The organism is Burkholderia vietnamiensis LMG 10929 (assembly GCF_000959445.1).
GTDB classification, from domain to species: domain Bacteria; phylum Pseudomonadota; class Gammaproteobacteria; order Burkholderiales; family Burkholderiaceae; genus Burkholderia; species Burkholderia vietnamiensis.
In genome coordinates this window covers 1,137,188-1,193,926 of record NZ_CP009632.1, presented here as the reverse complement: position 1 = coordinate 1,193,926, position 56,739 = coordinate 1,137,188, and the positions used below count along the sequence as shown (strand labels likewise).

The window sequence follows — 56,739 nt, the reverse complement described above, 5'->3', positions numbered from 1 at the left end:
CGGCCGCGCCGGCATCGGGGCAGTAACGGGCGGGGAGCGAGGTAAGGAGACGGCGCCGGTGAAACCGGCGCCGTTGGTTTTTGTATGCGCTGCGTATGCGGCTTGGGCGGCGCGTACGGAGGCGCGCGGCTACGGGCTATGGCGCTACAGGCACGGGCTACCGAGCGACGCGGTACGCGCGGCGGGCGGGGGCTATGACCGGTGAGCTGCGAGCTACTAGCTCCGCACTCCGGGCTGCAAGCGGCACACTGCGAGTTGCACCCTCTGGGCGCCGGGCTGCAGGTGACGCGCTGCGAGCTACACACTCGAGCTACGAGCTACGAGCTACGAGCTACGAGCTACGAGCTACGAGCTACGAGCTACGAGCTACGAGCTACCAGCGCCAAGCGCCAAGCGCCAAGCGCCAAGCGACGAGCCCAAACCCCGAGTTCCGAGCTACGGCGTGCTACAGCCGGCGCAGCCACGCAGCGATGCAGCCACGCAGCCGCACCCCCGCCAGCATTAGGCCGCGAGCTTCGCCGCCAATTGCGCGACGTGCTTGCCCTGATAGCGCGCGATGTCCAGTTCGTTCGCGCTCGGCTGGCGGCTGCCGTCCGCGCCGGCGAGCGTCGTGGCGCCGTACGGCGTGCCGCCGGTGATTTCCTTCATGTCGACGAGCCCGCTGCAGGCGTACGGCACGCCGACGATCACCATCCCGTGGTGCAGCAGCGTCGTGTGGAACGACGTGATCGTCGTTTCCTGGCCGCCGTGCTGCGTGCCGGTCGACGCGAACACGCTGCCGATCTTGCCGACCAGCGCGCCCTTCATCCACAGGCCGCCGGTCTGGTCGAGGAACGTGCGCATCTGGCCGGCCATGTTGCCGAAGCGGGTCGGCGTGCCGAAGATGATCGCATCGTAGTTCGCGAGTTCGTCGACGGTAGCCACCGGCGCGGCCTGGTCGACCTTGACGCCGATCGCCTTCGCCTGGTCGACGGGAATGGTCTCCGGCACGCGCTTGAGCGTGACCTCGACGCCGGGCACCGATTTCGCGCCTTCCGCGACGTGCTGCGCCATCGTTTCGACGTGCCCGTAGGACGAGTAGTAAAGGACGAGTACCTTGGCCATGTTGCGAATCTCCGATTAGAAAAGGCCCCGCGCGCGGCGGGGCCGGATGTTCCGAACGGGCGTCATGCCCAGTCGGCCGTCACTTCGACCGGGCGCAGGTCGAATACCAGCACCTCGGCGTCGTGACCGTCGGCGAACGTCAGCGTCCGTTCGTCGCGGATGCGCGCGCCGTCGCCTTCGCCGAGCGTCACGCCGTTGACCGTCACGCTGCCGCGCGCCACGTGGACGTACGCATAGCGGTCCGGCGCGAACTCGAGCGTCGCGCGCTCGTCGCCGTCGAACAGGCCCGCGTAGATCCGCGTGTCCTGCCGGATCTTCAGCGAACCGGCGTCACCGTTGGGCGACACGATCGGCGTGAGCTTGCCGCGCTTGTCCGCTGCCGCGATATTGGTCTGCTGATAGCGCGGCTCGGCGCCCTTCTCGGCAGGCCCGACCCAGATCTGCAGGAAGTGCACGGGCGTTTCCGGCGAGTGGTTGAACTCGCTGTGACGCACGCCGGTGCCGGCGCTCATCAGCTGCACGTCGCCCGGCACGATCACCGACCCGGTGCCCATCGAATCCTTGTGCTCCAGCGCGCCTTCGAGCACGTACGACAGGATTTCCATGTCGCGGTGCGGGTGGGTGCCGAAGCCGCGGCCCGGTGCGACGCGGTCGTCGTTGATCACCAGCAGGTCGGAGAAGCCGACTTGCTTCGGATCGTAGTAATTCGCGAACGAAAACGTATGACGGGAGCTGAGCCAGCCATGCTCGGCACGGCCACGTTGGTTTGCTGCACGAGTCTCGATCATGATGCGTGTCCTTGGTGTCGCCGGCCCTCGGAAGTGGGGCCGGCCGTTCGTTGAGATGAATCTTAGGTCAATCGAATTGACAAATAAATGGCCGTGAAGATAATGACTGTCACCTTGGAGTGGACAATATGGAACTCAACGATCTGAGAATCTTCGTCGCGACGGTCGACGCGGGCAGCTTCACGGCCGCGGCCGACCAATTGATGTTGTCGAAGCAGTTCGTGAGCCGGCGCACGATGGCGCTCGAAGCGTCGCTCGGTGTGCGGCTCCTGCATCGCAATACGCGCAATCTCGCGGTGACGGAGTCGGGTCACGAGTTCTACGCGCGCGCGCAGCGGATCCTGGCGGAAGTCGCCGACGCCGAGCAGGCGATGTCGGTGCGCAGCACCGAGCTGCACGGGTCGCTGAAGATCAGCGCGCCGCTGTCGTTTGGCATCACGCATGTGTCGCCGCTGATCGCCGAATTCCTGCGCGCGCATCCGGCCGTGCGGCTGAACCTCGACCTGACCGACCGGCGCGTCGACCTGATCGGCGAAGGTTTCGACCTCGTGCTGCGGATCGGTGCGCTCGAGGATTCGACGCTGATCGCGCGTCCGTTGGGCGCATGGAAAATGATCGCGTGCGCGAGCCCCGCCTATCTGGAGCGGCAGGGCACGCCCGCGTCGCCCGCGGAGCTGGCCGGCCATACGTGCCTGATGTACGGGCGCGAGCGGCGCGTCGGCTGGGAATTCCGGGTCGACGGCGTGGCGCGCACGTTCGACGTGCAAGGCCCGCTCGTCGCGAACAACGGCGAGGTCGTGCGCGATGCGGCGACCGCCGGGCTCGGCATCGCGCTGCTGCCGGAGTTCATCGTCGGCGCCGCGCTCGACGGCGGCGCGCTGGTGCCGGTGCTCGATGCGTATGCGCCGGCGCCGCTCACGCTGAACGCGGTGTTCCCGCAGCATCGGGAAGGCTTCGTGACGCTGCGCACGTTCATCGGGTTTCTCGCCGAGCGGCTCGGACACGCGGTATCGGCTGCATAGCGCAGCTGGATGGCGCGGCCGGTTCGCGTTACGCTGGGGCCCGCGTTGCGCACGTCGCATCGTGTGTCGCGCGCCTTTCCCCGAACTCGGCGGGCCGGCGTTTCAGCGGTCCCGCGCTCCAGCGACGATCCAACGCCATGATCCTTCCGAACCGATCGAATCCTCACGCCGGCATGCGCGCGAGCGCAGCGCTTCCCGCCCGCGCGTCGCGCCACGCGATTCCGCACGTTCTCGCGGCGGCCGCATGGCTGACCGCGCTGCCGATGGCCACCCATGCGGCCGGTTTCGACTGTGCGAAGGCCGCTTCGCCGACCGAACACGCAATCTGCGCGGACGCACGCCTGTCCGCGCTGGACGGTCAACTCGCGACCGCATGGCAGAAGGCGCGCGCGAAAGGCGGCGATACGGCCGCGCTGAAGGCCGCCCAACTGAAATGGCTCGCGCAGCGCGATCGCTGCGGCGGCGACGCCTCGTGCATCGCCGATCGCTATCGCGAGCGCCTTGCGATCCTGAACGGCGCGCCGCTCGCGCCCGACCGCTGGCAGCAGACCTGGTATCGCGACAGCGCCAACCCGTCCCTTGGCGGCGTGCTGACGATTACCGGCACGGCGCCGCATCTTCACTTCGAATTGAGCGGCAACAACGGCGCGAACACCGGCGATCTGGCCGGCGATCTCGCGCTGCACGGCGACGCCGGCACGTTTCGGCAGGACCGATGCCGGCTCGACTTCAGCCGTCACGGATCGCGCGTGCGCGTGACGCAGCAGGGCAGCGACGCCGATTGCGGTGCCGGCGCGGGCGTCGTCTATTCGGGCGACTACGTGACCGCGTCGCAGGCGCAGGCGAGCCCGCCGGCGGATCTCGTCACGCTGAAGGTGCTGGACGACGCGCGGCAGGACGCGATCGCGCACAAGCTGCTCGGCGCGGATTACCAGACGCTCGTCGACATGATCAATAACCGCGACGACGAGCGCGACCTCGACGGCCTGAATGCAAAAGTGACGTCGTACTGGGTGCGCGGCATCGCGACGACGAACGCCGCGATCGTGATGCGCCGCGACACCGATCTGTGGATCGGGCTCCTCGTGTTCGACGCCCACAACGACGTGCGGATGCGGTACTACACGAACGTCCCGGCGTGGAAAAAGACCGTGCCGAAAACGCTGCGCGCGTGGCACGACAAGCTCGACAGCAGCTATCCAATCGACCTGATGTGACCTGGTAAGTGACGCGGTAAGCGATGCGGCAATCGGCCCACGCGGCCGACACGCTGCGTTTGTCACGTGACAATTGTCCACCGGATGGTGACAGCGAATCTTGTTTTGACGGATTGATGATTCTCGGTGAGACAGTAGACTGCACCCGTGCTTCGCCAGAACCGCTCCGCAGCGCCGAGATCGCGCCACCGGACGGATTTGTCGGAAGCGGGCAGGGGCGCCCGCACCGATCGCGCGAGGAGGGTTCGGTACCGATCCATGCGTTCGCCGTTTCGGCGGCCGTCGGTGCCGGATGCGTCGAACCGTCAATTCAAGGTGATTGTTATGCGTTACGTATCGCTGGAGTCGAAGAAGGACGAGCTGCTGCTGGCCGCTCGCGTGTTGATGATGATTCTGTTCGTGTTGTTCGGCTGGCAGAAGCTGACCGGTTTCTCCGGTACGGTCGCATACATGGCGTCGACGGGCGCACCGTCTCCCGAGCTGTCCGCGGTGATCGCGGTGGCGGTCGAACTGGTCGGCGGCGCGCTGATCGCGCTCGGCTTCTACACGCGGCCGCTGGCGCTGCTGTTCGCGGCGTACACGCTCGCGACCGCGTTGATCGGGCATCGCTACTGGGCGCTGCAGGGGATGGATCAGTACGTCGCGATGATCAACTTCTACAAGAACGTCAGCATCATCGGCGGCCTGCTGTTGCTCGCGCTCACCGGGCCGGGGCGGTATTCGTTCGACCGCAAGTAAGCTGGCGCGGCAGTCGCTGCCGCATGGCGGGCCCGGTGCGTTCGAGCAATCGCGCACCGGGCTTTTTTTCGTCGTGCGCCGCCGCGTGTTGCGCGTTGCGCGCGAAATCGCCATCCGACGCAGGTTCTCGTATAGATTGGTGGGCCTCGTTTCCATTCATCGTTGGCTACCGTGTCGCAACCGACCATCCTTCTCATCGGCGCGTCCGGCCTGCTCGGCCGTGCGGTTGCCGCCGCGCTGTCGCGCGAAGCGTCGCTGACGCTGGTCGCGACCATCCGGAACGCAGATACCGCCGGCGCCCGGCGGGTCGCGTTGCCGCCGGAACACACCGCCCGTCTCGACGTTCTGGACCAGCCCGCGCTCGAACGGCTGTTCGATGCGCGGCGGCCGTCCGCCGTGATCGTCTGCGCGGCCGAGCGTCGTCCGGACGTATGCGAGAACGACCCGGCCGCCGCGCGTGCGATCAACGTCGACGCGCCGGCGCGCATCGGCGCGCTCGCCGCGCGCTACGGCGCATGGACGCTCGGCATCTCGACCGACTACGTGTTCGACGGCCGGGCCGCGCCGTACCGCGAAGACGCCACGCCGAATCCGCTGAACGTGTACGGCCGCACGAAGCTCGACGGCGAGGCGGCGTTGCTCGCCGCGTCGCCGCTCGCGTGTGTGCTGCGGCTGCCGCTGCTGTACGGGCCGATCGTCGACTGGCGCGAGTCGGCGGTCACGAGCCTCGTGCCGGCGATCGTCGCGGCCGCGCAGCCGCGCGCCGAGCCGGCGCGCATGGATGCGTGGGCGATCCGCTATCCGACGTACACGCCGGACGTCGCGCAGGTCATCCGCGACCTGACGCTGCGCCATCTGGCCGGCGCGCCGGTCACCGGCATCCGTCATTGGTCGGCCGAGGAGCCGATGACGAAATACGACATCGCCCAACGGCTCGCGGCCGCGTTGGGGCACCGCGCGGCGCTCGCGCCGATCCATGCGCCGACCGATGCCACGCCGCGCCCATACGATTGCCACCTCGATGCGTCGCGCGTGCGCGCGCTCGGCATCGACCATGCGACGCCGTTCGACGCCGGCTTGCTCGCCGTATTGGCCGACGCGCCGCCGCTGCCGTGAGCGTCGCGCCCCGCGATGTCGCGACGCCGTGACGTTCGACGCCGGACCGCGCCGCGCCGTCGCCGCGCAAAAGTCCTCAAACACCGAGCATGCACGCTGCTATCATTCGCGCCATGCCGTGCCCGTACGAGGCGCGGCGACCGGTGGCGAGGAGGTCGCCATCGACCGTTCGTCGCGCGTTCGAGCGCGGCGTACCGCGCGTCGCGTGCCGCGACCGCAGCGTTCGACGATGGCATAGCCGCCGGTGGACATCGCAGACCTTGCGGCTCCGGTCTGGCGATCCACATATCGCAATACGGATCGGCGGAACTTCACGGCCGGTTCGGCCATCGGAGGTTCTTTGAATAAAAACATGCCCAAAGAGGATGAATACATGACTCAGGCTCTGCAGGACCTCGAAGCACAACTTCGGGACCTGAACATCAAGCTGTCGGAAGCCAGGCAGAAAGAAAAGCAGGCCGCGCTCGCGGCATTCAGGGAGCAGGTTCAGTTGCTGGGTATCACGCAGCAGGAAGTGCTGAGCGCGCTCGGCTACATCGTGCAGCGAAAACGCAAGGCGCCTGCGAAGTACTACGATCCGACGACCGGCCGCTCGTGGTCGGGTCGCGGCCCGCGGCCGAAATGGCTCGAAGGCAAGGACCTCGACGCGCTGCTCGTCGATCGCGAAGCCAAAACCTGGTGGCCCGGCGACGATCAGGGCTGACGCCGCGCGGCGCCGGTCGCGCGCCGGCGCCGTCCGGCCGACGCGAGCCGCGGCTCGCATGCTTCATCCCTTGCCGTCGGCGTGCCGCCTGACAGCGCCGCCGCCGGCATCGACGTCTTTCAGTTTCGTCTTTCAGTTCCGACTTTCAGTTCCATTACCCGCGGTTGCCCGTTTCCGTTTCGGCGAGCCGGCAGCCGCGACCCTTTCCGTCCGCGCACGGTCACCGCGCCGTCGCGCGCGCGAACCGGCCTCAGACTGTCGCCCGGACCTTTGCGGCAGGACACCATGGCAGCCAACCTTGAACCTTCGTCGCTCGGCGACGCGGCGTCGCCGCGCGTCGAGGAGGCCGGGCGTTACGCGTGGAAGGCGCTCGCGGGCGCCGCGATCGGCTACGCGATGGACGGCTTCGATCTGCTGATCCTCGGCTTCATGCTGCCGGCGATCACGGCGGCGTTGCACTTGACGCCCGCGCAGGGCGGGGCGCTCGTCACGTGGACGCTGATCGGCGCGGTGGCGGGCGGCATTCTGTTCGGCGCCCTGAGCGACCGCTATGGCCGCGTGCGCGTGCTGACCTGGACGATCATGCTGTTCGCGATCTTCACCGGCCTGTGCGCATTCGCCCAGGGCTTTCGCGACCTGCTCGTCTACCGGACCATCGCCGGCATCGGCCTGGGCGGCGAGTTCGGAATCGGCATGGCGCTCGCGGCCGAAGCGTGGCCGGCCGCCAAACGCGCGCGCGTGTCGTGCTACGTGGCGCTCGGCTGGCAGGCCGGCGTGCTGCTGGCGGCGCTGCTGACGCCGCCGCTGCTGGGCCATATCGGCTGGCGCGGAATGTTCGCGCTCGGCGTGGTGCCCGCCTTGCTCGCATGGGCGCTGCGCAACCGGCTGCACGAGCCCGTAGCGTTCGTGCAGCGTGCTACGCAGCCGCGCACCAACGCGTTTCGCATGCTCGTCGCCGACGCGCGCACCGCGCGCACGAGCGTCGGCATCGCGGTCCTGTGCTCGGTCCAGAACTTCGGCTACTACGGCATCATGATCTGGCTGCCGACCTTCCTGTCGAAGCAGATGGGCTTTTCGCTGACGAAGTCCGGCCTGTGGACGGCGGTCACCGTCGTCGGGATGATGATCGGCGTCTGGACCTTCGGGCAGCTCGCCGATCGCATCGGCCGCAAGCCGACGTTCCTGCTGTACCAGCTCGGCGCGGTCGCGACCGTCATCGCGTACGCCCGGCTGTCCGACCCGACGACGATGCTGTGGGCCGGTGCGCTGATGGGCATGTTCGTGAATGGGATGGTCGGCGGCTACGGCACGCTGATGTCCGAAGGCTATCCGACCGCCGCGCGCGCCACCGCGCAGAACGTGCTGTGGAACATCGGCCGCGCGGTCGGCGGCTTCGGGCCGGTGGCGGTCGGCGCACTCGCCGCGCACTACTCGTTTCAGACGGCCATCGCGCTGCTCGCCGGCCTCTATGTGCTCGACATGGCCGCGACGCTGTTCCTGATCCCCGAACTCAACGGCGTCGAACTCGAATGACGCACGCGCCATCGCGCGTTGCGTTGCGCGTGGTCGCATGATGCGCTGAACTGCGCGCGGTCACGCGCCGCGCGTCAGGCGTCGCCGTCCGCATCCGCGCGTGCGCGCGGCGTGCTGCCGGTCCAGCGCCGGTACGCATGCCGGAAGCTGCGCGGTTCGCTGTAGCCGAGCCGCTCTGCGATGGCCGCCACGCTGAGCGTCGGCTCGTCGAGCAGGCGCACCGCCTCCTGATGGCGCACGTCGTCGAGCAGCGACTGGAACGTGATGCCGTCCTTGTCGAGTCGGCGCCGCAATGTGCGCTCGGTCACGTACAGCGCATCCGCGAGCGACGTCATCGACTTGAAGCGCGTGAGGTCGCGCGCCATCAACGCCTTCGCGCGATCGGCGAAGCGCGTGCCGAGCGATGCGGCCCACTGCTGCTCGAGCGCTTCGCACTGCTGATGCAGCGCATTGAAGCTGACTTCGTTCGCGAGCCGCGGCGCTTCCGAGCCGTCCACGCTCGTGAACACGAGGCGGTTTTCGCCTGCGCCGAACGCGACCGGACAGCGGAAGTGGCGCGCGTAGTCCGCAGCGTTGCGCGGCGTGCGGCGCGCGAGATGCAGCTGCGCGGGCCATACCGGCTTGCCGACCAGATCGGACACGATCAGCCGCAGGCTCGACAGGCACATGTCGGTCTGAAACACCTCGATGTCGGGTTCGCCGTTGTACCGCTCGATCGTCACGCTCATTCCGTCCGCATGCGTGTGCCCGCGCACGTCGAAATACAGCCCCATGAACAGCGGAAACCGTCCCATGCAGCCGAATGCCTGCATCACTGAGCCGCTGATCAGCATCGCGTAGCCGGCGAGGCCGAGCGTCGACACATGGAGCCGCGCGCCGATCGCGAGACCGATCGACGGCAGGCCACTGCAGCGCAGCAGGTTACGGAAGCAACGCTGCTCCTGGCCGCGATTCACGTGCAGATTCGGCGACGCGACTTCGGCCGCGCCGAGGCCCGTGCCGTCGAGCACCGCGGCGATGTCGAGATGCCGGACGCGGCATTCGTCGAGCGTGACCGCGATCGCGTGCACGGTGGCGGGGATGTCGTCCTGGCTGGCGGCCGAACGCAGGCCGCGCTCGGCGCGGCGTCGATGTCGATGGGACTGGCTGTCCATGGTGCGGGGGCGGCGACGGGTTCGCATAGAAGATAGCGGGAATGCCCGCGAAACGCCAGAGCGCTGCGCGGCCCGCAATGGGCCGTTGCCACGCGTCCGGAAATATCCCCCGAATACGTCCGCTTTTCTCATTCGTCGTCGAGTTTTTGGCGCACCACACTCGTTTCCGAATCGCGCAATGCCTGCGATGCCGCATTGCCGACGACACGTGTGTTGAGGTCATGAACGACAGCCAAGTGAGGACACCATGGAAGACACCGGGACAGCGCAGCATGCGCGCAGCGCAGTGACGGACGACGTGCGAGCGCACGCGAACGGGCACGCCGACACCGACACCGACGCGGGCCCGCCCGGCCGGCCCGGCGCCCCGGCGCTCGGCCTGTTCGCGCTGGTGATCTTCGGCCTCGCGTACATGCTGCCGATGACGGTGTTCACGACTTACGGAATCGTCACACGCGAGACCAACGGACATCTGACGATTGCGTATGCGGTCACGCTCGTCGCGATGCTGCTGACCGCGCGCAGCTACGGCCACATGGTGCGGCTGATGCCGAGCGCCGGTTCCGCCTACACGTTCGCGAGCCGCAACTTCGGCACGTCGGCGGGCTTCATGGTCGGCTGGGCGTTGCTGATGGACTATCTGTTCATTCCGATGATCAGCTACCTCGCGATCGGCATCTACATGAAGCAGCTGTTCCCTGCGGTGCCGGCCAGCGTGTGGATCGTCGCGAGCATCGTGCTGGTGACGGGGTTGAACATCGTCGGCATCCGGCTCGTCAACCGCGTGAACCTGATCCTGATCGCGAGCCAGCTCGTGTTCATCGCGGTGTTCGTCGCGGCCGCGGCGCATGTCGCGGCCGGCGCGGGGCTGGAGCCGGCGCTCGCGCTGCCGGCGTATGGCGATGCGCACGCGATCTTCGCCGGTTCCGCGATCCTGTGCCTGTCGTTCCTCGGCTTCGATGCGGTATCGACGCTGTCGGAGGAAACCCGCGAGCCGCGCCGCACGGTGCCGCGCGCGATCCTGCTGTGCACGCTCGCGAGCGGGCTGCTGTTCATGCTGATCGCGTATGCGGGGCAGGTCGTGTTTCCCGACTGGCATGCGTTCAAGGATCTCGATTCGGCCAGCTTCGAACTGATGCGGCGCATCGGCGGCGGCGCGTTGTCCGCGCTGTTCGTCGCGGTCTACGTGGCCGGCTGCTTCGCGAGCGCGATGGCCGGTCAGGCGAGCGTGACGCGCGTGCTGTTCGCGATGGGCCGCGACCGCGTGCTGCCCGAGCGCGTGTTCGGGCAACTGCATGCGCGGCTGCGCACGCCGGTGCGCGCGACGCTCGCGGTCGGCGCCGTGTCGCTGTCGGCGCTGTTCATCACGCTCGATCTCGCGTCGACGATGATCAGCTTCGGCGCGCTCGTCGCGTTCGCGGTCGTGAACCTGTGCGTGATGCGCAGCTACCTGGTGCGCCCGGAACACCGCCGCGTCGCCGGCTGGATCGGGTACGGCGTGCTGCCGGCGCTCGGCTTCGCGATGAACGTGTGGCTGTGGTCGGGCCTGTCGCGCCAGACCTTCTACGTCGGCCTCGGCTGGCTCGCGCTCGGGTTCTGCCAGCTGCTGTGGCTCACGCGCGGCTTCACGCGGCCGGCGCCGACGTTGTCGATGAACTGAACGGCCGCGCGGCTCGCCGCCGCCGGTTTCGCAACCCTGAAGGAGGAATGACCCATGAACGGTATCGACGTCGGACTCGAAGCGGACCTGCAGGCGCTCGGCAAGCGCCATCTGCTGATGCACTTCACGCACGCCGATGCGTATCGCGACCAGGCGCTGACGGTATTCGACCGCGGCGAAGGCTGCTGGCTCGTCGACCGCAACGGCAAGCGCTACTTCGACGGGCTCGCCGGGCTGTATTGCGTGCAGCTCGGCTACAGCCACGGCGCCGAGATCGGCGACGCGATGCGCGAGCAGATGGGGCGGCTGCCGTTCGCCACCAACTGGGGTTACGGCCACGAACCGGCGATCCGGCTCGCGCACAAGCTGGCGACGCTCGCGCCGGACGGCCTGAACCGCGTGTTCTTCACGTCGAGCGGCTCCGAGTCGAACGAGTCGGCGATCAAACTGGTGCGCCAGTATCACCAGGCGCGCGGCGAGCCGCAGCGGCGCAAGTTCATCGCGCGGCGCGTCGCGTATCACGGCACGTCGTTCGGTGCGCTCGCATTGAACGGGATGACCAACTTCCGCAAGCATTTCGAGCCGCTGATGGCGGGCGTGCGGCACGTGAGCAACACGAAGCGCTACGGGCGGCCGGACGGCGAGACGGAAGCGCAGTTCACGCGCCATCTGCTCGACGAGATCGAATCGCTGATCGTGCAGGAGGGGCCGGACACCGTCGCCGCGATCGTCGTCGAGCCGCTGCAGAACGCGGGCGGCAGCCTGACGCCGCCGGCCGGCTATGCGCAAGGGCTGCGCGCGCTGTGCGACCGGCATGGCGTGCTGCTCGTCGCCGATGAAGTGATCTGCGGGTTCGGCCGTCTCGGCGAATGGTTCGGCTCGACGCGCTACGGGCTGCAGCCGGACCTGATCACGTTCGCGAAGGGGATCGCGTCGGGCTACGTGCCGCTCGGCGGGGTGATCGCGAGCGACGCGGTCGTCGATACGGTGCTCGCCGGCCCGCAGCAGATGTTCCTGCACGGTGCGACCTACGGCGGCCATCCGGTCGCGTGCACGGCCGCGCTCGCGAACCTCGCGATCATGGAGCGCGAACGCGTGCTCGAAAACGTCGGCGACAACCAGGCCGTATTCCGCCGCACGCTCGACGGGTTGCTCGAGCTGCCGTGCGTCGGCGACGTGCGCGGCGACGGCTACCACTATTCGCTCGAGCTCGTCACCGACAAGGCCGCGCGCCGCTGGGCCGCGGGCACCGGCGCGCAGGCGTTCGTGTCGACGCTGCTCGCGCCGGCGATCTTCGAAGCGGGCTTGCTGTGCCGCGCGGGCGTCGACCACGAAGGCACGCCGATCGTGCAGTTCTCGCCGCCGCTCGTGATGTCGCGCGATGAGATAGTCTGGTTCGTCGCGAAGATTCGCGACATCCTCGCCGACACCTATGCGCGCGCGATGCGCTGACGGCGGCGCCCGCTATTGCTGACCCAGGAGCATTCGATGCGAACCTCAGAACAGAGCTATATCGCCGGGCAGTGGCTCGACCCGGCCGACGCGCGCGCCATCGACGTGATCGATCCCGCGACCGCGCGACCGTATGCACGGCTCGCGATCGGCAGTGCGGCCGACGTCGACCGCGCGGTCGGCGCGGCGAAGCAGGCGTTCGACGCCTACTCGCGCTGGAGCGTCGACGCGCGCGTCGCGCTGCTGCAGCGCGTGCTCGACATCTATCAGCGGCGCTACGAGGAAGTCGCGCGCACGATCAGCCAGGAGATGGGCGCGCCGCTCGCGTTCGCGCGCGCGGCGCAGGCCGCGGTCGGGACCGCACACCTCGAGCAGACGATCCGCGCGCTGCGCGCGTTCCGGTTCAGCACGCAGGTCGATTCGCTGCTCGTGTCGCACGAGCCGATCGGCGTATGCGCGCTGATCACGCCGTGGAACTGGCCGATCAACCAGATCGTGTGCAAGGTCGCGCCGGCGCTCGCGGCCGGCTGCACGATGGTGCTCAAGCCGAGCGAGATCGCGCCGTTCAGCGCGATCCTGTTCGCCGAGATCCTCGATGAAGCCGGCGTGCCGCCCGGCGTATTCAACCTCGTGCACGGCTACGGACACGAGGTCGGCGATGCGCTGTCGCGGCATCCGGACGTCGACATGGTGTCGTTCACCGGCTCGACGCGTGCGGGCGTCGAGGTCGCGAAGGCCGCGGCCGATACCGTGAAGCGCGTGCACCAGGAACTCGGCAGCAAGAGTCCGAACCTGATCCTGCCCGATGCGGACATCGACGCCGCCGTGACGCTCGGCGCGCGCAGCTGCTTCAGCAACAGCGGGCAATCGTGCAACGCGCCGACGCGGATGTTCGTGCACGTCGATCAGCTGGCCGCGGCCGAGGCGGCGGCGCGCCGGGAGGCCGCACGCACCGTCGTGGGCGATCCGCGCTCGCCTGAGACGGAGATCGGGCCGGTCGTCAGCCGCACGCAGTTCGACCGGATCCAGCAGCTGATCCAGCGCGGCATCGACGAAGGCGCGACGCTCGTCGCCGGCGGGCTCGGGCGGCCCGACGGGCTCGGCGACGGCTTCTACGTGAAGCCGACGGTGTTCTCGAACGTGACGCCGGACATGACGATCGCACGCGAGGAGATCTTCGGGCCGGTGCTGTCGATCCTGACCTACCGGACCGAAGACGAAGCGGTCGCGCTCGCGAACGATTCGGTCTACGGGCTCGCGGCGTACGTGCAGACGAAGGACCTCGAGCGCGCGCGCCGCATCGCCGCGCGGCTGCGCGTGGGCAACGTGCACATCAACTATCCGGCGTGGAACCCGGCCGCGCCGTTCGGCGGTTACAAGCGTTCGGGCAACGGGCGCGAGTATGCGGAGTTCGGCCTCGTCGAATACCTGGAAACGAAGGGCACGACGGGGTACGCGTGAGGGGTGGCGGTCAGTCGTCGTCGGAACCGGCCGCGTCCGCACTCGCAACGGGCGACGCGGCCCGCCGACGGATTTCGGAATCGAGGATCAGACGCCCTCGCAGCTTGCCTTTCATCCGCTTCACGTGCTTCGGCGCGTCGGTCATGTGCTCGACCATCAGCGCACGCACGCGCTCGACGTCGCGCTCGCGCGCGGCCTGCAGGATCGCCTTGTGGATCGACACGTTCGCCTCGCCGAAGCGCTTGTGCTCGGTGAGCGGCGTGTCGTTCCGGAACTCGATCAGCTGCCGGATCATCTCGTTGATGAGCTCGCAACTGAAGCGCAGGAACGGGTTCGGGTTCGCGGCCGCGAGGATGTCGTGGAACGTCGTGTCCTCCTGCCGCTGGCGCAGCATGTGGCCGCGATCGTGCACGCCCGACGCGCCGTCGCAGCACGCGATGTTCGCTTCGAGCGCCGTGAAGTCGCGCTCCGTCAGGTGCGGCACGGCGCCGGCCGCGAGCTCGGGTTCGAGCAGCTTGCGCACCGTATAAATGTCGTCGATCGTCACGTCCTTGAAGAACAGGTAGTTCTGCAGCAACTGCAGCGTGCGGTCGAGCGGCACCTCGACGACCATCCCGCCGCCCGACGGCCCCGTCGTGACCTTGATCAGCCCCTGCACCTCCAGCGACTTCAGCGCCTCGCGGATCGTGCTCTTGCTCACCGCATAGAGCTGCTGGAGCTCGGCTTCGCGCGGCAGGCGGTCGCCCGGCTTCAGATCCTTCTCCGTGATCAGCCGCTTGATCTCCTCGGCGACGAGATCGGCCCGTTTCGGCTGCTTGATTGCGACCGCGACGCCCGCCCTGGCTCGGCCCATGACCATCTTGAAGACTCCTTTGTCTGACTGCGCGCCGCGTCATCGTCGACGATCCGTTCCGGCGCGAGGTACGGAATTTTGCCTGATTGACACCAATTTTGATCAACTCTAGCATCCGGTTCATTCTATTTATCATGATAAATAGAATGAACCGGCGGCGGGCATCCTGCAGCGCGCAGGCACGGTTTGGCAGTCGGTCGCATCGCGTGTGTCCCCTTCACCAAGGAGCGTCAACTTGAATCGCCGAGAACTGTTGAAACTGGCCGCGCTGTCGGCCGTGCCGGGTGCGCTCGGCAGCATGGCGTCCCGCGCCGCGTTCGCACAGGGTTCGCCCATCCAGCTCGCCTGCCCGGTGCCGATGTCCGGGCCGTTCGCCGCGAACGGCAAGTACGCCGATCTCGGCATGCAGCTCGTCGTCAGGCAATACGGCAAGGTGCTCGGCGCACCGCTCGCATACACGGCGCTCGACACCGAGGGCAAGCCGGCGACGGCCGTGCGGCGCGTGCAGGAGATCGCGCAGCAGAAGGGCGTGCGCTTCTTCGCGGGCGGCATTCTGTCGTCCGAATCGCTGGCGATGGGCAAGGAAGTGCAGCGGGCGGGCGGCGTGTTCATCACGACGGCCGGCGCCGACGAGATCACCGGCAAGGACTGCAACGACGCGACGTTTCGCTGGTCGGTGCCGACCTTCGGCGCGATCGAGCAGACGGTGCGCCCGCTGATCGGCATGCTGCCGAAAGCGAAGCGCTGGTACACGATCACGCCGCAATACGTGTTCGGCGACGGGCTGCTGTCGGCCGCGAAGGCGATCTTCAAGGAAAAGGGCATCGAGCATGTGGGCAACAGCTATCACTCGCTCGCCGAGAAGGAATTCAGCGGCTATCTGACCAATGCAGCCGCCGCGCAGCCCGACGTGCTGCTGATCCTGAACTTCGGCTCGCAGTCATCGGACACGCTGCGTCAGGCCGTGAGCTTCGGGATGAAGCGCAACTGCACGATCCTGCTCGCATGGGCGTCGGGGCTCGAGCAGTTCGAGGCGCTCGGCCCCGACATCTGCGACGGCGTGTATTTCGGCGCGCAGTACTGGCACGGCATCGATTCGCCGCTGAACCGCGATCTCGTGAAGCGCGCGAACGCCGCGTTCAAGGCCAATCCGAACTACAGCCTCGCGGGCTCGTACATCTGCTCGAAGATCCTGCTCGACGCGATGGTGAAGGCCGGCACCGCGGAGCCGAAGAAGGTCATCGCCGCGATGGAGGGGATGAAGTACGACGGGCTCACGGGTCCGGAGGAAATCCGCAAGGGCGACCACCAGGTATTGAAGAACTACTACCTGCTGAAGGGCAAGCCGAAAAGCCGGATGAAGAACGCGGACGACTACGCGGACGTGGTCAGCTCCGGGCAGTCGTTCCTGCCCGTCGACAAGACCGGCTGCAAGCTCGCGTGACGCGCCGGCCGCGTTCGCGGCCGCTGCGCGCCGACCACCGTTCCTCCTCCTTACCGATACGGAAGCCATGAACGTCTATCTGCTGCAGATCGTCAACGGCATCGGCGTGGGCATGCTGTACTTCCTGCTCGCGGTCGGCCTGTCGATCGTGTTCGGCCTGCTGCGCTTCGTGAATTTCGCGCACGGTGCGTTTTATCTGCTCGGCGCGTACCTGTGTTATCAGGCGCTGCAATGGTCGGCGAATTTCTGGGCCGCGCTCGCGGTCGTGCCGCTCGTCGTCGGCGCGTTCGCATGGATCGTCGAAAAGCTCGTGCTGCGTCACGTGTATGCACAGCAACACGAATTCCACATCCTCGCGACGGTCGGCCTGGCGCTCGTGCTGCAGGAGTGCGCGATCCTCGCGTGGGGCCCGCTTGGCGACAACGTACCGCCGCCCGACGCGCTCAGCGGCGTCGTGATCTGGGGCGGCTTCGTCTATCCGAAATACCGGCTGTTCGTGATCGGCTTCACGGCAGTGCTGGCCGCGCTGCTGTGGTGGGTTCTCGACGGCACGCGGCTCGGCAGCACGGTGCGCGCGGGCAGCGAGTCGTCGGAAATGGTGTCGCTGCTCGGCATCAACGTGACGCGCGTGTTCAGCCTCGTGTTCGCGCTCGGCGCGGCGACGGCCGCACTCGCGGGCGTCCTGGCCGCGCCGATCCGCGGCGTCGATCCGTTCATGGGGATCGAGGCGCTCGGCGTCGCGTTCGTCGTGGTCGTTGTCGGCGGGATGGGAAATTTTCTCGGCGCGCTGGTGGGCGGGCTGCTCGTCGGCATCGTACAGAGCCTGATGAGCACGCTGTGGCCCGAAGGCGCGCGCCTGATGATCTATGTCGCGATGGCGGCCGTGCTGCTGCTGCGTCCGAACGGTTTGCTCGGGAGGGCTGCATGATCGAATCGTCGAAATCGCTGCCGTCGGATGCGGCGGCGTCGCGGCGTGTGCCGCCGTGGCGCGCCGCGCTGCAGCGACCGGAAGGCTGGCTCGCGGTGGCGGTGGCCGGCGCGCTGCCGCTCGCGCTCGACTCGGGCTCGCTCGCGACCGAGGTGCTGGTGTTCGCGCTCGCCGCGCTCGGCTGCAATCTGTTGCTGGGCTACACGGGGCTGCTGTCGTTCGGCCAGGGCATCTTCTTCGGGCTCGGCAGCTACGCGGCGGGCGTGGTGCTGACGCACGGCGTCGAGTCGGTGACTGCGGCGCTGGTTGCGGCCGCCGCGCTCGGCGCCGCCGCGGCCGCATTGGTCGGCTGGTTCTCGATCCGGCAGCGCGGCACCTACTTCGTGATGCTGACGCTCGCGTTCGGGCAGCTGTTCTACTTCGTCGCCTATACGACGCCCGATGTGACGGGCGGCGACAACGGGCTGCTCGACATTCCGCGCCCCGCGTTGTCGGTATTCGGCCATCCGCTCGTGCCGCTCGATTCGCCGTGGCGCTATTACGGTTTCGTCGCCGTCGTGTTCGTCGCGGTGTTCTGGCTGCTGTTGCGCGTGTCGCGCTCGGTGTTCGGCCGCACGCTGCTCGCGATCCGCGACAACGAGGCGCGCGCGGCGGCGGCCGGCTATGACGTGCGGCGCTTCAAACTCGCGGCGTTCGTGATCTCGGGCGCGGTCACCGGCCTCGCCGGCGCGCTGCATGCATTGATGACGGGCATCGCGCCGCTGTCGAACATCGACTATCACACGAGCGAGATGATCCTCGTGATGACGGTGATCGGCGGCACCGGCAACCTGTTCGCGTCGGTGCTCGGGGCGGCCGCTTACGTGCTGTTCGCCGACTGGCTGTCGACGCTATGGCCGCGCTGGCTGCTGTTGCTCGGGCTCGTGCTGATCGCCGTGAGCCTGTTCATGCAGCGCGGCTTGTGGGGAGTCGGCGAACGCGTCGCGGCATCGCTGCGGCGCGCCCGGCGTACCGAGGCCGCGGCCGGGGAGCAGCGATGAGCGAAGCGATTCTGGAAGCGCGCGGCGTCGTCAAGCGCTACGGCAAGTTCACGGCGCTGGGCGGCGTCGATCTGCGGATCATGCCGCGCACCATTCATTCGGTGATCGGCCCGAACGGCGCAGGCAAGACCACGCTGTTCCATACGCTGACCGGCACCGTGCCGATCACCGCCGGCTCGATCCTGTTCGACGGTCACGACGTGTCGCGCGAGCCCGATCACAAGCGTGTGCGGCGCGGTATCGCGCGTTCGTTCCAGGTGACGAGCCTGTTTGCGAACCTCAGCGTGCGCGAGAACCTTCGCGTCGCCGCGCAAGGCGTCGAGTCGCGGCGCGCGTTGAATCCGTGGGCGCCGCCCCTTGGCGCGCGGGCACATCAGGGTGTCGTCGACGACGTGCTCGATCGGCTCGGCCTGCAGCGGTTCGCCGACACGGCGGCCGGCGTGCTGTCGCACGGCCAGCAGCGCCGGCTCGAAGTCGGGATGGCGCTCGCGGCGCGGCCGCGCGCGATCTTCCTCGACGAGCCGACGTCCGGCATGGGTATCGACGACCTCGACGACATGAAAACGCTGATCCGCCGCCTGCGCGACGATTACACGGTCGTGCTGATCGAACACAACATGGGAATCGTGATGGACATCTCGGACACGATCACGGTGATGCAGCAGGGGCGCGTGCTGGTCGAAGGCACGCCCGAGGCGATTCGCGGGGACGCGCGCGTGCGCAGCGCGTATCTCGGCAACATGATCACCGGAGGCCGCGCATGATCCTTGACGTGAAGGCGGTGCACGCGTGCTACGGCAAGAGCCACGTACTGCAGGGCGTTTCGCTCAACGTGCGGGACGGCGAAACGGTGACGCTGCTCGGGCGTAACGGCGCGGGCAAATCGACCACGCTCAAGACGATCGCGGGGGTCGTCGCGCCGAGCGGCGGCACGGTGACGTTCGCGGGCCGGGTGATGTCCGGTCAGCCCGCGCACCGGATTGCCGCACGCGGCCTGTGTTTCGTGCCGGAGCATCGAGGGATTTTCCGGCTGCTGTCGGTCGAGGAAAACCTGCGGCTCGGCGCACGTCGCGATTCGCCTTGGCAGCTCGACGACATCTATCGCATCTTCCCGCGGCTGAAGGAGCGCCGCCGCAACGGCGGTGCGCAGCTGTCGGGCGGCGAGCAGCAAATGCTTGCGATCGGCCGCGCGCTGATGAATCACCCGCGGCTGCTGATGCTCGACGAACCGGTCGAAGGGCTCGCGCCGGTGATCGTCGAGGAGATCGTCGCGCAGCTCAAGCTGATCAAGGCGGCCGGCGTGTCGATCCTGCTCGTCGAACAGAACCTCGAAGTGTGCACGCAGCTTGCCGACCGTCACTTCGTGATCGAACAGGGCGTGATCGTCTACGAAGGCAGCAACGCGGCGTTCACCGCCGATCACGACGTGAAGGATCGTTACTTGGGCGTCGGCGTCGCATAAGCGCCGTGCCCGTTCATTGCGAGGAATTCCACCGATGCAAGTTCAGGATTCGACACCGGGCGTTGCGGCGCTCGGGCTGCGCGTCGACGGCGCGCGGCTATGGGACAGCCTGATGCGGCTCGCGCAAATCGGCGCGACCGCCAACGGCGGCGTTTGCCGCCTCGCGCTCACCGAGCGCGATCGAGACGCGCGCAACCTATTCGTCGGATGGGCGAAGGAGATCGGCTGCACGGTGCGCATCGATGCGATCGGCAACATCTTTGCGCGCCGCGCGGGTGCGTGCGACGACCTGCCGCCCGTGATGACGGGCAGCCATATCGACACGCAGCCGACCGGCGGCAAGTTCGACGGCAACTACGGCGTGCTCGCGGGCCTCGAAGTGCTGCGCACGCTCGACGACGCGGGCGTGCGCACGCGCGCGCCGCTCGAGGTCGCGGTGTGGACCAACGAGGAAGGCTCGCGCTTCGTGCCGGTGATGATGGGGTCCGGCGTGTTCGCGCGTGCGTTCACGCTCGAGCATGCACTCGCGCAACGCGATCGCGACGGCATCGCCGTGCGCGATGCGCTCGCAGCGATCGGCTATGCGGGTGACGTGCGCGATGCACATGCGGTCGGCGCGTACTTCGAAGCGCATATCGAACAGGGGCCGGTGCTCGAGGCGCATGCGACGACTATCGGCGTGGTGGAGGGCGCGCTCGGGCAGCGCTGGTACGACGTCACCGTGCACGGGATGGAGGCGCACGCCGGCCCGACGCCGATGGCGCTGCGGCGCGACGCGCTGCTGGTGGCGGCCGATCTCGTGCGCGCGGTGAACGGCATCGCGCTCGCCCACCCGCCGCACGGGCGCGGCACGGTCGGCTGGATCGACGTGCATCCGAATTCGCGCAACGTGATTCCGGGCCGCGTGACGCTGACGGTCGATCTGCGCGCGGCCGACGATGCGACGCTCGCGGCGATGGATGCGGCTCTGCGCGCCGCGTGTGACGATCTCGCGGCGACGGCCGGCATGCCGATCGACGTCGAGCAGGTCGTGTATTTCGCGCCTCAGCCGTTCGACGCGGCGCTCGTCGAACAGGTGCGCGCGGGCGCGAATGCGCTGGGCCTGTCGTCGATGAACGTGATCAGCGGGGCCGGCCACGATGCCGTGTATCTCGCGCGTGTCGTGGCCGCCGCGATGATCTTCGTGCCGTGCAAGGACGGGATCAGCCACAACGAAATCGAGGACGCGGCGCCAGCCGATCTCGAGGCCGGCTGCAACGTGCTGCTCCATGCGATGCTCGCCGCAGCCGGCCTCGCGGAGGGCTGCACGCGATGAAAATCCTGATCGCCCGGATGAACCACGAGACGAATACGTTCTCGCCGGTGCCGACGCCGCTCGCCGCGTTCGGCCGCAACGGCCCCGACTGGGGCGACGACGCGTATCGCACGAACCGCGGGATGCGCACGGCGATGGCCGCATTCATCGACGCGGCCGAGCGCGCCGGCGCGCAGATCGTCACGCCGGTGTCGGCGGCGGCGAACCCGAGCGGGCCGGTCGCGGCCGACGCTTATGCGGCGATCTGCGACGCGATCGTGGCCGCGGCGCCCGGTTGCGACGCGGTGATGCTCGATCTGCACGGCGCGATGGTCGCCGAGCAGAGCGCGGACGGCGAAGGCGACCTGCTCGCGCGCGTGCGCGCCTTGCTGCCCGCCGCGCCGATCGCGGTCGCGCTCGACCTGCACGCGAACGTCACGCAGAAGATGATCGACCACGCGGACGTGATCGTCAGTTTCAAGACCTATCCGCACGTCGACATGTACGAAACCGGCGAGCACGCGGCGCGTTTGCTGCTCGATCGACTGCATGGCCGTGCGCGGCCGGTGCTGGCGTGGCGGCAGCCGCCGCTGCTGACGTCGACGCTGCGCAGCGCGAGCGCCGAAGGCGCGATGCGGCGCGCGCTCGAAGCCGCGCGCGCGGCCGAAGCGGACGGGATGCTCGCGGTGTCGGTGCTGGCGGGCTTCTCGCTCGCGGACATCCCCGCGCCGTGCGTGAGCGTCGTCGTGGTCGGCGACGGCGATCGCGCGGCGGCCGACGCGGTGGCCGAACGCATTGCGCGGCAGATCTGGGACGCGCGCGACGCGTTCGTGTATCGCAGCGCGCCGCTCGCCGAATCGGTCGCGCAGGCCGCGGCGCTCGCGCGCGGCGCAGACCGGCCGGTGCTGATGCTCGATCACGGCGACAACTGCATGTCGGGCGGCCCGTGCGACACGATGGACCTGCTGGAGGCCGCGCTCGCGCAAGGGCTCGACGGGATCGTCAGCGGGCCGCTGTGCGACCCCGACGCGGTCGCCGCGCTGATCGATGCGGGCGTCGGCGCGACCGTCACGGTGCCGATCGGCAACCGGATGCCGTCGCATGGTGGCGCGCGGCGCACGCCGTTTCGCGCGACCGGCGTCGTGCGCGCGATCACCGACGGCGAATACGTGATCACCGGGCCGACCTATACGGGCCAGCGCGCCTACATGGGCCGCGCCGCCGTGCTCGATATCGGCGTCGCGACGCTGGTGGTGACCGAGCGCACGCACGAGCCGTGGGATCTCGGCGTGTTCGAGAGCGTCGGCATCGATCCGCGCCGGGCACGCTTTCTGCTGCTGAAGTCGCGCATGTATTGCCGGCCGGTGTTCGTGCCGATCGCGGCCGCGCTCGTCGAATGCGACAGCCGCGGCCTGACCGGGTCGGACTACGCGCTGTTCCGCTACGAGCGCCTCGCGCGGCCCGTGTATCCGCTCGATGGCGTCGACCGGTGGGACGGCGCAGGGCCGCGCAGCGCGTGAGAACCGGCGCGCACGGCGGCGCGCGCCTTCATGCATCATGCGATTGCACCGGCCCGTCGAGCAGCGGGGTCGCGCGCATTCTTGCGTCTGCAACCGACCGGAGAACCGAACGCCATGCATTCGAAACGCTTCCACCTTCGTCGCGCCCGCCTGCTCGCCGCGTTGACGCTCGCCACGACCGCCGTCGCCGCGCATGCGGCCGACTGGATCGTGTCAGGCAACGACGGCAAGTACCAGCGCGTCGACGGGCGCGACACCTATCTCGCGTCGCCGCCCGCTGACACGCTGACGCTGCTCGACGCCAGCGTGTTTCCGCCCAAGATCGCGTTGCAGGTGGACGTCGAGAACGGCATCCAGGGGCCGCCGCAGGCGGTGGCGATCACGCCTGACGCGAAGCTCGCGCTGGTCGGTGCGCCCACGCGTTACGACCCGGCCGCGAAGCAGCTCGCGTACGACACGTTCGTGCAGGTCGTGACGCTCGACGCATCGCCGCCGACGATCGCGCGCATCGAGCTCGGCACGCATCCGCAGGGTATCGCGATCGACCGGTCGGGCCGGCTCGCGCTGGTCGCGAACGTCGACGGCAGCGTGTCGATCCTGCGGATCGACGGCACGCAGGTCACGCTCGACGGCAGCCTGAAGATCGGCAAGAAGCGCCTCGCCGGGATCAGCTTCACGCACGACGGCAAGCATGCGCTCGTGTCGCTGCGCGACGAGCAGGGCGTCGCGGTGCTGAACGTCGACGACGGCAACGTGACCGACAGCGGCACGCGGCTGAGCACCGGCGTCGCGCCGTACACGATCGAAGTGTCGAGCGACGATCGTTGGGCCGTCGTCAGCAACGTCGGCCTCGCGGGGCTGCCCGGCTATACGGGCACGCTCGCGGGCGACGCCGATTCGGTTGCGCTGATCGACGTGTCGCACACGCCGTTTCGCACGGTGCAGTACCTGACGGTGCCGTCGCTGCCGGAAGGCGTCGCGATCTCGCCGAACGGCAAATGGATCGCCGTGCAGGCGATGGACGGCTCGAACCTGACGCCCGACAATCCCGGCCGCCACAAGCGCGGCAAGGTCGTGCTGTTCGAGATCCGCGCCGGCCGCGCGGTACAGACGAGCGAGGCGCCGGGCGGCGAAGCCGCGCAGGGCATCGCGTTCACCGCGGACAGCCGGCACGTGATCGTGCAGTTCAACGTCGAGCGGCAGCTCGCGCTGTATGCGGTGGAAGGCGGCAAGCTGCGCGACACGGGCACGCGCATCGCGCTGTCGGGCGGGCCGTCGTCGCTGCGGACCTTGCCGCGTTGAACGGGGTAGCGTGCGGCGGGCGATGCGCCCGCCTGCGCGCGCACGCGGGCCGCACGGCACGGCAGCCGGTTCGAGCGGCGCGCGTTCCACGGGCTGCGAAGGGCTGGGGCCGGCGCGTCGTCCGGCGATGAAGCTGTCGGTCAGCGCGTCACGCCGGGTCGACGCGCATCTCGGCGCACGCCGCTAGCCCGCAAGCGCTACGGACGCAGCAGATCGAATCCGCCGAACACGACCACGCCGCTGAGCGCGATCATCGCAAGCGAATGCTGGCCGAAATACAGGATCGCGGCGGCGAGCCAAGTCGTCAGGCAGAAGGCGCCGATGCGGGCCATCGTGAATTCCTCGTGATACGTGATGAAGGGGGCGTAACCGTCGCCGTGCCGTGGAGGCGCTTGCTGCCGCTCGCGGGGCGCGACGCCGGCCGACGCGGTCGATTGCGCGCGATACGGCGGGCTTCGATACGCGGTTGCGGGCCGGCCGCGGCGAGACGCAATCGAGCGGCGGTCCGGCGGAAGGCAGGACTCGAATTTTACCAGCGTACCCGGCGCGTCTGTCTGGCCCCTTTGCGTCGCGCGGCTAAAGTTTGGTACGACGAATGCCGTTATCCGCTTGCAAGGTATTCGCCTGTTCAATCGACGGCAATCGCCGACCCACTACGGACCGACACAATGCAGATCGAACCTTCTTCCGCCGCGCAAACCCCGCTTGCGGCTTCCACGCCGACGGCCAACTCGACGGCTACCGGGACATCGTCGCCGACGGGCGGCGCGACGGCTGCCGCTGCCGGCGCCGCGCCGGCCAACGGCGGTCAGGCGTCGAGCGCATCGGCGTCGTCGTCGTCCGAGGATCCCGCGGTCAAGCAACTGAAACAGCTGATCGAGCGCCTGCAGAAACAGCTCGCGCAGATTCAGCAACAAATGGCGACCGTCGCGCAGCGCGCGAAGAACGATCCCGCCGCAGCCACCGAGCAGCAGTCGCTCGGCGCACAAGCGAGCACGATCTCCGCTGCGCTGTCGACGGCGATCGCGCAGCTCGCGCAGGCGATCCAGAAGTCATCCGGATCGACGTCGGGCTCGCTGGTGTCGACGCAGGCCTGAATGCGTCGCGCGCCGCGCCGACGCGCGGCTTCGCGCATTAGAATCGCAAGCTCGTCTCTCCCCAAGGACGGCACCACGATGAGCGCGCACTTCACCGACGACGATCTCGTCCGTTTCGAAGAGCAGGGCGGGCCGCCGCTGCCCGCGGCCGACGCCGAAGGATGGCTCGACCATGACGGCGCGCGCATCTGGCACGCGTCGTTCGGAGATGGGCCGCCCGTCGTGCTGCTGCACGGCGGCCTCGGCCACGGCGGCAACTGGGGCCACCAGGTGCCGGCGCTGCTCGCGGCCGGCTACCGCGCGATCGTGATCGACAGCCGCGGCCACGGCCGCAGCACGCGCGATGCGCGCCCCTATTCGTACGAATGCATGGCATCCGACGTGCGCGCGGTACTCGACGCGCTGCGCATCGAGCGCGCGCGCTTCGTCGGCTGGAGCGATGGCGCATGCGTCGCGCTGGTGCTGGCCGCGCGCACGCCGCAGCGGGCGGCGGGCGTCTTCTTCTTCGCGTGCAACATGGATCCGAGCGGGACGAAGGAATTCGTGCCGAGCCCGTTGATCGACCGCTGCTTCGCGCGGCACCGCAAGGACTACGCACGCCTGTCGGCGACGCCCGGCGACTTCGACGCGTTCGTCGCGGCCGTCAGCGAAATGATGCGCACGCAACCGAATTACGGCGCGTCCGAGCTTGCGGCGATCACGGTGCCGGTCGCGATCGTGCAGGGTGAGCACGACGAGTTCATCCGCGCCGAACATGCGGCATACCTCGCGCACACGATTCCGGGCGCGACACTGACGCTTCTCTCTGGCGTCAGCCACTTCGCGCCGCTGCAGCGGCCGGCGCGCTTCAATGCGGCGATGCTCGCGTTTCTCGAGCGCACGGCCGGCTGACACGGGCGGCGGCGCTTCATCCCCGCGCCAATGAAAAAGCCACGGAACGGGCCGTGGCTTGCTTCGATCGCCGAACCAGCGGCGCCCGACTTACGCGATCGTCTTCGACCAGTTCGCGTACCAGTTGCGGAACAGCGTGTACTGCGCTTCAGCGTAGTTGCGTTGCGCGTCGCTCAGCGCATCGGTTTCGTTGAAGTGCAGCGTGTATTCCGTGTCGCCGTTCAGCACCATCAGGTGCTTGTAGAACAGCACGAGGTCGCAGCCTTCGTCGAACGACGACAGCACGGCGAGCGCCGCTTCGAGTTCCTTCGCGCGCACGCGCGCCACGGCGTCGCCCTGCGCGGCCTTCTTGCACAGGTCGACGAGCTGCAGCACTTCGCGCGGCAGCGCATTGCCGATGCCGGTGATCGCGCCGGCCGCACCGCAATTGACGAAGCCGTGGAACACCTGCGTGTCGACGCCGGCCATCAGCGTGACGTTTGCGTCTTGCGACGTGATGTTTTCGGCCGCATAGCGCATGTCGGCGGCGCCGCCGAATTCCTTGAAGCCGATCAGGTTCGGATGCTCGCGGCGCAGTTCGAAGAACAGGTCGGCGCGCGTCGCGAAGCCGTAGTACGGGCTGTTGTAGATCACCGCGGGCAGGTTCGGCGCGGCCTTCAGGATCGCGGAGAAGTGCGCCTTCTGCGCGGCCGGCGATGCGCCGCGCGACAGCACGCGCGGAATCACCATCAGCCCGTGCGCGCCGACCTTCGCCGCGTGAGCGGCGTGCGAGACGGCTTCCTTCGAATTCACCGCGCCCGTGCCGACGATGGTCGGCACGCCGGCTGCGACCAGCCGCGCGACGCCTTCCTGACGTTGCGCTTCGGTCAGCAGCGGCCAGTCGCCCATCGAGCCGCAGTACACCACCGCGCGCATGCCCAGCGCCACCAGCTCCTTGCCCTTCTTCACCAGCGCGTCGAAATCCGGCTGGCGCTCGGCGGTACACGGCGTCATCAGGGCCGGAATGGTGCCGGTGAAAATGTTCTCGCTCATCTCGTTTCCTCACATTCAGATAGGTGAACTGCCATTGCTGGCAACCTGGGCGGTACGCGTGCGCGCCGGATCGTGGGGCTTCGCCCGATCCGAACCGTGGCCGGCCGCCTCTCGTTCGCGTCGGTGCCGAAACGGTGCCTCCCGTTTCGCCCGAGAGTCAGCCATCGACGAGTGCATTCTAGTGAGTTCGGATATTTTATACAATATAAAATAAAAAGGGCGTGAGAAAGGGAAGGGGAACGTGCTGGAAATGGGCGGGGGAATGGGCTGGAATGAGAGGGGAAGGGCGCGCGGAGCGTACCGGATCGCCTCCGCGCAAACCTTCCCCGCGTGCGCCGGGATGCATGAAGTAAGCGCGCGGCCAGTCGGCATGCGACCGCACCAGCTGCATTCGGCGCGATCTGCCGAGCCGACCTGCCGGCCGCGTTGGCCGCCCCGCCGCTCTGCTACTATCGTAGAAAATATGCAATATCCACCGGCGCGTCGGCGCGAGCCTTGCCGCCATCCCTGGTCCGAACCGCAACATGAACGACAAACGCCCCGCCCTCGTCTACGCCACGCGTGCCGAGGCCGCCGCGAACGAACTGCGCCGTCGCATCCTGACCGGCGAGTACGTCGACGGCTACCAGCTTCGCCAGGACGCGCTGGCCACCGAGCTAGGGATCAGCCGCATCCCGCTGCGCGAAGCGCTCGTGCAGCTGGAAAGCGAAGGGCTCGTGAAAATCCTGCCGCACAAGGGCGCGATCGTCTCCGAGCTGTCGCCCGAAGACATCACCGAGCTGTTCGAACTGCGCGCGCTGCTCGAACCCGTGCTGCTGAAAAAGTCGATTCCGAAGCTCACGGCGGAAGACTTCGCGCGGCTCGACGCGATCCTCGACGAATACAGCGCGGTGCTGCACGCGAGCCAGTCCGGCCGCTGGGGCGAGCTGAACACCGAACTGCATCAACTGCTGCTGTCGCGCGCGGAGCAGCCGAAGACGGCCGCGATCGTCGCGTCGCTGTTGCAGCAGACCGATCGCTACACGCGCGTTCAGCTGTCGCTGTCGGAGGCCGCGCGCGACGTGGCCGAGTCCGAGCATGCGGAACTGGTCGCGCTGTGCCGCAAGGGCGATGGGCGCGCTGCGGCGTCGCTGCTGAAGCGCCACATCGAGCACGCGGGCGGCGAACTGAACGCGTTCCTGCGCGAACGACGCCTAGGCCGCTGAAGCAGCCGCGCACGGTCCGCGCAGCGGGGCCGCGAACGCGGCATGGACGCGCCGCGCTCGTCTCCCACAGCGCTCCCGCAGCGCATCGGCGCAGCCTGATGCGTATGGGGGATGCCGCCTAGCCGCCGCCGATTCCCTGCAACACCTTGCCGGTGCCGCCGCATACCGTGCATGGCTGGCCTTCCACCATCCCTGTGCCGCGACATACACCGCATAGATCTTCGCCGACACCGGGCGTATCGGGCGGCCCTTCGTCCCCAGGATTCAACGGCGCGTCCTGACGCTGTCCCGCCGACGGTCGACTCGTCTGCATCGCATACCTCCTCGTGTGTTTGCCGTATCGCCCCGCCGCATCGTGCGTGCCCGCCGTGACGAAGTGGGGTACGGTGGCCGGCGCGCTTGCCGAAAGCCGCGCCGATACGCGCATCGGCAACGCTTGCGCTGGCATCCGCCGCGGCTCCCGACGCAGACGGCGTCGCGGCGTCATTACAACGGGGGAGCCGAACGCATTCGGCTGGCGCGGTGCGGACAAGATCGAGCACGTAAAGCTGTCAAGTAGTCAGTCATCGGACAACTAGAAAATAACCAAGTCGGCTACCCGGCATCCCGGCCAGCACGGTGCCGAGTTCCAATACCGACGCCCGTTCGGAAAACGTTTCGCTAACCGGGCGCTTCACGTAGAAACGTTTTCCCCCAATCGCCTCAAAAACCCCGGACTACTCCGCTTATACGGGTATGCACCAAGTGAGTTAAACGATTAACCGACGTACATTCGCTTCCACACGTCATACAACGTATGACTCAAGTTAAACGCAGGCCGTGTACCGAAAGCGGGCGGAGGTCGCCCGGCGCGCCGCCGAACAACGAGCAACCAGCAAGGAGACTGACGATGAAGCACCGATTCACCCGCTCCCGTACCGCCGTGGCCGTCGCGCTGATGGCAGGCTTCGCCGTATCCGCGCACGCGCGCGTGTTCCGCTCGGCGGACGTGCATGGCGACAACTTCCCGACCAACATGGCGGTCAAGTACATGAGCGACGAGCTGTCGAAGCTCACGGGCGGCAAGGACTCGATCAAGGTGTTCGGCAACAGCGCGCTCGGCTCGGAGAAGGACACGGTCGACCAGGTGCGGATCGGCGCGATCGACATGGCGCGCGTGAACGGCGCCTCGTTCAACGAGATCGTGCCCGAGTCGCTGATCCCGTCGCTCCCGTTCCTGTTCCGCGACGTCGACCATTTCCGCAAGGCGATGTACGGTCCCGCCGGCCAGAAGATCCTCGACGCGTTCGCGGCGAAGGGCATGATCGCGCTGACGTTCTACGAGAGCGGCGCGCGCTCGATCTACGCGAAGCGCCCGGTGCGCTCGCCGGCCGACATGAAGGGCTTGAAGGTGCGCGTGCAACCGTCTGACCTGATGGTCGACGAGATCAAGGCAATGGGCGGCACGCCCACGCCGATGCCGTTCGCCGAGGTGTACACGGGCCTGAAGACGGGCCTCGTCGATGCGGCGGAAAACAATCTGCCGTCGTACGAGGAAACCAAGCACTTCGAAGTCGCGCCTGACTACTCGGAGACGCAGCACGCGATGACGCCCGAAGTGCTGGTGTTTTCGAAGAAGATCTGGGACACGCTGTCGCCGCAGGAGCAGGCCGCGATCAAGAAGGCCGCGGCCGATTCGGTGCCGTACTACCAGAAGCTGTGGACCGCGCGCGAGGCGTCCGCGCAGCAGACGGTGACGAAGGGCGGCGCGAAGATCGTACCGGCCGCGCAGATCGATCGCGCGGCGTTCGTGAAGGCGATGCAGCCGCTGTGGGCCAAGTATGAAAAGACCCCGCAGATGAAGCAGATCGTCGACGAGATCGAGGCCACCAAGTGACCCGTCGCACTTCACCGAATGGCGCCGCGGCCGTCGGCTCGCCCGACGCGCGCGGCGGCGCGGCGCCGTGCCGCGCGCGCGCGACGCCGCTGCTGCACTGCGCGAACGACCTGCTGTTCCGCGCGCTCGCGGTGATCGCGTCGCTGTGTCTCGCGGCGCTCACGGTGCTGGTGTTCTACGCGGTCGTGATGCGCTACGTGTTCGAGAACGCGCCCGATTTCGTCGAGCCGATCGCGTTGCTGCTGGTGATCGTCATCGCGATGTTCGGCGCGGCGATGAAGGTGCGCGACGGCGGCCACATCGGCCTCGATTCGCTCGTGCAGCGCCTGCCGCCGAAGGGGCGCACCGTCGTGATCGCGATCCAGCATCTGTGCCTGATCGCGTTCGCGATCGCGATCATCGCCGGCTGCGGCAGCATGGCGGCCGAGACGATGGGCGACCGCATTCCGATCATCGGGTTGCCCGAAGGCGTGCGCTATCTGATCACGATTCCCGCAGCGATCGCCATCATCCTTTTCTCGCTCGAGCACCTGCTCGCGCTCCGTCGTTCTTCGTCGGGACATTAACGCCATGGAACTCGCGATCCTGTCCGTCAGTTTTCTGATTTTCCTCGTGCTCGGCGTGCCCGTGTCGTTCGCGCTCGGCATCGCATGCGTGCTGACCTACCTCGTCGAAGGGCTGCCGATCGCCACCGCGATGCAGTCGATGATCTCGGGGATGAACGCGTTCTCGTTCCTCGCGGTGCCGTTCTTCATCTTTTCCGGCGAACTGATGCTGCACGGCGGCATCGCCGACCGGATCCTGCGCTTCGCGCAGGCGACCGTCGGCCATTTTCGCGGCGGCCTCGGGATGGCCAACGTCGTCGCCTGCACGCTGTTCGGCGGCGTGTCGGGCTCGCCGACCGCCGACACGTCGGCGATGGGCGGCGTGGTGATCCCGTTGATGAAGCGCGAGGGCTACAGCGCGGCGTACGCGGTCAACGTGACGACCCACGCGTCGCTTGCCGGCGCGCTGATGCCGACGTCGACCAACATGATCATCTACGCGTTCGCCGCGCAGGGGATCACCGGGATGCTGCACGGCCAGCAGGTGAGCGGCGTGTCGATCGGCGACCTGCTGTTTTCCGGGCTGCTGCCGGTGCTGTGGGTGATGGGCTTCGTGCTCGCCGCCGCGTACTGGCAGGCCGTGCGTCACGGCTATCCGCGCCGCGAGGACGGCTCCTCCGCGCTGCCCGCGTTCCCCGGCTGGTATGCGGTGCTGCGCAGCTTCGTCGGCGCGGTGCCCGGCCTGATGGTGATCGCGATCATCCTCGTGTGCGTCGCGAAGGGGATCGCCACCGCGACCGAAGCGGCGGCCATCGCGGTCGTGTACTCGCTCGTGCTGACCGCGCTCGTCTATCGCACGCTGACCGTCGAGAAGCTGCGGCGCGCGCTGTCGCATGCGGCGCGCACGACGGGCGTCGTGCTGCTGCTGATCGCCGTGTCGAACATGCTGCGCTTCCAGATGTCGTATCTGGAGATCCCGGATGCGATCGAAGGGCTGCTCAAGCAGTCGACCGCCGCGCCGTGGCTGATGCTGCTGTACATCAACGTCATCCAGGTGTTCCTCGGCACCTTCGTCGACATGGCCGCACACATCCTGATCACGACTCCGCTGTTCCTGCCGATCGCGATGGCCTGCGGCGTCGGGCCCGTGCAGTTCGGCATCATGCTGCTGCTGAACTGCTCGCTCGGCCTCGTGCATCCGCCGATCGGCTCGGTGCAGTTCGTCGGCTGCGCGATCGGCAACGTGTCGATCGGCGAGACGACCAAGATGGCGTGGCCGTATTACCTCGCGATCTTCAGCGCGATCAACATCGTCACGTACATGCCGTTCTTCTCCACCTGGCTGCCGAGCCTGATCAGCGGGCACGCGGTGTTCTGAGTACCGGCATCGGCCCGCGTGGCGCCGGACGATCGAGGTCGTCCGGCGCCGCGATTGCGTTAACGGCTTCTTCCTTCGTGGCCGGTTTGCGGCGTGCGCGTGCCGCGCGTTGTGCATGCAAGTGACCGACGCCGGACCACGCTGCAGCATGCGGCGCTCGCCGAACAGGCCGGTGCGGACACGCGCTTGGTCCGCGTGCCCGGTTCGATGCGGGCCGCGCGATCGTTCGCACTGCGCGCCGGGCCGAACGCGGCCCGACGCCGGCATTCCCGGCCCTTGGATCCAGTGCCGCATGCGAGCACGCCACCGCCGCCGCGACGCGCTACACACGTCGCCTGCAGCGCCCGCCGAGCTGTGCGATCATGCGCGGCGCCAGCGTTGCTGGCAACGCGCCAGTGAATCAGCGCGCGCTTGCGCGCCGCTGCCCATCGTCGTCATACCCGGAGGCCCGATGCTCACCCGCACCATCCACGGCAGCACGCTGCATTACCACGATCACGGCACCGGCTTCCCGGTGCTGCTCGGACACAGCTATCTGTGGGACGCGGCGATGTGGGCGCCGCAGATCGACGCGCTGTCGCGCCGGTATCGCGTGATCGTGCCCGACCTGTGGGGGCATGGCGCATCGGGTCCGCTGCCGGCCGGCACGCAGACGCTCGACGATCTCGCCGCGCATGCGAGCGCGTTGCTCGACGCGCTCGAGATCGAGCAATGCGCGGTGGTCGGCCTGAGCGTCGGCGGGATGTGGGGCGCGCGGCTCGCGTTGCGCGAACCGCAGCGCGTGCGCTCGCTCGTATTGATGGACGCGTCGCTCGAAGCCGAGCCCGACGCGACGCGGCTGCGCTACTTCGGGATGCTCGATGCGATCGCCGCCGCCGGCAAGATTGCGCCACCGCTGCTCGATGCGATCGTGCCGCTGTTCTTCCGCCCGGACGCGAATCTGTCGGACCCGGTGCCGAGCGCGTTTCGCGCCGCACTCGCCGGCCTGCCTGCCGACCGGCTGCGCGAGTCGATCGTCCCGCTCGGCCGGCTGATTTTCGGGCGTCCGGACACGCTGGCCGCACTCGCCGACCTCGATGCCGCGCGCACGCTGCTGATGTGCGGCGCCGGCGACATGGCGCGGCCGCCGTCGGAGACGGAGAAGATGGCTGGCGTAATCGGCTGCCGCCACGTGCTGGTGCCGGACGCCGGCCACATCTCGAACCTCGAGAATCCCGCCTTCGTCACGCGCACGCTGCTCGACTGGTTCGACGAGCAGAAGCTCGCCGCGGCTTGAGCGTCACGCGGCGTTGCGTGACGCCGCTGCGGCTGGGACAGCGCGACGGATGTGCCGCGCATCAGGCACATCACGTGCGTCACATGATCAAGCGCGTTCGCCGATCGGCGTGAGCTTGCGTTCGCGCCCGCGGACCTCGCCCGCGCCGCGGCGGATCAGCTCCTGCGCTTCGGCGCGGCTGCCCACGCACGGCGTGGAGCCCGGCAGCGGCCGCCGCGCGCTCTCGCGCAGCGCGAGCACCGACACGATGCCGATGAACGACGCGCCCATCAGGTAGTACGCCGGCATCATCAGGTCGCCGGTGCGATCGACGAGCCATGCGGTGACGAGCGGCGTCGTGCCGCCGAACAGCGACACCGACACGTTGAAGCCGATCGCGAGCGCGCCGTAGCGGATCCGCGTCGGGAACAGCGCGGGCAGCGCCGACGGCATCACGCCGGTAAAGGTCGACAGCAGCGTGCCGTAGATCAGCATCCCGCCGAACACCGGCAGCATGCCGCCGGTGCGGATCAGCATCAGCGCCGGCACGGACAGCACGAGCAGGCCGACGCAGCCGAACATCATCACCGGCTTGCGGCCGATGCGGTCGGACAGATGCCCGGCATAGAGCGTCATCGGCATCATCAGCAGCATCACGATCAGCACCATGAACAGCCCGTGCGTCTCGTTGAAGTGCAGCGTGGCCGACAGATAGTTCGGCAGGTACGACAGCGCCATGTAGTCGGTCACGTTGAAGATCAGCACGAGACCGACGCACTGGAGCAGCGGCCGCCACTGTTCGACGAGCAGCGTGCCGAACGACTGCTTCGGGCGCGCGCGTTCGTCTGCTTCGCGCGCCAGCGCTTCCTTCTTGAACGCAGGCGTTTCCTCGAGCTTGATCCGGATGTACAGACCGACGAGGCCGAGCGGCCCCGCGATGAAGAACGGCACGCGCCAGCCCCATGACAGCAGCGCGTCGTGCGACAGCGTCGCCGTCAGCAGCGCGACGGTGGCCGCGCCGAGCGTATAGCCGATCAGCGTGCCGAACTCGAGGAAGCTGCCCATGAAGCCGCGGCGCTTGTCGGTCGAGAACTCGGCGATGAAGGTGGCGGCGCCGCCGTATTCGCCGCCGGTGGAGAAGCCCTGCACGAGGCGGGCGACGAGCAGCAGCACGGGCGCCATGATGCCGATCGACGCGTAGCTGGGGATCAGGCCGATCGCGAAGGTGCCGACGGCCATCATGATCATGGTGGCGGCGAGCACGCGCTGGCGGCCGATGCGGTCGCCGAGCGGGCCGAACACCATGCCGCCGAGCGGGCGCACGACGAACGCGGCCGCGAACGTGCCGAAGGTGGCGAGCAGCTGCGCGGACGGGCTGCTCGACGGGAAGAACACCTTGCCGAGCGTGACGGCGATGTAGCTGTAGACGCCGAAGTCGAACCATTCCATCGCATTGCCGAACGCCATCGCGCCGACCGCGCGCTTCAGGATGGCGCGGTCCACGATCGTGATGTCGTCGAGCTTGAGGGCCTGGCGCGAAGACCGGGTTTTCGCGGAGTGCGCGTGCGGTGAACTCAATGAACGCTCCTGGAAGGGGCCTTCGCAGCGGGCCGGCGGCAGCGCGGCGGGACGGACGCGGCAGCGTCGGCGGCGAGGGCGGTTGTCTCGGGATCGCCACGGTGCCGTGACGCGGCGCGACACGCGACACGCGACACGCGACACGGGGCAGGTGGCTGTGTGCTGGCGTGCACCAGTGTAGAGAAACGGAGCGTGCGGACTATCGGCGATGCGCCCGGAAATCGGTCGTAAACGACACGCATCGCGCAGCCGCGCGATGTGCGCCGCAACACCGGGCGGCGTCGGTCGACGCGTTGGACCGGGAAGCGCGCGGTCTATACCAGGCCTTCTTGCGGGCATGCGGCGCGGACGCAGCGCGTGCGCGAGCGGATCGCACCCTCGATGCGCGACGAAGTTCGCGCCGGAGTCGGCGCATGCCGACTCCGACACTTGATGATTCGGACTGCAAACGCAGAACGGCGGCGCTGCCGATGCCGCCGTTGCCTGCATCAGAACATGTGCCGGATCCCGACGTTCGCGCCGACGGTCGTGCCGTTGACCGCGTAAAGCGCGTTGGTGATGCCGAGCCCGGTGTCCATCGCGCCGTGGTTGTTGACCATCGCGACCTGTGCATACAACGCGGTCGCCTTCGACAGGCTGTACGTCGAGCCGACGGCGGCGAGCAGCGAGTGGTTGGCCGTGTCGTTGCGATCGCTCGTGAACCACACGCCGCCGTTCAGGTCGACCGTCGGCGTCGCCTGGTAGTCGAGGCCGCCGCCGTACACGTTGTTGCTGAACGACCCGGCGACCTTGTAGCTGGCGAACGACGCCTTCGCGGTGACGGGGCCGAACCGGTACGCGGCGCCGATCGTGCGGCCGACGAACGCCACGGTGCTGGCGGTGGGCGTCGGGTTGGTGCCGTCGTTGCCGTTGTAGAAGCCGGCGTTGATCATGAAGCCGCCGTGCTCGTACTTGAGGCTCGCGGAGTACTGGCGTCCCGCCTGAAAGTCGCCGGCCTTGCCGCCGAACGCGAACATCGCGCTGCCGGTGAGGCCGGCGATCGTCGGGCTCGTGTACGACACGGCGTTCGGGTTGAACAGGCCGGTCACCAGCACGTTGTCGACGTAGTTGACGAGCCCGCTGCCGAAGTGCGAGAAGCTGCGCGGGTCCGAATCGAAGATCGCGAGCAGGAACGGCGAATACTGGACGCCGGCCTTGACCGTGCCGAACGCGCCGTCGAGTCCGACCCACGCCTGGCGACCGAAGATGTTGCCGTTCGAATGCGCGAATGCGCCGTTGGTGACGGCAAAGCCGCTTTCGAGCTGGAACTTCGCCTTCAGGCCGCCGCCGAGATCCTCGGTGCCGGTCATCCCGAATGTCGTCGGCGTCATGCCGGTATCGGCCATCGAGAACTGATGGCCTGCGTTTGCGCCGGTGGCGCTATCGAGCGTCTTGCTCGTGTACAGCAACGCGGCGTCGAGGTTGCCGTACAGCGTCACGCTGCTTTGGGCGAAGCCGCTGGGGCTGGCAAGCGCGCCTGCGAGCGCGGCGCAGCCGATCACGATCCTGCTTTTCATCGGGGTGTCTCCAGTGTTGTTGTACGTCCATGCATCGAACAGAAAAGGCGCCGGACGGCCGCGCAGCGGTGTCCGTCGCCCGAGCCGCGCACGCGGGATGGGGCGCGGGGACGCAGGTGCGCGGCCGGGTGGCGGCTGCGCGTCGCGCGTTCGCGGCGGGGATGGGCGCCGGAACGTGCGTGCGTCGCGGAGGTCGGGTGGGGCCGGCCGGTGCCGGCCCCGTCATTCAGAGCGACAGGCCGAGCTGCTCCAGAATCGCCGGATTCTCGAGCGTGGAGGTGTCCTGCGTGATCGCCTCGCCCTTCGCGAGCGAGCGCAGCAGGCGCCGCATGATCTTGCCCGAGCGCGTCTTCGGCAGGTTGTCGCCGAAACGGATGTCCTTCGGTTTCGCGATCGGCCCGATCTGCTTGCCGACCCAGTCGCGCAGCGCCTTGGCCAGCGCCGCGGCCTCGTCGCCTTCAGGGCGCGAGCGCTTGAGCACCACGAACGCGACCACCGCCTCGCCCGTCGTGTCGTCCGGCCGGCCGACCACGGCCGCTTCCGCCACCAGCTCGTGCGACACCAGCGCCGACTCGATCTCCATCGTGCCGAGCCGGTGGCCCGACACGTTCAGCACGTCGTCGATGCGCCCCATGATCGTGAAGTAACCGGTGTCCTTGTCGCGCACCGTGCCGTCGCCCGCCAGATACAGCCCGCCGCCGAGCTCCTCAGGGTAGTAGCTCTTCTTGAAGCGCTCCGGGTCGCCCCAGATCGTGCGGATCATCGACGGCCACGGACGCTTGACCACCAGGATCCCGCCTTGCCCGTTGGGCACGTCCTGGCCCGTCTCGTCGACCACCGCGGCCATGATCCCCGGCAGCGGCAGCGTGCACGAACCGGGCACCGTCGGCGTCGCGCCCGGCAGCGGCGTGATCATGTGGCCGCCGGTTTCGGTTTGCCACCAGGTGTCGACGATCGGGCAGCGCTCGCCGCCCACGTGCTTGTGATACCACATCCACGCGTCCGGATTGATCGGCTCGCCGACCGTGCCGATGATGCGCAGGCTCGACAGGTCGTAGCTCTTCGGGTGGACCTTGTCGTCGGCGTCGGCGGCCTTGATCAGCGAACGGATCGCGGTCGGCGCGGTATAGAACACGCTGACCTTGTGGTCGGCGATCATCTTCCAGAAGCGCCCGGCGTCCGGGTAGGTCGGCACGCCCTCGAACACGACCTGCGTGCCGCCGCATGCGAGCGGCCCGTAGGTGATGTACGTGTGGCCGGTGACCCAGCCGATGTCGGCCGTACACCAGAACACGTCGTCGGGCTTCCAGTCGAAGGTCCACTTCATCGTCTGCGCGGCCCACAGCAGGTAGCCGCCGGTGCTGTGCTGCACACCCTTGGGCTTCCCGGTCGAGCCGGAGGTGTAGAGAATGAACAGCGGATGCTCGGCGCCGACCCATTCTGGCGGGCAGTGGTCGGACTCGGCGTCGGCGAGCTCGTGCATCCACAGATCGCGCCCGGCATGCCAGTCGATCTTGCCGCCGGTGCGGCGATAGACGATCACGCTCTTGACCGCGTCGCAGCCGCCCATCGCGATCGCTTCGTCGGCGATGCTCTTGAGCGGGAGCGTCTTGCCGCCGCGCGCCTGCTCGTCGGCGGTGATCAGCGCGACCGCGCCGACGTCGACGAGCCGTTCGTTCAGCGATTTGGCGGAGAAGCCGCCGAACACGACCGAGTGCGTGGCGCCGATGCGCGCGCAGGCCTGCATCGCGACGATGCCTTCGATCGACATCGGGATGTAGATGACGACGCGATCGCCCTTGCCGATGCCGCGTTTTTTCAGCGCATTGGCGAAGCGCGACACGCGCGCGAGCAGCTCGGCGTAGGTGACGCGCGTGACGGTGCCGTCGTCGGCCTCGAAGATCACCGCGACGCGCTGGCCGTTGCCGGCTTCGACGTGACGGTCGAGGCAGTTGTACGACGCGTTGAGCTCGCCGTCGTCGAACCACGTGCAGAACGGCGCGTTGCGCTCGTCGAGCACCTTGGTGAACGGCTTGTGCCAGCTCAGGTTCTCGCGCGCGAGACGCGCCCAGAAGCCCTCGTAGTCCTGCTCGGCCTCGGCGACGAGCGCGCGGTAGGCCGGCATGCCGGAAATGGTCGCGCGTGCGCGCGTGTCGGCCGTCGGTTCGAAGATTCGGCTTTCCTGAAGGATCGATACGAGGGCGGTCAAGGTGTTCTCCATAATTTGTCTGGGTGTGGCTCGAATAGCAAAACGCAACTAGCATGCCAATCGCCGCCGCGATCCGGTCGAATCGGCACGCATGCCCGTCGCGCGCGGCGTTCCGGAATCGATATGGGATGCAAACGATCTGCGCGTGGCCGCGCGGCATCGTGAGCGGCGCGATCGTTGCGCCGAAATGCAGCAGCGGGTGTTGCAGGTGTCAACATGGCGGCGGACGGCGGCGCATGCGCCGCCGTCCCTGCGCGGGCTATGCGATGAACGCGCGCAGCACGTCGAGCCCGTCGGACGCGCGCAGCCGCGCGAGCGCCGACGCCTCGATCTGCCGCACGCGTTCGGCGGACAGGTTCAGCTGTCGGCCGATGTCGCGCAGCGAGCAGCCTTCGTCCGCGTGCAGCCCGTAGCGTAGCCGCAGGACGGTCGCCTCGCGCGCCGGCAGGCGGCCGATCATCGCCGCGATCGTGTCGCGCAGCTGCGCCGCGCCGGCGGCGTCTTCGGGCGACGGCGTCGATACGTCCGGCGCGACGTCGACGAAGGTCATCTCGCCTTCCGGCGAGACGGGCGCGTCGGCCGACATCGGCTCCTTCACGATCGACATCAGGTCGCGCACCTTGTCGAGCGGCTCGCCCATTTGCACGGCCAGTTCGTGCGGCGTCGCGGCAGCGCCGGAACGCTGCCGGTGTTCGCGCGCGATCCGCGTCAGTTTGTTGATCGCGTCGACGGTGTGCGTCGGCACGCGGATCGTGCGGCCGAGATCGGCGAGCGCGTGCGTGATCGCCTGCCTGATCCACCAGGTCGCGTAGGTCGAGAAGCGGAAGCCGCGCCGGTGATCGTAGCGGTCGATCGCCTTCAACAGCCCGATGTTGCCTTCCTGGATCAGGTCCGCGAACGGCAGCCCGCGGTCCGGGTAGCGCTTCGCGATCGATACGACGAGCCGCAGGTTCGCGTCGAAGAGGCCCATCCGCGCCGGTTGCATCGCGCGCTCGATCGTGTCGAGCCGCGCATCGAGCAACGCGATCGTGTCGGGCGGCAGCGGCGAGGTGCGCGCGGCCCGCGCGATCGCGTCGCGCGCGTCGACCAGCTCGGCCGCGCGGCGCGTCAGCGCAAGCGCGCATTCGGGATGCGCGGCGATGCACGCCGCGAGCCAGCCGGCGTGATCGCCGTCGCGCTGCACGCACGCGGCCGCCGCGCCGTGCGGCACGCCGGCGTCGGCGAGCGTGCGTGCGAGCCGGCCGTGCAGCGTGCGCTGCCGGCGCGCGTGCGTGCGCAGCGGCTCGCTCATGCGCTCGAGTGCGCGCATCGACATGCGCAGCGTGCCGAGCAGGGCGGCCGCTTCGCGCACGCAGGCGCGGTAGGCGAGACCGTGCGCGCCGTCGGTTTCCAGTGCGGCGCGCATCGCGGCCGCGAGCGCGTCGATCGGCGCCAGTCGCGCGAGCACGGCATGACGGCAGAGCCCATCGTCGGCCGGAGCGTCGTCGTCGCGCGTGCTCGCGCCCGCGTCGGCCGGCGTATCGCCCGCATGCGGGCTGGCGGCGGCGCCGTCGGCGGGCGCGATGTCCGCGCTATCCGCGATGGACAGCACGTAGGCGGACGCGGCGCTCCGGCCTTCGGCGATCTCGATGCGCATCGCGACCAGTGCGTCGAGTGCCTGCGGATCGCCGCACAGCACCGCGACCGACGCCGCGCGGCCGCGCTCGATCCGTCGCGCGTGCATGATCTCCTCGTCGCGCGTGAGCAGCGGCGTCATGCCCATCTCGCGCAGGTAGAGGCGTACGGGGTCGGTCGTGCGCGGTGCGCTGAGCTCGGCCGCGGCGAGCGCGCCGGCCCCTTCGGCCCACGCACGCGCGCTCGGCGTGGGCTGGAAGTAACGGTCGAGCGTCCAGCCCGCGGCGTGCGCGCCGTCCGACACCGCGATGCCCAGCTCGCGCAGCATCGCGGCCGTCGCGTCGACGCCGCCCTGATGGGCGTCGTCGTCCGGCAACGCGTCGATGATGTCGCCGTGCGTGACGAAGCCGCGTGTGAGCCCCGTCGAAATCAGTGCGTGCAGGTGCGCCGCGTGAGGCGGCGCGTCGCCGTCGTGGCCGGCGGCGCGCACCGGCACCGGCGCGCGCCGTGGCGCCGGGCGCGCCGGCAACGCGTCACGCGCCCTTGGCATACACGTTGCACCAGCCGTCAGCCGCGACCGACTTGCCGGCGAACATCGGGCAGGTGCCGGCGTCGGCGCTTTCGCTCTTGTAGAAGCGGCAGTTGGCGCAGCGCTGACCGCTCTGGTATTTCGGGAACTTCGCGGCGTCGACGCTCGACGCGCGCGCGCGGTAGCCGAGCGTCTTCGCGGTCGCGTCGTTCTCGTCGACGAGCGGCAACGCGGCGAGCGCGGAGCGGGTTGCGGCGAGCGCCGCGCACAGTCCAATGGTCTGGACGATGAAGGTTCTGCGATTCGGGTTGTGCATCACGGTCGTTTCCTGTTGAAGAAGAAATCTTGCCGACGCGCGGCCCGGCATGTGCCGTGACGGCCGCGCGCCGTGCTTACTGGCTGGCTTGCTTGTGTCCGCCCGGGCCGGCGACGAGCGGCGCGTTGGACGCGCGCGCGGTGTCGGCGCTCAGCTTGGTCTTGGACGCGGCATAGCCGTTGGACGCGAGCAGGAACGCCATCAGGTCGGCGTACTCGTCGTCCTTCATCTTGCCCGGCTGGTCGGCCGGCATGTTGGTCGCCATGTAGCCGAACACGCCGCCGATCGTCAGATGCGAATGCGCGAGCGGCGCGAACGACGGGCCGCTCAGCGCGGGCGCCGTATTGCCCTCGAGATCGACGCCGTGGCACTTCGCGCACGCGCTGCCGTACAGCGCCTTGCCGTGCTCGACCTGGGCCGCGTCGAACGACGGCGCGGCTTCGCCGGTGCTGTCCGAAACGCGGATGAAGCCGCCGCCGGCCGCACGCCCGCCGGCGCGGATCACGCCCGCGCGCGATGCGTCCGCGGCCGCCAGCGCGCCGTCGAGGAAGCGCGGCGTCGCGCGCGAATCGTGCGTGGCGCGCGCTTCGAGCGCGTTGCCGGGCAGCGCCCATTTGCGCGTCAGCGCGGTGAGCCGGCCCGATTGCTTCATCTGCGCGAGCGCGGCGTCGATCCGCTGCTGCAGCTCGGCCGAACGTTGCGCGAACGCGAACGTGAGCTGCCATTCCGCATAAGGAGAAGAGGTCGCGCCGATGCTGAACGCCTGCTTCGGATGCGCTGCCTGGTAGGCGACGACCGCCGGATACCAGACGATCGCGCGGTTCGCGCGGCCGCGGGCGACCGCGTCGACGGTCTGCTCCGACGTGTTCTCGAGATCGAAGCGGGCGTTCTTCTGCTGCACCGCGATCAGTTGCGCGGGGCTCGCATACGTCGCCGCGACGATTTCGCGTTCGTTGGCCGGCTTGGCCGCGTCGCGGCGCGTGACGCTCACGTAGCCGGAGCGCAGGTAGCCCTGCGAGAACAGCAGTTTGGTGTCCGACGCGTCGGCGATCGCCGAGCGCGGGAAGCCGGCGAGCACGTCGCAATCGTGCTCGAGGATCTTGGCGAGCTCGTGGGCGGACACGCCGTCGTCGTCGCTGCCCGCGGCGTCGTGCGCGGCGAACGTCGCGGCGATGCCGGCCGTGCGGAACGCCTCGCGGGCGACGGTCTTGTCGAGCCCGGCGGTGGGGGTGCCCGGCAGCGAGCAGACGCGCACCGCAGGAGCGGCCGCGGACAGTGCGGGAATCAGTGCCGTGCCTGCCGCGAGCGCACTGGCGACGGCTACGCGGGAAAGTCGAAGGTTCATGTTCGTACGCTCGGTGGGTAATGGGAACGAAGGGAGGACGCCCGCACCGTCGGCGCGGGCGTCATGCGGTGGTCGGATGCCGATCAGCCGCGGTTCAGCGCGAACACGTAGAGCGTGCCGCCGCGCGGTACGTCATCCGCGGCCTTGGCCATCGGGCCGCCCCAGATCGGGTTCGCGCCGCCGTAGCCGGCGAGCACCGCGACGTATTCCTTGCCGTCGACTTCGAACACCGACGGCTGCGCGATGATCCCGCTCGCGAGCTGCGGGCTTTCCCACAGCACCTTGCCGGTCGACACGTCGAACGCATACAGGTGGCCGTCGAGCGAGCCGCTGAACGCGAGGCCGCTGGCGGTCGTCGCGACGCCGCCGTTCCACGGCAGCTTGCTCCAGTGGCTCCACACCTTCTTGCCGGTGTTGACGTCGATGGCCTGCAGTTCGCCGTAGCCTTCGCTGCCCGGTTCTGGCTTGATCTCGAAGCCTTCGCCGAGATACGGCAGCCCTTCCATGTAGTTGACCGACTTGCCGGACAGGCTCATGCACGCATGCAGCGTCGGCACGATCGCGAGATGACGCTCGGGGTCGTACGACACCGACCACCAGTTCTTGCCGCCGAGGAAGCTCGGGCACGTCTCGATCGTCGTGCCGACCTTCGGATACTTCGCCGGGTCCTGGATCGGTGCGCCGTCTTCCGTGTAGCCGGTGACCGAGGTCGCCTTCACGAACGGCTCGGCGTAGATCAGCTTGCCGCTGTCGCGGTCGATCGCGTGGAAGTAGCCGTTGCGGTCCGCATGGATGATCGCGTCATGCTCTTTGCCCTTGTACTTGATCGTCGCGAGCACCGGCGTGTTCACGCCGTCGTAGTCCCACGTGTCGTGCTTCGTGTACTGGTAGTGCCACTTGAGGTCGCCGTTCTTCGGGTCCAGCGCGAGCAGCGAATCGGAGTACAGATTGTCGCCGGGGCGCAGGTCCGCGAGCCACGGCCCCGGGTTGCCGACGCCCCAGTACAGCGTGCGCGTCGCCGCATCGTAGGTGCCGGTCAGCCACGCCGGCGCGCCGCCGTGCGCCTGCATCCCGTCGGGCCACGTGTCGGCGTGCTTCTCGCCCTGGCCGGGGATCGTGTAGCGCTTCCACAGCACCGAGCCGTCGTTCGGGCTCAGCGCCGCGATGAAGCCGCGCGCGCCGTATTCGCCGCCCGAGCTGCCGACCACGATCGCGCCGTCGATCGCGAGCGGCGCGAGCGAGAACGCGTAGCCGAGGCCCGGTTCGAACATCTGCTTCTTCCACACGAGCGCGCCGGTCTGGGCGTCGAGTGCGGCAACCTCGCCGCTCAGCATCGCGACGTAGACGTTCTTGCCGTACAGCGCGACGCCGCGGTTCACGACGTCGCAGCATGCGGTCTTGAACGACTCGGCGCCGAGCTTCGGCTCGTACTTCCACAGTTGCGCGCCGGTGGTCGCGTCGAACGCGTAGACGTTGTCCTTCGGCGTGGTGACGAACAGGTAGCGGCCGTTGACGATCGGCGTGGCCTCGAAGCCCTGCTTCAGCTCGGCCGGAAACTTGTAGCTCCATGCCTGCGTGAGCTGCTTCACGTTCGACGCGTCGATCTGCTTGAGCGGCGAATGCGCCTGGCCGTTGTAGGTGCGGTAGTAGGTGAGCCAGCCCGGGTCGCGTTGCGCATCGGTCAGCCGCTGATACGTAACGGCCGGATAATCCGCGGCGGCAGCCACCAGGCCGGGATTCAAGACGATCGCGGCAGCCGCCGCGATGCCGATCGATGCCAGTCGGCTCTTCGAAGCCGAGAGTTTCTTCATGGTTGTCTCCTGAGTCATTGTGGTCGCACCGCGGCCAACATCCGGCCAGGCCGGCTGGGTGGGGTTCCGGGATCAGTGCGCAGCCAGTAACGCAAATCGCATGCCATTGATGCGCGAGCATTGCCGCGCAACGCGCAGCGGGCGATTCGCGCGCGCCGTGCGGTCGCGTGCCGATGGTTGCGGTTGATCAATGGTTGTTGCGTTCGGGGACAACCGTGCGTGTAGTGTTGCTAAAGATGACAGTGCATTCATCGTGCGGCGGAACAACGATGCACGCTGCGCCGTGCTCGCGTTCGAGGCGGGCCGGCTCGCATCGATCAACGAGATGAAGCCGTCGCGCGCCGCTGGTTTTCACCGATTGCGCAGTTCCGGTGCCGGCGCCGACGGGCATCGCGCCGCGCATGTCGGCGCATGTCGCGGCATGCGCCGCGCCGTGCTGATCCAAAGTGACACAGGTGCAGCGGCGGTGACACGAAGTGCAACACGCGCGTGGCCCAGTGTCGCAATGCGTCCGCGGGTGAGTGGGTCGGCTTCGCGCTGACAAGGCCACCCGCAAGGCGACCGGCATTTCGGCATGCTTCTTGCCATCTGGATCACGAAGCGATTCATGCAGCGCGAAACCGGATGCCATTTCCAGAACGATCCAATGGGCTCGACGGAGACGGTGTCGCACGCATGCGTTGGGCATCGGCCGAACGCGGATGGCATCGCATTCGCCGCGTGCGCAGCCGATGATGCGAAACCGACCGCGGCCGCCGATACGGCGCCTGCGCCTGCTGTATCGCTATACACGAAAACACGACGACAAGACGACTGAGGAGACCCGTAAATGAAGGAAGCCGAACTGGCGAAGCGCTGCCGGGCCGCCGGCCGCGTCGGCGCAACGCTGTGGGTCGGCGGCATGCTCGGCGGCTGGCTGACGCCCGCTGCCGCGCAGGTCGCGCCGTCGGATCCGGCCGCGGAGCAGACGCTCGCGCCGATCGTCGTCGTCGGCACGACGCCGCTGCTCGGCATCGGCACGCCGCTGTCGCGCGTGCCGGCCAACGTCCAGACGATACGTGGCGACGACGTCGAACGGCAGCACCGCGGCGTGTTGACCGACTACCTCGAGCGCAACGTGACGAGCATCGACATCAACGACGCGCAGGGCAACCCGTACCAGGCGGACGTGAACTACCGCGGCTTCACCGCGTCACCGGTCGTCGGCACGCCGCAGGGGCTGTCGGTGTTCGTCGACGGCGTGCGCGTGAACGAACCGTTCGGCGACGTCGTCAACTGGGATCTGATTCCGCAGGCCGCGATCGACACGATGCAGCTGATTCCCGGCTCGAACCCGACCTACGGGCTCAACACGCTCGGCGGCGCGCTCGCGATCACGACGAAGAACGGCAGGACCAGCCCCGGCGGCGCCGCGCAGCTGTCCGGCGGCTCATGGGGGCGCAAGACCGCGCAGTTCGAGCAGGGCGGGCGCATCGGCAGCGCGCTCGACTACTACGTGACGGGCAACGTCGCGAACGACAACGGTTGGGCCGATCACAACGCGAGCCGCGTACGGCAGGGCTTCGGCAAGCTGCGCTACGTGGATGCCGACACGACGCTGTCGATCTCGGCCGGCGGCGCCGACAACGCGCTGCAGGGCACGCAGACGATTCCGCGCTCGTTTCTCGACAACCGCGCGCAGGCGTACACCTATCCGGATCTGAATCGCAACAGCGCCGCGTACGTCACGCTGTCGGGCGATCATGCGTTCAACGATCAGGTGCAGTTGAGCGGCGGCGTTCATTACCGGCACTACCGCAACACGAACACCAGCAGCAACGTGAACGACGACTTCGGCAGCGTCGACGACAGCGGCGCCGTCGACACCGTGCAAGGGACCAACGACCGCTCGACGATCACGACCGACAGCTACGGCGCGGCGCTGCAGCTGACGCTGCTCGGCAAGCTCGCCGGCATGGACGAGCAGTTCGTGATGGGCGCGTCCGCCGATCTCGCGACGTCGGGTTTCGAGCAGGCGTCGCAGCAGGCGGCGTTCACGGACGCGCGTGCGACGGTGGGCGTCGGCGACTTCACGCAGACGACCCGCGCCCGGACGCGCAACGCGAACTACGGCGTGTACTTCGACAACACGCTCGCGCTCACGCAGCAGTGGGCGTTGACGCTGGCCGGTCGCTACGACTGGTCGCGCGCCGCGATCGAGGACGTGAGCGGCCAGCAGCCGCTGCTCACCGCGCGTCATACGTTCTCGCGGTTCAATCCGGCCGTCGGCGTCACGTGGAATCCGGTGCCGGGCTTCACCGCGTACGCGACCTACAACGAGGGAATGCGCTCGCCGACCGCGATCGAGCTCGCGTGCGCGGACCCGGCCGCGCCGTGTTCGCTGCCGAACGATTTTCTCGCCGATCCGGCGCTCAAGCCGGTGATCGCGAAGACCTTCGAGTTCGGCGCGCGCGGCCGCGCGGGCCAGGCGACGACGTGGAGCGCGGCGGTCTACCGCACGACGCTCGCCGACGATATCCAGTTCATCAGCAGCAACGGCGGCGCCAGCACGCTTGGCTATTTCCAGAACGTTGGCAACACGCGGCGGCAAGGCGTCGAGCTGGCCGGACACACGCGGCTGGGGCCGGTCGGGATCGGCGCGAGCTACAGCTATGTCGATGCGCGCTACCGCTCGACGTGGACCGAAAGCAGTGCGAGCAATTCGAGCGCCGACGCGCGCGGCAACATCGTCGTGCATTCCGGCGACCGGATTCCGGGCATTCCGGCCAGCACCGTGAAGCTGCGGCTCGATTTCGCGGCGACGCCGAAGTGGAACATCGGCACCAACCTCACGTATCGCGGCGGCGTGTTCGCGCGCGGCGACGAGAACAACCAGGACGCGAACGGCACGATTCCCGGCTATTTCCTCATCGATCTCGACACGACGTGGCAGGCGACCAAGCATCTGCAACTGTTCGCGTCGGTCACCAATCTGCTCGACAAGCGCTATGCGAACTTCGGCACGCTCGGCCGCAACTTCTTCAATGGCCCGAATCATTCGTTCGACGGGCTGAATCCGGTCAACGAGCAGTTCGTCGGGCCCGGCGCGCCGCGCGGCGCGTGGCTCGGCGCGCGCTATGCGTGGGACTGAACGGGCGCGTCGGCTGCCGTGTGCCGATTGGCCGGCATGACGGCCGGCAGTGCGCGCACCGCAGCGGCGACGCCGCGCGCGAGCGCAGCGTCGCGCGTGAGGTGGCCGGCCGGCACGCGCTCGACGATCGCGGCCGGCACCGCGCGCGCGAGGCGCGCGACGTTGTCGACCGGACACACGCGGTCGCGCGTGCCGTGCACCGCGTGAATCGGCACGCCGGCGTCGGCCGCCTGTCGCGCGAGCGCGAGCAGCCGGTGCTCCCCGAGCCAGCAGTCGTGCAGCAGGTAATGCGCCTGAATCCGGTACTTGTCGATCAGGCGCTCGAGCGCCGGTTGCGTCGTGCGCGTGCGGCGGGTCGGCCGCCCGGTCAGGATCGCGTCTTCGTAGGCGCTCCACGCGAGCGCGAGCGCGCGTTGCCGCGCCGCGCTCGCGCCGGGCTGCAGCCGTCGCGCGAAGCTGGCCGTCAGGCGCTCGGCGCGCGCGGTGCCGGCCGCGTCGATCAGGCGTCGCCACGCGCGCGGCGCGTGCGCGCGCATGCCGACGAACAGCGCGCGCACTTCGCGCGACGACGTGAGGAACAGGCCGCGCAGCACGACGCCGCTGACGCGCGACGGATACCGTCCGGCATACGCGAGCGCCAGCGCCGCGCCCCACGACCCGCCCACGACGCCCCAGCGCGCGATGCCGAGCTGCGCGCGCAGCGCGTCGAGATCGCGCAGCAGCCGCGTCGTGTCGTTGTGCCGCAAGCCGCCGCGCGGCGTCGATGCGCCAGCGCCGCGCTGGTCGACCAGCACGACGCGCATGCGTTCGAGGTCGAACAGGCTCAACACCGCGGGCCGGCTGCCGCTGCCGGGGCCGCCGTGCAACACGACGACCGGCTCGCCGAGCGGATTGCCGGCTTCGGTCCACGCGATCGTGCAGGCGTCGCGGTGCAGGTGCTTGAAGGTGTGCGTCATGTCGGTCGGGGTAGAGGGAGAAGGCGGCGACGGCGCGCCGCGCGCTTGCGTCCACTGAAGCGAGAATCGCGCCCGCGCGCAAGCTAGGGATTCGTCCGGGTGGCGGTGCGCCAAGGTTTCGCGCTATCACTGGGCCGTACCGGAAACGCATTGCACGACGTGCCTCGCGATGCCGATTTCATTTTCCTTTCAATGTCGGCCGGACGCCGACGCAACGCCACGACCTCGATGAACGGGCCGCCCTGTGGCCCGATGTTTGCTTGCATCGATGGCAAAGAGTCCGGCATCGACCGGAAGGATCCCCGGAGGAGACAATGCGCGATGACGTTTATCCGACGGCCGGCGCTCGGGCACCGCAAGTGCCCGGCTGGCCGACGCCGACGATCCAGAAGTCCCATGAGCGGTCCGAAACGTTCGGTCTGCAGGCGTCGACACGCCCCGACTACGACCTGCTGTCCGGCACCGCGCTGGCGCTGAAGCGCGAGCAGAACCGCGTGCTGTGCGTCCACGCGATGCCCGTGATGGAGACGCTGCACGAGCAGATCGTCAACACGCAGAGCATGATCGTGCTGACCGATGCGGAGGGCCTGATCCTGCATTCGATCGGCGACGACGATTTCCTGCGGCGCGCGGAGCGCGTCGCGCTGCGCCCCGGCGCGAACTGGGCCGAGAACCGCCAGGGCACCAACGCGATCGGCACCGCGCTCGCCGAGCTGTGTCCGATGGTCGTGCACGGCGACCAGCACTTCCTCGCCGCCAACCATTTCCTCACCTGCTCGAGCGTGCCGATTCTCGATCCGTACGGCGACGCGATCGGCGTGCTCGACGTGACGGGCGACCATCGCAGCTATCACCAGCACACGATGGCGCTCGCGAAGATGTCGGTGCAGATGATCGAGAACCATCTGTTCACGACGACCTTCCAGGAAACGCTGCAGGTGTCGTTCCACGGCCGCCCCGAATTCCTCGGCACGCTGATGGAGGGGATCGTCGCGTTCACCGCCGACGGCCGCTTCCTGTCGGCCAACCGCAGTGCGCAATTCCAGCTCGGAATGCCGCTCGCGGCGCTGCGCGCGCATACGCTCGCGTCGCTGTTCGACGTGACGAGCGCGCAGTTGATCGACCGGATGCGGGCCAGCACCGAGCCGCACGTGTCGCTGAATCTGGGCAACGGCGCGGTGGTCTGCGCGCGCGTGCAGTTCCGGCGCGCCTCGCGGGCCGAGGGCAGCCGCCCGGCAGAAGTGCACGACGGCGGCACGGCGCAGGCCGCGCGGCCGACCGCCGCACAGAACGCGGCGAGCCTGTCGCGGCTCAGCTACCTCGACACCGGCGATCCGCAGGTCGCGGCCGTGATCGCGAAGGTCCGCAAGGTGATCGGCAAGGACATCCCGGTGCTGATCACCGGCGAGACGGGCACCGGCAAGGAGCTGCTCGCGCAGGCGATCCACAACGACTCGCCGCGCCGCGACGGTCCGTTCGTCGCGGTGAACTGCGCGTCGATCCCGGAGACGCTGATCGAATCCGAGCTGTTCGGCTATGAGGAAGGCGCGTTCACCGGCGCGCGGCGCAAGGGCGCGACCGGCAAGCTGCTGCAGGCCAACGGCGGCACGCTGTTTCTCGACGAGATCGGCGACATGCCGTATCCGCTGCAGGTGCGGCTGCTGCGCGTGCTGCAGGAGCGCATCGTCAACCCGCTCGGCTCGACCAAGGCGATCGGCGTGGACATCGCGATCATCTGCGCGACCCACCGCGACCTGCGCGAGATGATCGCGCAGAACCGCTTCCGCGAAGACCTGTACTACCGGCTCAACGGCCTGGTCGTGCGCCTGCCGCCGCTGCGCGATCGCACCGACCTCGCGGTGGTCGTGCAGAAGATGCTGCAGCGGGAGACGCTGTCGGGCCCAGGCCGCCGCCCGTTGAGCGTCGCGCCCGACGTGATGGCGCTGTTCGAGCGCTGCGGTTGGCCGGGCAACTTCCGGCAGCTCGCGAACCTGCTGCGCACCGCCGCCGCGATGGTCGACGAAGACGGCGAAATTCGCCGCGAGCATTTGCCGGACGATTTCTTCGACGACGTGCGGCGCGAGCCGACACCGGCCGCCAACGGCCACGACGTGGCGTCACTCGCGGCGGAGCCCGCGCCGCTGGCCGCCGCGGCGGCCGCCAGCGATGCGCGGCTGCAGGACGTGGCCGCGTCCGCGATCGCGGCCGCGCTCGCCCGTCACGGCGGCAACGTATCGGCCGCGGCGCGCGCGCTCGGCGTGTCGCGCAACACCATCTACCGGAAGATGCCGGCCGCCGCCCAGGACGCGACGGAGCCCGAAACGCGCTGACGCCGCCGCGAGTGTCACACCGGTGTGTCATGTTGCAACACCCGGTGTTCAAGGATTCAACACCTGCAACGCCCATCGGGCACACCCGAGCGTGTCGCCCGACGGGTTCCGAAAGAGTGTCGTTGGCATATCGTAAGAATGGCGGCGTCATCACGATGCGGCGGCTGTCGCACGCCCGCGTAGGCCCGCGCACGCCGCCGCGCGGCGCGCCTGCCGCCCCGGCACGCTCCTTGCTGAACTGGTAACGGCCGCTCGATCGATGCGGTTGTTCGATTCACCAACTCAACAAGGAGACACATCATGCAGTGGACCACCCCGGCTTATACCGACCTGCGCTTCGGCTTCGAAATCACGATGTACATCGCCAACCGCTGATCGACGCACGCAGTGCCGCCCGCGTCGGCGAACCCGATGCGGGCAGCACCCGGAGCACACGCAGATGAAGATCAAGATACTCGGCTCGGGCGCCGGCGGCGGGTTGCCGCAATGGAACTGCAACTGCAGCAACTGCCGTCGCGCCCGCACCGGCAGCAGCGGCATCGTGCCGCGCACGCAGTCGTCGATCGCGGTCAGCGGCAACGGCGTCGACTGGGTGCTGGTGAACGCGTCGCCGGACATCCTCACGCAGCTGCGCGCCGATCCCGACCTGCAACCGGCACGGCAGATCCGCGACAGCGCGATCGCGGCCGTGATGCTGTGCGATGCGCAGATCGATCACGTGACGGGCCTGCTGATGCTGCGCGAGCGTACCTCGCCGCTGCCGCTCTACGCGAGCGCGCCGGTGCTCGAGGACCTGTCGACCGGGCTGCCGCTCGTCCCGCTGCTCGGCCACTACTGCGGCGTCGACGTGAACCCGATCGCGCTGCGCGAGCCGTTCGCGATCGCCGGCGCACCCGGCCTTCGCTTCACCGCGCTGCCGGTCGACAGCAAGCCGCCGCCTTACTCGCCGCATCGCGCAGCCAGCGTGCCGGGCGACAACATCGCATTGCTGATTCAGGACACGGCCACCGGCCGCCAGGCGTTCTACGCGCCGGGGCTCGCCGACGTCGACGACGGCGTGCGCGCCGCGATGCGCGACGCCGAGCTGGTGCTGGTGGACGGCACCTTCTGGACCGGGACGGAGATGATCGACCTCGGCCTGTCGTCGAAGCACGCGGCCGACATGGGGCATCTCGCGCAGCGCGGCGACGCCGCGCACCCGGGGATGATCGAGCGGCTCGGGGTGTTGCCCGCGAGCACGCGCAAGGTCCTCACCCACATCAACAACACGAATCCGATTCTCGACCCCGGTTCGCCCGAGCGTGCGCAGCTGCGCGAGCACGGCATCGAGGTCGCCCACGACGGCATGCAATTCGAGGTTTGACATGAACGCACCGATTCCCGCCGCGGCGCTGCACGCGACGCCCTGGAGCGCGCAGGAGTTCGAGGCGCGCCTGCGCGCGCTCGAATCGCGCTATCACATCCATCATCCGTTCAACCGGCGGATGAATGCCGGCGAATGCTCGCGCGAGCAGATTCGCGGCTGGGTCGCGAACCGCTTCTACTATCAGATCAGCATTCCGCTGAAGGACGCGGCGATCCTGTCGAACTGCCCCGACCGCGAGACGCGCCGCCTGTGGGTCGAGCGGATTCTCGACCACGACGGGCACGGCGAGAGCGAAGGCGGCATCGAGGCGTGGGCGCGGCTCGGCGAGGCGGTCGGCATCGAGCGCGCGCAGCTGTGGTCGCTCGAGCACGTGCTGCCGGGCGTGCGCTTCGCGGTCGATGCGTACGTCAACTTCGCGCGTCGCGCGCCGTGGCAGGAAGCCGTGTGCTCGTCGCTGACCGAGATGTTCGCGCCGCAGATCCACCTCGACCGGCTGGCCGGCTGGCCGTCGCACTACCCGTGGATCGAGGCCGACGGCCTGCAGTATTTCCGCAGCCGCGTGCCGCTCGCGCAGCGCGACGTCGAGCACGGGCTCGCGGTGACGCTGAGCCATTTCACGACACCTGACGCGCAACGGCGCGCGCTCGACATCCTGTCGTTCAAGCTGGATGTCCTGTGGCAGATTCTCGATGCGATCGAAAAGGCATATCCCGCATGAACTCGAACGAAGCCGTCAGCGGCGTGCCGCTGCGCCCCTCGCTGAGGGGCATGTACCGCCTGCAGTGGGAGGCGGCCCAGGACGCATACGTGCTCCTGTATCCGGAAGGGATGGTCCGGCTCAACCCGAGTGCCGGCGAGATCCTCGTGCGCTGCGACGGCACGCGCGAGCTCGACGACATCATCGGCGAACTCGAGCAGCTGTTCAGCACGTCGGATCTTGCGTCGGACGTCTACCGCTTCCTCGATCATGCGCGGCTGCGCGGCTGGCTCGACTGACATGGACACGACCCCCGATCAGAACCGGCCGTCGGCGCCGCTGTGGCTGCTTGCGGAGCTCACGTACCGCTGCCCGCTGCATTGCGCGTTCTGCTACAACCCGGTCGATTTCGCGACGCACGGCGCGGAGCTCGACACCGACGCGTGGCGCACGGTGATCAGCGACGCGCGCGCGCTCGGCGCCGCGCAGATCGGCTTTTCCGGCGGCGAGCCGCTGCAGCGCGACGATCTGGAAGAACTGGTCGGGCATGCGCGCTCGCTCGGCTTCTACACCAACCTGATCACGTCGGGCGTGGGCCTGAACGCGACGCGCATCGAGCGGCTCAAGGCGGCCGGCCTCGATCATATCCAGCTGTCGCTGCAGGATTCGACGCGCGAGCTGAACGACTTTCTCACCAGCACGCGCACCTTCGACCTGAAGCGCGGCGTCGGGCGGCTCATCAAGCAGCACGGCTATCCGATGGTGCTGAACTGCGTGCTGCATCGGTACAACCTGCCGCACGTGGGGCAGATCATCGAGATGGCGCTCGATCTCGGCGCGGATTTTCTCGAGCTCGCCAATACGCAGTACTACGGCTGGGCGATGCTCAACCGCGACCAGCTGATGCCGACCGCCGAGCAGTTGCGCGACGCGGAGGAAACGGTCAACCGCTACCGCAAGCTGGTGGGCGAGCGCTGCAAGATCCTGTTCGTCGTGCCCGACTACTTCGAGCAGCGGCCGAAGGCGTGCATGAACGGCTGGGGCTCGGTGTTCCTCGGCGTCGCACCCGACGGCGCCGCGCTGCCGTGCCATGCGGCGCGCTCGCTGCCCGGCCTCACGCTGCCGAACGTGCGCGAGCAGTCGCTGAGGGAGATCTGGTACGACAGCGACGCCTTCAACGCGTTTCGCGGCGACGGCTGGATGCGCGAGCCGTGCCGCACCTGCGACGAGCGGCATGTCGATCATGGCGGGTGCCGCTGCCAGGCGTACATGCTGGCCGGCGATCCGGCCGAGGCCGATCCGGTGTGCTCGAAATCGGCCCATCACGGCCGGGTCGAACAGGCCGTGCAGTTCGCCCGCCGCGAGCAGCGGCAGGACGAGCGTCCGCTGGTGTTTCGCAGCACGGCGAATTCGCTCGGGCTGTAACGCCGACCGCGGGCCGGCGCGGCCCGCGTCACTTCCCGCGTCATTTTTTCTGCGGCCGGGCCGAGCGGCGCTCGGCCTGCTCGAGCAATGCGACGAACGCCGCTTCGTCCGCGCGCAGCCCTCGCGGCTTGCGCGTCACCTCGAACGTGTCGAGCAGGCCGGCCTCGAACGTGTCGAGCACCACCGGATGGATGTAGCAACGCCGGCACACCGCCGGCGTGTTGCGCAGGATGCCGGCGACGGCCCGTACCGTCTCGACGATCTGCTTGCGCGCCTGCGTGACGCTCTCGTGCGGGATGCGCCTGAGCAGCGCCAGCGCCTGCACGCTGCCGGCCCAGGTCCGGTAGTCCTTCGCGGTGAACTCCGCGCCCGCCGCTTCGCGCAGGTAGTCGTTCACGTCGGACGAGCCGACCGAATGGCGCGCGCCGTCGTCGTCCACATACTGGAACAGCTCGTGCCCCGGCAGCTCCGCGCAGCGTCGCACGATGCGGCCCACGCGCGGGTCCTGCACCGTCACGTCGTGCTCGATGCCGCTCTTGCCGGTGAAGCGCAGCCGCACCTGTCCGGGCCGGATCGTCACGTGGCGCTTGCGCAGCGTCGTCAGCCCGAACGACGCGTTCTCGCGTGCGTATTCGGTGTTGCCGATCCGCGCCAGCGTGGTGTCGAGCAGGCGGACGATGGTCGCGACGATCTTGTCGCGCGGCATTCCCGGCAGCGCGAGGTCGCGCGCGACACGCGCGCGGATCCGCGGCAGCGCAGCCGCGAAGGCGGCCATCCGCGCGTACTTGTTCGCGTCGCGCGTCTCGCGCCACAGCGGGTGATAGCGGTACTGCTTGCGCCCGCGCGCGTCGCGGCCCGTGGCCTGCAGATGGCCGCGCCGGTCCATGCAGATCCACACGTCGGTGTACGCGGGCGGAATCGCCAGCGCGTTGATGCGTGCAATTTCGTCGGGGTCGCGGATGCGCTGGCCGTCCTGTCCGTAATACGCGAAGCCGTTGCGCACGCGCCGGCGCGTATAGCCGGGATGCCGGTCGTCGACGTGGCGCAGCGCGGCGTCCACCCACGCGCCGCCGTTCGAGCGGGACGGGCGCTTCGTCATGCTGCAGCGCGGCAGGCGGCGGCCGGGGGCCGCGCGCTGCGATTTCGGTTCGCGTCCGGCACGCATCGCGGTTCTCCTTGTCTTGAACGAGCCTGAGCGCCGGAGCAAGTTGCGTGCGCCGCGTCGCCGGCGCCGCTCCAGGGCCGATTGCACGGCCTGCGGCACGGCTCGCGGTGGCGCGCGCCGCGGATCAGTGTTTATACGTATGCCGATAGTTGTATCGCTTCAATCCAAGATTTCATTGGCAGGTTATCGGACTTGTTCCTAGACTGATGCGGGGCGTCTATTCCGGGCCGGCCGCAAGCGCCGGCTCGCGTGGCCCCGCACCGCGCCCGCGCGACGCAGAACCACAACAGCGCAGCGCGGCACCGCGCCACGCCGGCGCCGCGGCATACAACGACATCATCGGAGACGGACCATGACATTCATCAGGAAGCTGGCGACCGGCGCGATCGTCGCGGCGGCGACGCTGCTGACCACCGGCGCCTACGCGCAGCAAAAGCAGATCACGCTCGGGTTTTCGCAGGTGGGCGCGGAGAGCGCGTGGCGCACGGCGAACACCGTGTCGGTGAAGAGCGCGGCGAAGGAGGCCGGCATCAACCTGAAATTCTCGGACGCGCAGCAAAAGCAGGAGAACCAGATCCGCGCGATCCGCTCGTTCATCGCGCAGAAGGTGGACGTCATCGCGTTCTCGCCGGTCGTCGAGTCGGGCTGGGAGCCGGTGCTGACCGAAGCGAAGGCGGCGCATATTCCGGTGATCCTGACCGATCGCGGCGTCGACGTGAAGGACCCGTCGCTGTACGTGACGATGATCGGTTCCGACTTCCTCGAGGAAGGGCGGCGCGCGGGCCACTGGCTCGAAGAGCGCTACAAGAACGACGCCGGCCCGATCAACATCGTCGAGCTGCAGGGCACGGTCGGCTCGGCGCCGGCCAACGACCGCCGCGCGGGCCTGCTCGAGGTGATCAAGAACAATCCGAAGTTCAAGGTGATCGCGTCGCAAAGCGGCGACTTCACGCTCGCCGGCGGCAAGCAGGTGATGGAAGCGTTCGCCAAGACCTACGGCAAGCAGATCAACGTCGTCTACGCGCACAACGACGACATGGCGCTCGGCGCGATCCAGGCGATGGAGGAGGCCGGCATCAAGCCCGGCAAGGACGTGAGCGTCGTGTCGTTCGACGCGACCAAGGGCGGCTTCCAGGCGATGGTCGCGGGCAAGATCAACGTCGACGTCGAATGCAGCCCGCTGCTCGGCCCGCAGCTGATGACCGCGGTGAAGGAGGTGGTGGCCGGCAAGCAGCTGCCGAAGCGGATCGTCACGAACGAGACCGTGTTCCCGATGAACGTCGCCGCGCAGGTGCTGCCGACCCGCAAGTACTGAGCGTCGCTTGCGGCGCGGACGGTGGCCGTCGCGCCGCCGTCCGGCCACTTCAACGAATCGAGGGCGATCCATGACGAATCCGCCGGTGGTCGAGATGATCGGCATCGACAAGGCGTTTCCGGGCGTCAACGCGCTGCAGCGCGTGAACTTCCGGCTGTTTCCGGGCGAGATCCATGCGCTGATGGGCCAGAACGGCGCGGGCAAGTCGACGCTGATCAACGTGCTGACCGGCGTGCATGCGCACGATGCGGGCGAGATTCGCGTCGGCGGCGCGCCGGTGAATTTCGCGGCGCCGCGCGAGGCCGAGGCGGCCGGCATCCAGACGCT

At 68.6% G+C, this 56,739-nt stretch carries 51 protein-coding genes (2 of these 51 only partly in view); 35 read left to right on the top strand and 16 right to left on the bottom strand.

Annotation, left to right across the window (positions count from 1 at the left end):
• On the top strand, positions 1-26 hold the 3' end of the coding sequence (locus AK36_RS29970; protein WP_045579898.1) for a hypothetical protein. 304 nt of this gene lie to the left of the window's left edge; 26 of the gene's 330 nt are visible here — the last part of the coding sequence; its start codon lies beyond the left edge, outside the window; its stop codon occupies positions 24-26.
• A 475-nt stretch (positions 27-501) separates the two neighbouring features.
• Here AK36_RS29970 and wrbA read toward each other — a convergent pair whose 3' ends face one another.
• Positions 502-1,104 (bottom strand): NAD(P)H:quinone oxidoreductase, encoded by a 603-nt coding sequence (gene wrbA, locus AK36_RS29965; protein WP_011880650.1) that lies wholly within the window; start codon positions 1,102-1,104, stop codon positions 502-504.
• A gap of 62 nt (positions 1,105-1,166) precedes the next feature.
• On the bottom strand, positions 1,167-1,892 hold the full coding sequence (locus tag AK36_RS29960) for a pirin family protein (RefSeq protein WP_045579897.1): 726 nt from the start codon (positions 1,890-1,892) through the stop codon (positions 1,167-1,169).
• Between the two features lie 128 nt (positions 1,893-2,020).
• Here AK36_RS29960 and AK36_RS29955 point away from each other — a divergent pair, with 128 nt between their 5' ends.
• From AK36_RS29955 to AK36_RS29930, 6 genes are all read left to right on the top strand, one after another.
• On the top strand, positions 2,021-2,914 hold the full coding sequence (locus tag AK36_RS29955) for a LysR family transcriptional regulator (RefSeq protein ID WP_011880648.1): 894 nt from the start codon (positions 2,021-2,023) through the stop codon (positions 2,912-2,914).
• 173 nt (positions 2,915-3,087) lie between these two features.
• A complete protein-coding gene (locus AK36_RS29950) occupies positions 3,088-4,131 on the top strand; it encodes a lysozyme inhibitor LprI family protein (protein ID WP_106919382.1) in 1,044 nt (347 codons plus the stop codon).
• 324 nt (positions 4,132-4,455) lie between these two features.
• Complete coding sequence (locus tag AK36_RS29945; RefSeq protein ID WP_045580006.1) at positions 4,456-4,869, top strand: DoxX family protein; 414 nt, start codon at positions 4,456-4,458, stop codon at positions 4,867-4,869.
• Between the two features lie 171 nt (positions 4,870-5,040).
• Positions 5,041-5,985 carry a dTDP-4-dehydrorhamnose reductase family protein gene (locus AK36_RS29940; RefSeq protein WP_045579896.1) on the top strand — a complete coding sequence of 315 codons (945 nt, stop codon included), beginning with the start codon at positions 5,041-5,043 and terminating at the stop codon, positions 5,983-5,985.
• 373 nt (positions 5,986-6,358) lie between these two features.
• Entirely contained in the window at positions 6,359-6,688 is a 330-nt protein-coding gene (locus AK36_RS29935; RefSeq protein WP_011880644.1) for an H-NS histone family protein, read from the top strand.
• A 285-nt stretch (positions 6,689-6,973) separates the two neighbouring features.
• On the top strand, positions 6,974-8,221 hold the full coding sequence (locus tag AK36_RS29930; RefSeq protein ID WP_045579895.1) for an MFS transporter: 1,248 nt from the start codon (positions 6,974-6,976) through the stop codon (positions 8,219-8,221).
• Positions 8,222-8,295: 74 nt separating this feature from the next.
• Here the strand turns inward: AK36_RS29930 and AK36_RS29925 are convergent, their stop codons facing one another.
• The gene (locus tag AK36_RS29925) at positions 8,296-9,375 is read right to left on the bottom strand and encodes an AraC family transcriptional regulator (protein ID WP_014726269.1); all 1,080 of its coding nucleotides are present in this window, start codon (positions 9,373-9,375) and stop codon (positions 8,296-8,298) included.
• Positions 9,376-9,622: 247 nt separating this feature from the next.
• Between AK36_RS29925 and AK36_RS29920 the strand changes: the two genes are divergently transcribed.
• The 3 genes from AK36_RS29920 to AK36_RS29910 are packed head-to-tail and all read left to right on the top strand — an operon-like array spanning position 9,623 to position 13,948.
• Positions 9,623-11,035, top strand: coding sequence for an APC family permease (locus AK36_RS29920; RefSeq protein WP_034194421.1), 1,413 nt, complete (start codon positions 9,623-9,625; stop codon positions 11,033-11,035).
• A 54-nt stretch (positions 11,036-11,089) separates the two neighbouring features.
• Positions 11,090-12,487, top strand: a complete 1,398-nt coding sequence (locus AK36_RS29915) for an aspartate aminotransferase family protein (protein ID WP_045579894.1) — start codon at positions 11,090-11,092, stop codon at positions 12,485-12,487.
• Positions 12,488-12,523: 36 nt separating this feature from the next.
• A complete protein-coding gene (locus tag AK36_RS29910; RefSeq protein WP_014726268.1) occupies positions 12,524-13,948 on the top strand; it encodes an aldehyde dehydrogenase family protein in 1,425 nt (474 codons plus the stop codon).
• 10 nt (positions 13,949-13,958) lie between these two features.
• Here AK36_RS29910 and AK36_RS29905 read toward each other — a convergent pair whose 3' ends face one another.
• Positions 13,959-14,807 (bottom strand): FadR/GntR family transcriptional regulator, encoded by an 849-nt coding sequence (locus AK36_RS29905; RefSeq protein ID WP_011880639.1) that lies wholly within the window; start codon positions 14,805-14,807, stop codon positions 13,959-13,961.
• A 229-nt stretch (positions 14,808-15,036) separates the two neighbouring features.
• Here AK36_RS29905 and AK36_RS29900 point away from each other — a divergent pair, with 229 nt between their 5' ends.
• The 8 genes from AK36_RS29900 to AK36_RS29865 all read left to right on the top strand — a co-directional run bounded on the left by AK36_RS29900 (position 15,037) and on the right by AK36_RS29865 (position 23,791).
• Complete coding sequence (locus tag AK36_RS29900; RefSeq protein WP_045579893.1) at positions 15,037-16,245, top strand: ABC transporter substrate-binding protein; 1,209 nt, start codon at positions 15,037-15,039, stop codon at positions 16,243-16,245.
• Between the two features lie 67 nt (positions 16,246-16,312).
• Positions 16,313-17,173 (top strand): branched-chain amino acid ABC transporter permease, encoded by an 861-nt coding sequence (locus AK36_RS29895; protein WP_014726266.1) that lies wholly within the window; start codon positions 16,313-16,315, stop codon positions 17,171-17,173.
• Complete coding sequence (locus AK36_RS29890; RefSeq protein WP_045579892.1) at positions 17,170-18,213, top strand: branched-chain amino acid ABC transporter permease; 1,044 nt, start codon at positions 17,170-17,172, stop codon at positions 18,211-18,213. The genes AK36_RS29895 and AK36_RS29890 overlap by 4 nt, the downstream gene beginning before the upstream one ends.
• Entirely contained in the window at positions 18,210-18,977 is a 768-nt protein-coding gene (locus tag AK36_RS29885; protein ID WP_011880635.1) for an ABC transporter ATP-binding protein, read from the top strand. The genes AK36_RS29890 and AK36_RS29885 overlap by 4 nt, the downstream gene beginning before the upstream one ends.
• Positions 18,974-19,675, top strand: a complete 702-nt coding sequence (locus AK36_RS29880; protein WP_034194424.1) for an ABC transporter ATP-binding protein — start codon at positions 18,974-18,976, stop codon at positions 19,673-19,675. The genes AK36_RS29885 and AK36_RS29880 overlap by 4 nt, the downstream gene beginning before the upstream one ends.
• Before the next feature lie 34 nt (positions 19,676-19,709).
• Positions 19,710-20,990: a Zn-dependent hydrolase gene (locus AK36_RS29875; RefSeq protein ID WP_045579891.1), complete on the top strand. Its 1,281-nt coding sequence runs from the start codon at positions 19,710-19,712 to the stop codon at positions 20,988-20,990.
• Positions 20,987-22,489 carry a M81 family metallopeptidase gene (locus AK36_RS29870; protein WP_014726264.1) on the top strand — a complete coding sequence of 501 codons (1,503 nt, stop codon included), beginning with the start codon at positions 20,987-20,989 and terminating at the stop codon, positions 22,487-22,489. Before AK36_RS29875 ends, AK36_RS29870 begins: the two co-directional genes overlap by 4 nt.
• A 114-nt stretch (positions 22,490-22,603) precedes the next feature.
• Positions 22,604-23,791 carry a YncE family protein gene (locus tag AK36_RS29865; protein WP_045579890.1) on the top strand — a complete coding sequence of 396 codons (1,188 nt, stop codon included), beginning with the start codon at positions 22,604-22,606 and terminating at the stop codon, positions 23,789-23,791.
• Positions 23,792-23,988: 197 nt separating this feature from the next.
• On the opposite strand, the gene AK36_RS34585 is transcribed toward AK36_RS29865, so the two are convergent.
• Positions 23,989-24,123 carry a hypothetical protein gene (locus AK36_RS34585; protein ID WP_011880630.1) on the bottom strand — a complete coding sequence of 45 codons (135 nt, stop codon included), beginning with the start codon at positions 24,121-24,123 and terminating at the stop codon, positions 23,989-23,991.
• A gap of 336 nt (positions 24,124-24,459) precedes the next feature.
• On the opposite strand from AK36_RS34585, the gene AK36_RS29855 reads away from it, so the two are divergent.
• Entirely contained in the window at positions 24,460-24,888 is a 429-nt protein-coding gene (locus AK36_RS29855; protein ID WP_045579889.1) for a hypothetical protein, read from the top strand.
• Positions 24,889-24,966: 78 nt separating this feature from the next.
• The gene (locus AK36_RS29850; RefSeq protein ID WP_045579888.1) at positions 24,967-25,779 is read left to right on the top strand and encodes an alpha/beta fold hydrolase; all 813 of its coding nucleotides are present in this window, start codon (positions 24,967-24,969) and stop codon (positions 25,777-25,779) included.
• Positions 25,780-25,869: 90 nt separating this feature from the next.
• Here AK36_RS29850 and AK36_RS29845 read toward each other — a convergent pair whose 3' ends face one another.
• A complete protein-coding gene (locus tag AK36_RS29845; RefSeq protein ID WP_014726259.1) occupies positions 25,870-26,811 on the bottom strand; it encodes a dihydrodipicolinate synthase family protein in 942 nt (313 codons plus the stop codon).
• 524 nt (positions 26,812-27,335) lie between these two features.
• Here AK36_RS29845 and AK36_RS29840 point away from each other — a divergent pair.
• Positions 27,336-28,016, top strand: coding sequence for a GntR family transcriptional regulator (locus AK36_RS29840; protein WP_011880625.1), 681 nt, complete (start codon positions 27,336-27,338; stop codon positions 28,014-28,016).
• 118 nt (positions 28,017-28,134) lie between these two features.
• Here AK36_RS29840 and AK36_RS34530 read toward each other — a convergent pair whose 3' ends face one another.
• Positions 28,135-28,329, bottom strand: a complete 195-nt coding sequence (locus tag AK36_RS34530) for a hypothetical protein (protein ID WP_072465533.1) — start codon at positions 28,327-28,329, stop codon at positions 28,135-28,137.
• Between the two features lie 576 nt (positions 28,330-28,905).
• Between AK36_RS34530 and AK36_RS29835 the strand changes: the two genes are divergently transcribed.
• The 4 genes from AK36_RS29835 (at position 28,906) to AK36_RS29820 (ending at position 33,091) form a co-directional block, all read left to right on the top strand.
• Entirely contained in the window at positions 28,906-29,892 is a 987-nt protein-coding gene (locus AK36_RS29835) for a TRAP transporter substrate-binding protein (RefSeq protein WP_045579887.1), read from the top strand.
• A complete protein-coding gene (locus AK36_RS29830) occupies positions 29,889-30,458 on the top strand; it encodes a TRAP transporter small permease (RefSeq protein WP_045579886.1) in 570 nt (189 codons plus the stop codon). Before AK36_RS29835 ends, AK36_RS29830 begins: the two co-directional genes overlap by 4 nt.
• Positions 30,459-30,462: 4 nt before the next feature.
• Positions 30,463-31,815, top strand: a complete 1,353-nt coding sequence (locus AK36_RS29825) for a TRAP transporter large permease (RefSeq protein WP_011880621.1) — start codon at positions 30,463-30,465, stop codon at positions 31,813-31,815.
• A 451-nt stretch (positions 31,816-32,266) separates the two neighbouring features.
• On the top strand, positions 32,267-33,091 hold the full coding sequence (locus AK36_RS29820) for an alpha/beta fold hydrolase (protein WP_045579885.1): 825 nt from the start codon (positions 32,267-32,269) through the stop codon (positions 33,089-33,091).
• Between the two features lie 87 nt (positions 33,092-33,178).
• On the opposite strand, the gene proP is transcribed toward AK36_RS29820, so the two are convergent.
• From proP to AK36_RS29785, 7 genes are all read right to left on the bottom strand, one after another.
• Positions 33,179-34,648, bottom strand: a complete 1,470-nt coding sequence (gene proP / locus AK36_RS29815) for a glycine betaine/L-proline transporter ProP (RefSeq protein ID WP_014726252.1) — start codon at positions 34,646-34,648, stop codon at positions 33,179-33,181.
• Between the two features lie 488 nt (positions 34,649-35,136).
• Positions 35,137-36,204 (bottom strand): porin, encoded by a 1,068-nt coding sequence (locus AK36_RS29810; protein WP_014726251.1) that lies wholly within the window; start codon positions 36,202-36,204, stop codon positions 35,137-35,139.
• Between the two features lie 226 nt (positions 36,205-36,430).
• Positions 36,431-38,425, bottom strand: coding sequence for an acetate--CoA ligase (acs, locus tag AK36_RS29805; RefSeq protein WP_045579884.1), 1,995 nt, complete (start codon positions 38,423-38,425; stop codon positions 36,431-36,433).
• Positions 38,426-38,672: 247 nt separating this feature from the next.
• Positions 38,673-40,577: a sigma-70 family RNA polymerase sigma factor gene (locus AK36_RS29800; RefSeq protein WP_052691603.1), complete on the bottom strand. Its 1,905-nt coding sequence runs from the start codon at positions 40,575-40,577 to the stop codon at positions 38,673-38,675.
• Positions 40,561-40,872 carry a high-potential iron-sulfur protein gene (locus tag AK36_RS29795; protein WP_011880615.1) on the bottom strand — a complete coding sequence of 104 codons (312 nt, stop codon included), beginning with the start codon at positions 40,870-40,872 and terminating at the stop codon, positions 40,561-40,563. The genes AK36_RS29800 and AK36_RS29795 overlap by 17 nt, the downstream gene beginning before the upstream one ends.
• Positions 40,873-40,948: 76 nt before the next feature.
• Entirely contained in the window at positions 40,949-42,217 is a 1,269-nt protein-coding gene (locus AK36_RS29790) for a c-type cytochrome (RefSeq protein ID WP_045579883.1), read from the bottom strand.
• Between the two features lie 83 nt (positions 42,218-42,300).
• Entirely contained in the window at positions 42,301-44,028 is a 1,728-nt protein-coding gene (locus tag AK36_RS29785; RefSeq protein WP_011880613.1) for a methanol/ethanol family PQQ-dependent dehydrogenase, read from the bottom strand.
• A gap of 190 nt (positions 44,029-44,218) precedes the next feature.
• Between AK36_RS29785 and AK36_RS33585 the strand changes: the two genes are divergently transcribed.
• Both AK36_RS33585 and AK36_RS29780 read left to right on the top strand, forming a co-directional pair.
• Complete coding sequence (locus tag AK36_RS33585; protein WP_144410698.1) at positions 44,219-44,569, top strand: hypothetical protein; 351 nt, start codon at positions 44,219-44,221, stop codon at positions 44,567-44,569.
• A 288-nt stretch (positions 44,570-44,857) separates the two neighbouring features.
• Positions 44,858-47,158, top strand: a complete 2,301-nt coding sequence (locus AK36_RS29780; RefSeq protein WP_045579882.1) for a TonB-dependent receptor — start codon at positions 44,858-44,860, stop codon at positions 47,156-47,158.
• Here the strand turns inward: AK36_RS29780 and AK36_RS29775 are convergent.
• Complete coding sequence (locus tag AK36_RS29775) at positions 47,143-48,114, bottom strand: alpha/beta fold hydrolase (protein ID WP_045579881.1); 972 nt, start codon at positions 48,112-48,114, stop codon at positions 47,143-47,145. The two genes, AK36_RS29780 and AK36_RS29775, sit on opposite strands and share 16 nt — an antisense overlap.
• 314 nt (positions 48,115-48,428) lie before the next feature.
• On the opposite strand from AK36_RS29775, the gene AK36_RS29770 reads away from it, so the two are divergent.
• The 6 genes from AK36_RS29770 (at position 48,429) to pqqE (ending at position 53,932) form a co-directional block, all read left to right on the top strand.
• Entirely contained in the window at positions 48,429-50,444 is a 2,016-nt protein-coding gene (locus AK36_RS29770) for a sigma-54-dependent Fis family transcriptional regulator (protein ID WP_011880609.1), read from the top strand.
• 300 nt (positions 50,445-50,744) lie between these two features.
• Complete coding sequence (gene pqqA, locus AK36_RS32305) at positions 50,745-50,819, top strand: pyrroloquinoline quinone precursor peptide PqqA (RefSeq protein WP_006410019.1); 75 nt, start codon at positions 50,745-50,747, stop codon at positions 50,817-50,819.
• A gap of 64 nt (positions 50,820-50,883) precedes the next feature.
• Positions 50,884-51,807 carry a pyrroloquinoline quinone biosynthesis protein PqqB gene (gene pqqB / locus AK36_RS29765; RefSeq protein ID WP_011880608.1) on the top strand — a complete coding sequence of 308 codons (924 nt, stop codon included), beginning with the start codon at positions 50,884-50,886 and terminating at the stop codon, positions 51,805-51,807.
• A gap of 1 nt (position 51,808) precedes the next feature.
• Positions 51,809-52,528 carry a pyrroloquinoline-quinone synthase PqqC gene (gene pqqC / locus AK36_RS29760; protein WP_011880607.1) on the top strand — a complete coding sequence of 240 codons (720 nt, stop codon included), beginning with the start codon at positions 51,809-51,811 and terminating at the stop codon, positions 52,526-52,528.
• Positions 52,525-52,806 carry a pyrroloquinoline quinone biosynthesis peptide chaperone PqqD gene (gene pqqD / locus AK36_RS29755; RefSeq protein ID WP_011880606.1) on the top strand — a complete coding sequence of 94 codons (282 nt, stop codon included), beginning with the start codon at positions 52,525-52,527 and terminating at the stop codon, positions 52,804-52,806. The genes pqqC and pqqD overlap by 4 nt, the downstream gene beginning before the upstream one ends.
• A gap of 1 nt (position 52,807) precedes the next feature.
• Positions 52,808-53,932, top strand: coding sequence for a pyrroloquinoline quinone biosynthesis protein PqqE (gene pqqE, locus AK36_RS29750; RefSeq protein WP_045579880.1), 1,125 nt, complete (start codon positions 52,808-52,810; stop codon positions 53,930-53,932).
• 40 nt (positions 53,933-53,972) lie between these two features.
• Here pqqE and AK36_RS29745 read toward each other — a convergent pair whose 3' ends face one another.
• Positions 53,973-55,031, bottom strand: coding sequence for a DNA topoisomerase IB (locus AK36_RS29745; protein ID WP_045580004.1), 1,059 nt, complete (start codon positions 55,029-55,031; stop codon positions 53,973-53,975).
• A 418-nt stretch (positions 55,032-55,449) separates the two neighbouring features.
• Between AK36_RS29745 and AK36_RS29740 the strand changes: the two genes are divergently transcribed.
• Positions 55,450-56,412, top strand: coding sequence for an ABC transporter substrate-binding protein (locus tag AK36_RS29740; protein WP_011880603.1), 963 nt, complete (start codon positions 55,450-55,452; stop codon positions 56,410-56,412).
• A gap of 70 nt (positions 56,413-56,482) precedes the next feature.
• Positions 56,483-56,739, top strand: partial view of a sugar ABC transporter ATP-binding protein gene (locus tag AK36_RS29735; RefSeq protein WP_014726235.1) — the beginning only. 1,258 nt of this gene lie beyond the right edge of the window; only the first 257 of its 1,515 coding nucleotides appear in the window; the start codon lies at positions 56,483-56,485; the stop codon falls past the right edge of the window.

Excerpts from the sequence above, each read along its gene's own strand:
- wrbA (WP_011880650.1), bottom strand. The coding sequence starts at position 1,104 with ATGGCCAAGGTACTCGTCCTTTACTACTCGTCCTACGGGCACGTCGAA.
- AK36_RS29960 (WP_045579897.1), bottom strand. The coding sequence starts at position 1,892 with ATGATCGAGACTCGTGCAGCAAACCAACGTGGCCGTGCCGAGCATGGC.
- AK36_RS29955 (WP_011880648.1), top strand. The coding sequence starts at position 2,021 with ATGGAACTCAACGATCTGAGAATCTTCGTCGCGACGGTCGACGCGGGC.
- AK36_RS29950 (WP_106919382.1), top strand. The coding sequence starts at position 3,088 with ATGCGCGCGAGCGCAGCGCTTCCCGCCCGCGCGTCGCGCCACGCGATT.
- AK36_RS29945 (WP_045580006.1), top strand. The coding sequence starts at position 4,456 with ATGCGTTACGTATCGCTGGAGTCGAAGAAGGACGAGCTGCTGCTGGCC.
- AK36_RS29935 (WP_011880644.1), top strand. The coding sequence starts at position 6,359 with ATGACTCAGGCTCTGCAGGACCTCGAAGCACAACTTCGGGACCTGAAC.
- AK36_RS29930 (WP_045579895.1), top strand. The coding sequence starts at position 6,974 with ATGGCAGCCAACCTTGAACCTTCGTCGCTCGGCGACGCGGCGTCGCCG.
- AK36_RS29925 (WP_014726269.1), bottom strand. The coding sequence starts at position 9,375 with ATGGACAGCCAGTCCCATCGACATCGACGCCGCGCCGAGCGCGGCCTG.
- AK36_RS29920 (WP_034194421.1), top strand. The coding sequence starts at position 9,623 with ATGGAAGACACCGGGACAGCGCAGCATGCGCGCAGCGCAGTGACGGAC.
- AK36_RS29915 (WP_045579894.1), top strand. The coding sequence starts at position 11,090 with ATGAACGGTATCGACGTCGGACTCGAAGCGGACCTGCAGGCGCTCGGC.
- AK36_RS29910 (WP_014726268.1), top strand. The coding sequence starts at position 12,524 with ATGCGAACCTCAGAACAGAGCTATATCGCCGGGCAGTGGCTCGACCCG.
- AK36_RS29905 (WP_011880639.1), bottom strand. The coding sequence starts at position 14,807 with ATGGTCATGGGCCGAGCCAGGGCGGGCGTCGCGGTCGCAATCAAGCAG.
- AK36_RS29895 (WP_014726266.1), top strand. The coding sequence starts at position 16,313 with ATGAACGTCTATCTGCTGCAGATCGTCAACGGCATCGGCGTGGGCATG.
- AK36_RS29890 (WP_045579892.1), top strand. The coding sequence starts at position 17,170 with ATGATCGAATCGTCGAAATCGCTGCCGTCGGATGCGGCGGCGTCGCGG.
- AK36_RS29885 (WP_011880635.1), top strand. The coding sequence starts at position 18,210 with ATGAGCGAAGCGATTCTGGAAGCGCGCGGCGTCGTCAAGCGCTACGGC.
- AK36_RS29880 (WP_034194424.1), top strand. The coding sequence starts at position 18,974 with ATGATCCTTGACGTGAAGGCGGTGCACGCGTGCTACGGCAAGAGCCAC.
- AK36_RS29875 (WP_045579891.1), top strand. The coding sequence starts at position 19,710 with ATGCAAGTTCAGGATTCGACACCGGGCGTTGCGGCGCTCGGGCTGCGC.
- AK36_RS29870 (WP_014726264.1), top strand. The coding sequence starts at position 20,987 with ATGAAAATCCTGATCGCCCGGATGAACCACGAGACGAATACGTTCTCG.
- AK36_RS29865 (WP_045579890.1), top strand. The coding sequence starts at position 22,604 with ATGCATTCGAAACGCTTCCACCTTCGTCGCGCCCGCCTGCTCGCCGCG.
- AK36_RS34585 (WP_011880630.1), bottom strand. The coding sequence starts at position 24,123 with ATGGCCCGCATCGGCGCCTTCTGCCTGACGACTTGGCTCGCCGCCGCG.
- AK36_RS29855 (WP_045579889.1), top strand. The coding sequence starts at position 24,460 with ATGCAGATCGAACCTTCTTCCGCCGCGCAAACCCCGCTTGCGGCTTCC.
- AK36_RS29850 (WP_045579888.1), top strand. The coding sequence starts at position 24,967 with ATGAGCGCGCACTTCACCGACGACGATCTCGTCCGTTTCGAAGAGCAG.
- AK36_RS29845 (WP_014726259.1), bottom strand. The coding sequence starts at position 26,811 with ATGAGCGAGAACATTTTCACCGGCACCATTCCGGCCCTGATGACGCCG.
- AK36_RS29840 (WP_011880625.1), top strand. The coding sequence starts at position 27,336 with ATGAACGACAAACGCCCCGCCCTCGTCTACGCCACGCGTGCCGAGGCC.
- AK36_RS34530 (WP_072465533.1), bottom strand. The coding sequence starts at position 28,329 with ATGCAGACGAGTCGACCGTCGGCGGGACAGCGTCAGGACGCGCCGTTG.
- AK36_RS29835 (WP_045579887.1), top strand. The coding sequence starts at position 28,906 with ATGAAGCACCGATTCACCCGCTCCCGTACCGCCGTGGCCGTCGCGCTG.
- AK36_RS29825 (WP_011880621.1), top strand. The coding sequence starts at position 30,463 with ATGGAACTCGCGATCCTGTCCGTCAGTTTTCTGATTTTCCTCGTGCTC.
- AK36_RS29820 (WP_045579885.1), top strand. The coding sequence starts at position 32,267 with ATGCTCACCCGCACCATCCACGGCAGCACGCTGCATTACCACGATCAC.
- AK36_RS29810 (WP_014726251.1), bottom strand. The coding sequence starts at position 36,204 with ATGAAAAGCAGGATCGTGATCGGCTGCGCCGCGCTCGCAGGCGCGCTT.
- acs (WP_045579884.1), bottom strand. The coding sequence starts at position 38,425 with ATGGAGAACACCTTGACCGCCCTCGTATCGATCCTTCAGGAAAGCCGA.
- AK36_RS29800 (WP_052691603.1), bottom strand. The coding sequence starts at position 40,577 with ATGCCAAGGGCGCGTGACGCGTTGCCGGCGCGCCCGGCGCCACGGCGC.
- AK36_RS29795 (WP_011880615.1), bottom strand. The coding sequence starts at position 40,872 with ATGCACAACCCGAATCGCAGAACCTTCATCGTCCAGACCATTGGACTG.
- AK36_RS29790 (WP_045579883.1), bottom strand. The coding sequence starts at position 42,217 with ATGAACCTTCGACTTTCCCGCGTAGCCGTCGCCAGTGCGCTCGCGGCA.
- AK36_RS29785 (WP_011880613.1), bottom strand. The coding sequence starts at position 44,028 with ATGAAGAAACTCTCGGCTTCGAAGAGCCGACTGGCATCGATCGGCATC.
- AK36_RS33585 (WP_144410698.1), top strand. The coding sequence starts at position 44,219 with ATGGTTGTTGCGTTCGGGGACAACCGTGCGTGTAGTGTTGCTAAAGAT.
- AK36_RS29780 (WP_045579882.1), top strand. The coding sequence starts at position 44,858 with ATGAAGGAAGCCGAACTGGCGAAGCGCTGCCGGGCCGCCGGCCGCGTC.
- AK36_RS29775 (WP_045579881.1), bottom strand. The coding sequence starts at position 48,114 with ATGACGCACACCTTCAAGCACCTGCACCGCGACGCCTGCACGATCGCG.
- AK36_RS29770 (WP_011880609.1), top strand. The coding sequence starts at position 48,429 with ATGCGCGATGACGTTTATCCGACGGCCGGCGCTCGGGCACCGCAAGTG.
- pqqB (WP_011880608.1), top strand. The coding sequence starts at position 50,884 with ATGAAGATCAAGATACTCGGCTCGGGCGCCGGCGGCGGGTTGCCGCAA.
- pqqC (WP_011880607.1), top strand. The coding sequence starts at position 51,809 with ATGAACGCACCGATTCCCGCCGCGGCGCTGCACGCGACGCCCTGGAGC.
- pqqD (WP_011880606.1), top strand. The coding sequence starts at position 52,525 with ATGAACTCGAACGAAGCCGTCAGCGGCGTGCCGCTGCGCCCCTCGCTG.
- pqqE (WP_045579880.1), top strand. The coding sequence starts at position 52,808 with ATGGACACGACCCCCGATCAGAACCGGCCGTCGGCGCCGCTGTGGCTG.
- AK36_RS29745 (WP_045580004.1), bottom strand. The coding sequence starts at position 55,031 with ATGACGAAGCGCCCGTCCCGCTCGAACGGCGGCGCGTGGGTGGACGCC.
- AK36_RS29740 (WP_011880603.1), top strand. The coding sequence starts at position 55,450 with ATGACATTCATCAGGAAGCTGGCGACCGGCGCGATCGTCGCGGCGGCG.